This is a genomic window from Methylocystis sp. (assembly GCF_051061225.1).
GTDB lineage: Bacteria > Pseudomonadota > Alphaproteobacteria > Rhizobiales > Beijerinckiaceae > Methylocystis.
On sequence record NZ_JBPFEB010000045.1, the window covers coordinates 1 to 57,178 of the forward strand.

General features: G+C 65.4%; 50 protein-coding genes and 2 pseudogenes (1 of these 52 cut by a window edge). 26 read left to right on the plus strand and 26 right to left on the minus strand.

The window, feature by feature from the left end; translation table 11 throughout:
• The 3 genes from ACR652_RS08895 to ACR652_RS08905 form a co-directional block, all read left to right on the plus strand.
• The coding region (locus ACR652_RS08895; RefSeq protein ID WP_434506154.1) for an efflux RND transporter periplasmic adaptor subunit at positions 1–1,279 on the plus strand (1,279 nt) is incomplete at its 5' end.
• An 11-nt stretch (positions 1,280–1,290) separates the two neighbouring features.
• A complete protein-coding gene (locus ACR652_RS08900; protein ID WP_434506155.1) occupies positions 1,291–4,425 on the plus strand; it encodes an efflux RND transporter permease subunit in 3,135 nt (1,044 codons plus the stop codon).
• Positions 4,422–7,517 (plus strand): efflux RND transporter permease subunit, encoded by a 3,096-nt coding sequence (locus tag ACR652_RS08905; protein WP_434506156.1) that lies wholly within the window; start codon positions 4,422–4,424, stop codon positions 7,515–7,517. The genes ACR652_RS08900 and ACR652_RS08905 overlap by 4 nt, the downstream gene beginning before the upstream one ends.
• 141 nt (positions 7,518–7,658) lie before the next feature.
• On the opposite strand, the gene ACR652_RS08910 is transcribed toward ACR652_RS08905, so the two are convergent.
• From ACR652_RS08910 to ACR652_RS08935, 6 genes are all read right to left on the minus strand, one after another.
• Positions 7,659–7,946 (minus strand): hypothetical protein, encoded by a 288-nt coding sequence (locus ACR652_RS08910; protein WP_434506157.1) that lies wholly within the window; start codon positions 7,944–7,946, stop codon positions 7,659–7,661.
• A gap of 137 nt (positions 7,947–8,083) precedes the next feature.
• Positions 8,084–8,824, minus strand: a complete 741-nt coding sequence (gene bluB, locus ACR652_RS08915; RefSeq protein ID WP_434506158.1) for a 5,6-dimethylbenzimidazole synthase — start codon at positions 8,822–8,824, stop codon at positions 8,084–8,086.
• The gene (cobD, locus tag ACR652_RS08920; protein WP_434506159.1) at positions 8,821–9,831 is read right to left on the minus strand and encodes a threonine-phosphate decarboxylase CobD; all 1,011 of its coding nucleotides are present in this window, start codon (positions 9,829–9,831) and stop codon (positions 8,821–8,823) included. The genes bluB and cobD overlap by 4 nt, the downstream gene beginning before the upstream one ends.
• Positions 9,828–11,285, minus strand: coding sequence for a cobyric acid synthase (locus ACR652_RS08925; RefSeq protein ID WP_434506160.1), 1,458 nt, complete (start codon positions 11,283–11,285; stop codon positions 9,828–9,830). The genes cobD and ACR652_RS08925 overlap by 4 nt, the downstream gene beginning before the upstream one ends.
• Entirely contained in the window at positions 11,282–12,040 is a 759-nt protein-coding gene (locus ACR652_RS08930) for a cobalt-precorrin-6A reductase (RefSeq protein WP_434506298.1), read from the minus strand. The genes ACR652_RS08925 and ACR652_RS08930 overlap by 4 nt, the downstream gene beginning before the upstream one ends.
• A 145-nt stretch (positions 12,041–12,185) precedes the next feature.
• Positions 12,186–15,701 (minus strand): indolepyruvate ferredoxin oxidoreductase family protein, encoded by a 3,516-nt coding sequence (locus ACR652_RS08935; RefSeq protein ID WP_434506161.1) that lies wholly within the window; start codon positions 15,699–15,701, stop codon positions 12,186–12,188.
• Positions 15,702–15,999: 298 nt separating this feature from the next.
• Here ACR652_RS08935 and ACR652_RS08940 point away from each other — a divergent pair, with 298 nt between their 5' ends.
• The 3 genes from ACR652_RS08940 (at position 16,000) to ACR652_RS08950 (ending at position 19,535) form a co-directional block, all read left to right on the plus strand.
• Positions 16,000–16,641 carry a DUF1007 family protein gene (locus tag ACR652_RS08940; RefSeq protein ID WP_434506162.1) on the plus strand — a complete coding sequence of 214 codons (642 nt, stop codon included), beginning with the start codon at positions 16,000–16,002 and terminating at the stop codon, positions 16,639–16,641.
• Positions 16,638–17,651, plus strand: a complete 1,014-nt coding sequence (locus ACR652_RS08945) for a nickel/cobalt transporter (RefSeq protein ID WP_434506163.1) — start codon at positions 16,638–16,640, stop codon at positions 17,649–17,651. Before ACR652_RS08940 ends, ACR652_RS08945 begins: the two co-directional genes overlap by 4 nt.
• A gap of 114 nt (positions 17,652–17,765) precedes the next feature.
• The gene (locus ACR652_RS08950) at positions 17,766–19,535 is read left to right on the plus strand and encodes an AMP-binding protein (RefSeq protein ID WP_434506164.1); all 1,770 of its coding nucleotides are present in this window, start codon (positions 17,766–17,768) and stop codon (positions 19,533–19,535) included.
• Here ACR652_RS08950 and ACR652_RS08955 read toward each other — a convergent pair.
• The 3 genes from ACR652_RS08955 to ACR652_RS08965 are packed head-to-tail and all read right to left on the minus strand — an operon-like array spanning position 19,511 to position 22,538.
• Positions 19,511–20,785, minus strand: coding sequence for an adenosylmethionine--8-amino-7-oxononanoate transaminase (locus tag ACR652_RS08955; protein ID WP_434506165.1), 1,275 nt, complete (start codon positions 20,783–20,785; stop codon positions 19,511–19,513). The two genes, ACR652_RS08950 and ACR652_RS08955, sit on opposite strands and share 25 nt — an antisense overlap.
• Positions 20,782–21,408, minus strand: a complete 627-nt coding sequence (gene bioD / locus ACR652_RS08960) for a dethiobiotin synthase (protein WP_434506166.1) — start codon at positions 21,406–21,408, stop codon at positions 20,782–20,784. Before bioD ends, ACR652_RS08955 begins: the two co-directional genes overlap by 4 nt.
• Complete coding sequence (locus ACR652_RS08965) at positions 21,405–22,538, minus strand: 8-amino-7-oxononanoate synthase (RefSeq protein ID WP_434506167.1); 1,134 nt, start codon at positions 22,536–22,538, stop codon at positions 21,405–21,407. The genes bioD and ACR652_RS08965 overlap by 4 nt, the downstream gene beginning before the upstream one ends.
• A gap of 125 nt (positions 22,539–22,663) precedes the next feature.
• Between ACR652_RS08965 and ACR652_RS08970 the strand changes: the two genes are divergently transcribed.
• Both ACR652_RS08970 and ACR652_RS08975 read left to right on the plus strand, forming a co-directional pair.
• Entirely contained in the window at positions 22,664–23,149 is a 486-nt protein-coding gene (locus ACR652_RS08970) for a methyltransferase family protein (protein WP_434506168.1), read from the plus strand.
• A gap of 27 nt (positions 23,150–23,176) precedes the next feature.
• The gene (locus ACR652_RS08975) at positions 23,177–25,924 is read left to right on the plus strand and encodes a heavy metal translocating P-type ATPase (RefSeq protein ID WP_434506169.1); all 2,748 of its coding nucleotides are present in this window, start codon (positions 23,177–23,179) and stop codon (positions 25,922–25,924) included.
• Positions 25,925–25,992: 68 nt separating this feature from the next.
• On the opposite strand, the gene ACR652_RS08980 is transcribed toward ACR652_RS08975, so the two are convergent.
• The 9 genes from ACR652_RS08980 to ACR652_RS09020 form a co-directional block, all read right to left on the minus strand.
• Entirely contained in the window at positions 25,993–28,650 is a 2,658-nt protein-coding gene (locus tag ACR652_RS08980) for an alginate export family protein (RefSeq protein WP_434506170.1), read from the minus strand.
• Between the two features lie 196 nt (positions 28,651–28,846).
• Complete coding sequence (gene tam / locus ACR652_RS08985) at positions 28,847–29,653, minus strand: trans-aconitate 2-methyltransferase (RefSeq protein ID WP_434506171.1); 807 nt, start codon at positions 29,651–29,653, stop codon at positions 28,847–28,849.
• Complete coding sequence (locus ACR652_RS08990; RefSeq protein ID WP_434506299.1) at positions 29,650–30,717, minus strand: sulfate/molybdate ABC transporter ATP-binding protein; 1,068 nt, start codon at positions 30,715–30,717, stop codon at positions 29,650–29,652. The genes tam and ACR652_RS08990 overlap by 4 nt, the downstream gene beginning before the upstream one ends.
• 22 nt (positions 30,718–30,739) lie before the next feature.
• Positions 30,740–31,633 carry a sulfate ABC transporter permease subunit CysW gene (cysW, locus tag ACR652_RS08995; RefSeq protein ID WP_434506172.1) on the minus strand — a complete coding sequence of 298 codons (894 nt, stop codon included), beginning with the start codon at positions 31,631–31,633 and terminating at the stop codon, positions 30,740–30,742.
• Positions 31,626–32,489 carry a sulfate ABC transporter permease subunit CysT gene (gene cysT, locus ACR652_RS09000; RefSeq protein ID WP_434506173.1) on the minus strand — a complete coding sequence of 288 codons (864 nt, stop codon included), beginning with the start codon at positions 32,487–32,489 and terminating at the stop codon, positions 31,626–31,628. The genes cysW and cysT overlap by 8 nt, the downstream gene beginning before the upstream one ends.
• A complete protein-coding gene (locus ACR652_RS09005) occupies positions 32,486–33,529 on the minus strand; it encodes a sulfate ABC transporter substrate-binding protein (RefSeq protein WP_434506174.1) in 1,044 nt (347 codons plus the stop codon). The genes cysT and ACR652_RS09005 overlap by 4 nt, the downstream gene beginning before the upstream one ends.
• Positions 33,530–33,631: 102 nt before the next feature.
• On the minus strand, positions 33,632–33,913 hold the full coding sequence (locus ACR652_RS09010; protein ID WP_434506175.1) for a DUF1488 family protein: 282 nt from the start codon (positions 33,911–33,913) through the stop codon (positions 33,632–33,634).
• A 131-nt stretch (positions 33,914–34,044) separates the two neighbouring features.
• Positions 34,045–34,443 (minus strand): ArsC/Spx/MgsR family protein, encoded by a 399-nt coding sequence (locus ACR652_RS09015; RefSeq protein ID WP_434506176.1) that lies wholly within the window; start codon positions 34,441–34,443, stop codon positions 34,045–34,047.
• A 173-nt stretch (positions 34,444–34,616) separates the two neighbouring features.
• Positions 34,617–35,330, minus strand: coding sequence for an SIMPL domain-containing protein (locus ACR652_RS09020; RefSeq protein WP_434506177.1), 714 nt, complete (start codon positions 35,328–35,330; stop codon positions 34,617–34,619).
• Positions 35,331–35,557: 227 nt separating this feature from the next.
• Between ACR652_RS09020 and ACR652_RS09025 the strand changes: the two genes are divergently transcribed.
• From ACR652_RS09025 to ACR652_RS09050, 6 genes are all read left to right on the plus strand, one after another.
• Entirely contained in the window at positions 35,558–36,238 is a 681-nt protein-coding gene (locus tag ACR652_RS09025; RefSeq protein WP_434506178.1) for a glutathione S-transferase family protein, read from the plus strand.
• 39 nt (positions 36,239–36,277) lie between these two features.
• Positions 36,278–37,402, plus strand: a complete 1,125-nt coding sequence (gene queG, locus ACR652_RS09030) for a tRNA epoxyqueuosine(34) reductase QueG (RefSeq protein WP_434506179.1) — start codon at positions 36,278–36,280, stop codon at positions 37,400–37,402.
• Positions 37,403–37,505: 103 nt separating this feature from the next.
• Positions 37,506–38,735, plus strand: coding sequence for a hypothetical protein (locus ACR652_RS09035; protein WP_434506180.1), 1,230 nt, complete (start codon positions 37,506–37,508; stop codon positions 38,733–38,735).
• Between the two features lie 5 nt (positions 38,736–38,740).
• Positions 38,741–39,754 (plus strand): WD40 repeat domain-containing protein, encoded by a 1,014-nt coding sequence (locus tag ACR652_RS09040; protein WP_434506300.1) that lies wholly within the window; start codon positions 38,741–38,743, stop codon positions 39,752–39,754.
• 109 nt (positions 39,755–39,863) lie between these two features.
• A complete protein-coding gene (locus tag ACR652_RS09045) occupies positions 39,864–40,184 on the plus strand; it encodes a hypothetical protein (protein WP_434506181.1) in 321 nt (106 codons plus the stop codon).
• A 142-nt stretch (positions 40,185–40,326) separates the two neighbouring features.
• Positions 40,327–40,695 (plus strand): YidB family protein, encoded by a 369-nt coding sequence (locus ACR652_RS09050; RefSeq protein WP_434506182.1) that lies wholly within the window; start codon positions 40,327–40,329, stop codon positions 40,693–40,695.
• 49 nt (positions 40,696–40,744) lie between these two features.
• On the opposite strand, the gene ACR652_RS09055 is transcribed toward ACR652_RS09050, so the two are convergent.
• Positions 40,745–41,299: a hypothetical protein gene (locus ACR652_RS09055; RefSeq protein WP_434506183.1), complete on the minus strand. Its 555-nt coding sequence runs from the start codon at positions 41,297–41,299 to the stop codon at positions 40,745–40,747.
• Between the two features lie 243 nt (positions 41,300–41,542).
• Here ACR652_RS09055 and ACR652_RS09060 point away from each other — a divergent pair, with 243 nt between their 5' ends.
• Positions 41,543–42,694, plus strand: coding sequence for an STAS domain-containing protein (locus ACR652_RS09060; RefSeq protein WP_434506184.1), 1,152 nt, complete (start codon positions 41,543–41,545; stop codon positions 42,692–42,694).
• Between the two features lie 230 nt (positions 42,695–42,924).
• On the opposite strand, the gene ACR652_RS09065 is transcribed toward ACR652_RS09060, so the two are convergent.
• Positions 42,925–43,158, minus strand: a complete 234-nt coding sequence (locus ACR652_RS09065; RefSeq protein WP_434506185.1) for a hypothetical protein — start codon at positions 43,156–43,158, stop codon at positions 42,925–42,927.
• Between ACR652_RS09065 and ACR652_RS09070 the strand changes: the two genes are divergently transcribed.
• Positions 43,159–43,833, plus strand: a complete 675-nt coding sequence (locus ACR652_RS09070; RefSeq protein ID WP_434506186.1) for a hypothetical protein — start codon at positions 43,159–43,161, stop codon at positions 43,831–43,833.
• 108 nt (positions 43,834–43,941) lie between these two features.
• On the opposite strand, the gene ACR652_RS09075 is transcribed toward ACR652_RS09070, so the two are convergent.
• From ACR652_RS09075 to ACR652_RS09085, 3 genes and pseudogenes are all read right to left on the minus strand, one after another.
• On the minus strand, positions 43,942–44,331 hold the full coding sequence (locus tag ACR652_RS09075) for a hypothetical protein (protein WP_434506187.1): 390 nt from the start codon (positions 44,329–44,331) through the stop codon (positions 43,942–43,944).
• A gap of 393 nt (positions 44,332–44,724) precedes the next feature.
• Positions 44,725–44,976: an H-NS family nucleoid-associated regulatory protein gene (locus tag ACR652_RS09080; RefSeq protein WP_434506301.1), complete on the minus strand. Its 252-nt coding sequence runs from the start codon at positions 44,974–44,976 to the stop codon at positions 44,725–44,727.
• Positions 44,962–45,516: pseudogene (locus tag ACR652_RS09085) on the minus strand (NYN domain-containing protein); the annotation flags it as partial. The pseudogene ACR652_RS09085 and the gene ACR652_RS09080, both read right to left, overlap by 15 nt.
• A gap of 392 nt (positions 45,517–45,908) precedes the next feature.
• Between ACR652_RS09085 and ACR652_RS09090 the strand changes: the two are divergent.
• The 4 genes from ACR652_RS09090 to ACR652_RS09105 all read left to right on the plus strand — a co-directional run bounded on the left by ACR652_RS09090 (position 45,909) and on the right by ACR652_RS09105 (position 49,347).
• Entirely contained in the window at positions 45,909–46,373 is a 465-nt protein-coding gene (locus ACR652_RS09090) for a hypothetical protein (protein WP_434506188.1), read from the plus strand.
• Between the two features lie 457 nt (positions 46,374–46,830).
• Positions 46,831–47,076 carry a FeoA family protein gene (locus ACR652_RS09095; protein ID WP_434506189.1) on the plus strand — a complete coding sequence of 82 codons (246 nt, stop codon included), beginning with the start codon at positions 46,831–46,833 and terminating at the stop codon, positions 47,074–47,076.
• The gene (gene feoB, locus ACR652_RS09100; RefSeq protein ID WP_434506190.1) at positions 47,073–49,067 is read left to right on the plus strand and encodes a ferrous iron transport protein B; all 1,995 of its coding nucleotides are present in this window, start codon (positions 47,073–47,075) and stop codon (positions 49,065–49,067) included. The genes ACR652_RS09095 and feoB overlap by 4 nt, the downstream gene beginning before the upstream one ends.
• A gap of 1 nt (position 49,068) precedes the next feature.
• Entirely contained in the window at positions 49,069–49,347 is a 279-nt protein-coding gene (locus ACR652_RS09105) for a hypothetical protein (protein WP_434506191.1), read from the plus strand.
• 28 nt (positions 49,348–49,375) lie between these two features.
• Here the strand turns inward: ACR652_RS09105 and ACR652_RS09110 are convergent, their stop codons facing one another.
• Positions 49,376–50,377, minus strand: coding sequence for an HWE histidine kinase domain-containing protein (locus ACR652_RS09110; RefSeq protein ID WP_434506192.1), 1,002 nt, complete (start codon positions 50,375–50,377; stop codon positions 49,376–49,378).
• Positions 50,378–50,632: 255 nt separating this feature from the next.
• Between ACR652_RS09110 and ACR652_RS09115 the strand changes: the two are divergent.
• The 4 genes and pseudogenes from ACR652_RS09115 to ACR652_RS09130 form a co-directional block, all read left to right on the plus strand.
• Positions 50,633–50,896, plus strand: a pseudogene (locus ACR652_RS09115) (hypothetical protein); the annotation flags it as partial.
• Positions 50,897–50,918: 22 nt separating this feature from the next.
• Positions 50,919–51,485, plus strand: a complete 567-nt coding sequence (locus ACR652_RS09120) for a hypothetical protein (RefSeq protein WP_434506304.1) — start codon at positions 50,919–50,921, stop codon at positions 51,483–51,485.
• A 266-nt stretch (positions 51,486–51,751) separates the two neighbouring features.
• A complete protein-coding gene (locus ACR652_RS09125; RefSeq protein ID WP_434506193.1) occupies positions 51,752–52,783 on the plus strand; it encodes a GlxA family transcriptional regulator in 1,032 nt (343 codons plus the stop codon).
• Positions 52,784–52,943: 160 nt separating this feature from the next.
• Positions 52,944–54,791 (plus strand): enoyl-CoA hydratase-related protein, encoded by a 1,848-nt coding sequence (locus ACR652_RS09130; RefSeq protein ID WP_434506194.1) that lies wholly within the window; start codon positions 52,944–52,946, stop codon positions 54,789–54,791.
• Between the two features lie 154 nt (positions 54,792–54,945).
• Here the strand turns inward: ACR652_RS09130 and ACR652_RS09135 are convergent, their stop codons facing one another.
• Positions 54,946–55,746 (minus strand): sterol desaturase family protein, encoded by an 801-nt coding sequence (locus ACR652_RS09135; RefSeq protein ID WP_434506195.1) that lies wholly within the window; start codon positions 55,744–55,746, stop codon positions 54,946–54,948.
• Between the two features lie 198 nt (positions 55,747–55,944).
• Between ACR652_RS09135 and ACR652_RS09140 the strand changes: the two genes are divergently transcribed.
• On the plus strand, positions 55,945–56,439 hold the full coding sequence (locus ACR652_RS09140; RefSeq protein ID WP_434506196.1) for an SRPBCC family protein: 495 nt from the start codon (positions 55,945–55,947) through the stop codon (positions 56,437–56,439).
• Positions 56,440–56,458: 19 nt separating this feature from the next.
• The gene (locus tag ACR652_RS09145; protein ID WP_434506197.1) at positions 56,459–56,908 is read left to right on the plus strand and encodes a PAS domain-containing protein; all 450 of its coding nucleotides are present in this window, start codon (positions 56,459–56,461) and stop codon (positions 56,906–56,908) included.
• A 127-nt stretch (positions 56,909–57,035) separates the two neighbouring features.
• Here ACR652_RS09145 and ACR652_RS09150 read toward each other — a convergent pair whose 3' ends face one another.
• Positions 57,036–57,178: the 3' end of a cytochrome b/b6 domain-containing protein gene (locus tag ACR652_RS09150; protein ID WP_434506198.1), read on the minus strand. It continues 505 nt past the right edge of the window; 143 of the gene's 648 nt are visible here — the last part of the coding sequence; its start codon lies beyond the right edge, outside the window; it ends in the stop codon at positions 57,036–57,038.

The window sequence follows — 57,178 nt, forward strand, 5'->3', positions numbered from 1 at the left end:
GTCCACTCTCACCGGACGCGCGCGCGGCCTGCGTGGCTTCGTCCTTTCGGGTGCGCTGCTCGCGGCCGCCGTTTCGGCTTCGGCTTGCTCGAAGCAGGTGGAAAAGGAGGCCCACGCCGGTCCAGCGGCGCCGAGCCCCAAGGTCGCCGTCACCGTGGCTGAGGCGACGGCCATGCCCATCGTCGAGGTCACCGAGCACACGGGCCACACCGAGTCGCCGAGCACCGTGGAAATTCGTGCGCGCACGAGCGGTTACCTCGTGCGCGCCGCGTTTCGCGAAGGCGAGCTCGTCAAGAAGGGGCAGCCCCTCTTCGTCGTCGATCAGAAGCCTTACCAAGTGGAGTTGACGCGGGCGCGCGCCGAGCTCGCGAGCGTGCGTGTCGATCGGCGGCTCGCCGCCAAGAACGCCGCGCGCAGCGAGGCGCTGTTCAAATCCAGCGTGATCAGCGAGCAGGAGTGGGACGGCCAGAGCTCGAACGTCGAGCTCCTCGCCGCCAAGGAAGACGTCGCGAGCGCCGCCGTGAGCTCGGCCGCGCTCGAGCTCGAATACACGACGATCCGCTCGCCGATCGACGGGCGCGTCGGCATCAGGCTCGTGGACGTGGGAAACATCCTGCATCCCTCCGACCAGAGCGGGATCGTCGTCGTCACGCAGCTCCGCCCGATCTATGTGGTCTTCACCCTGCCGCAGCAGGCGCTGCCGGCCGTCCAGAAGGCGCAGGCTGCCGGCGTCGCCAAAGTGCGCGCCCTCGGCCCCGACAATGCGAGCGTGCTGGAAATCGGCGACCTCAGCGTTGTCGACAACCAGATTGACCAGCTCACCGGCACCGTCAAACTCAAGGCGACCTTCGCCAACAGGGATCTCGGCCTGTGGCCGGGCCAGTTCGTCAATGTGCGCCTGATGCTCGACACCATCCGCAATGCGACGGTCGTGCCGAGCCCGGCGGTGCAGCGCGGACCCAACGGGGCCTTCGTCTATGTTCTGGATGGCGACGGCCGCGCCCATATGAGAAACGTCACGACCGGGCGGCAGGATGAGCACACGGCGGTGATCGCCTCCGGGCTCGATCCGGGAACGACGGTCGTGACGAGCGGCTTCGCGCGGCTCTTCGACGGCGCGAAAGTGCATGTGTCCCACACCGACGAGCCGCCCGCCCCTGTCGGCGCGGCGGCCTCCGCGCCGGCGCCCGCCGAGGCCGCGGCGCCCGGCGAGCGCGCAAAGGGCCGCGCCGGCCGTCGGGAACATGACGCAAAGGGAGAGGGCTCTCCCGGAAGGTGACCTGACGAGAGATGAATGTATCGGCGCCCTTCATCAAAAGGCCGGTGGCGACCTCGCTCATGGCCTTCGCCGTGCTGCTGTTCGGCCTCCTGGGCTATATGCGCCTCTCGATCTCGCCGCTGCCGCAGGTCGACTTCCCGACCATCCAGGTCACGACGCAGCTTCCCGGCGCCAACCCCGACACCATCGCCTCGCTGGTGACGGCCTCGCTCGAGCGGCAGTTCGGGCAGATTCCCTCGCTCACGGGCATGTCGTCGCAAAGCAGCTTCGGCCTCTCCCAGATCACGCTGCAATTCGACCTCGGCCGCGACATCGACGCCGCCGCCCAGGATGTGCAGGCGGCGATCAACGCCGCCGCCTCGACGCTGCCGCGCGACCTGCCCTATCCGCCCGTCTACGCCAAGGTGAACCCGGCCGACACGCCGGTGATGACCCTCACCCTGCGCTCGAAAACCGCGACGATGCGCGATCTCAGCGACATCGCCGACACGCTGATCGCGCCGCAGCTCGCGCAGGTTTCCGGCGTCGGGCGCGTGTCGGTGCAGGGCGGCGTGCGGCCCGCGATCCGCATCGAAGCCGATCTGGCGCGGCTGGCGGCGAACCGCATCGGCCTCGAAGATCTGCGGCAGGCGGTGGCCGCCGCCAACAACGCCGGCGCCAAGGGCTCGCTCGAAGGCCAGCGCCAGTCCTACACGCTCGAGGCCAACGACCAGATTTTGCAGGCCAAGCAATACGAGACCATCATCGTCGCCTGGCGCAACAAGGCGCCGGTGATGCTGCGCGACGTCGCGAAGGTCTCCGACGGTCTCGAAAACGCCCGCGTCGGCGGCTGGCACGATGGCGAGCAGTCCATCGTCCTCGACGTGATGCGCCAGCCCGGCGCCAACATCATCGCCACCGTCGAACTGGTGAAGCTGGCCCTCCCCAGGCTGCGGGGCGAACTGCCGGCCGGCATGAGCCTCGACGTCGTCCACGACCGCACCGAGACCATTCGCGCCTCCATCCAGGAGGTGCAGCTCACCCTCGTGATCGCGGCGGGCCTCGTCGTCGCGGTGGTGCTGATGTTCCTGAGAAGCTGGCGCGCGACCCTGATCGCCGGCGTCAGCCTGCCGCTGTCGATCATCGCCACCTTCTTCGTGATGTGGGCGGCGGGCTTCTCGCTCGACAATCTCTCGCTGATGGCGCTGACCATCGGCACGGGCTTCATCGTCGACGACGCCATCGTGATGATCGAGAACGTCTTCCGCAACATCGAGAATGGCCGCAGCCCGAGGCAGGCGGCGCTCGACGGCGCGAAGGAGATCGGCTTCACGGTCGTGTCGCTGACGGTCTCGCTGATCGCGGTGTTCATTCCGCTGCTGTTCATGACCGGCATCGTCGGGCGCATGTTCCGCGAATTCGCGCTGACGCTCTCCATCGCGGTCGTCATCTCGGCGGTCATCTCGCTGACGCTCACGCCCATGCTCTGCGCCGTGCTGTTGCGCGCGGCGCCCGAGCGCACCCATTCGACATGGGAAATCATGTCGCTGTGGCTCGACCGGAAATATTACCGCTCGCTCGACTGGGCGCTCGCGCATCAGCGCTTCATGCTCCTTCTGACCGGCGGCACGCTGGCGCTGACGCTGGCGCTCTGGGCCTATATTCCGAAAGGCTTCCTGCCACGCCAGGACACGAGCGTGCTCAGCGTGGTTCTCGAGGCGTCGCCGGACGCCTCCTTCGCGCGCATGCAGGCGCTTCAGGCGAAAGTGTCGGAGGTCTTCCGCAAGGACCCCGAAGTCACCGGCGTGACCTCGGTGCTCGGCGTCGGGCCGCTCAACGCCACGACCAATGTTGGCCGCCTCACCGTGACGCTGCGCAGCCGCGATGTGCGCGAGGTGGGCGCCGACGACGTCGCCGACCGGCTGAAGGCGGCGGGCGAGAAGGTGGCCGGCGCCACGCTCTTCATCGAGCCGGTGCAGGACATTCAGATCACGACGCGGCCGAGCCGCTCGCAATATCAATACACCCTCACCGCCGCCGACGCGGATGAGCTCTTGCGCTGGTCGAACCGTCTGCTCGACCAGTTGCGCGCGACGCCGGGCCTCAGGAACGTCGCCGCCGAGACACAGAACGGCGGCCTGCGCGGGCTCATGCGCATCGACCGCGACAAGATGGGACGGCTGGGCATCTCGGCGCAGGACGTGGACAATGTCCTCAACGACGCCTTCGGCCAGCGGCAGATCTCGACGATCTATACGCAGTCGAACCAGTATCGCGTGATCCTCGAAGCCGCGCCGCAATATTTGCGCGACATGTCCGCGCTCGAAAAGCTATATGTGGCGCCGGTCGGCGGCGGGCCGCAGACGCCACTCGCCACCTTCGTGCGCATCGAGAATGTCGCCGCGCCACTCTCCGTCGCGCATCAGGACCAGTTCCCCGCGTCGACCATCAGCTTCGATCTGTCGAAGGGCGTCGCGCTGGGCGACGCCGTGACGCTGATCGCTCAGGCCGAGAAGGCGATCGGCATGCCCGCGACGATCACCGGCGTCTTCACCGCCGACGCCGCCGAATTCAACAAGTCGCTGGCGAGTGAGCCCTGGCTCATTGTGGCGGCCATCATCGCGATCTATGTCGTGCTCGGCGTGCTCTACGAGAGCTTCGCCCATCCCTTCACCGTGCTCACCACCCTGCCCTCGGCCGGCGTCGGCGCGCTGCTGGCGCTGCTTCTCTTTCGCGTCGATCTCTCGATCGTGGCGCTGATCGGCGTCGTGCTGCTCATGGGCATCGTGAAGAAGAACGCCATCATGATGATCGACTTCGCGCTGGACGCGGAGCGCGACGAGGGGCTGTCGCCGGAGGAGTCGATCGTGCGCGCCGCGCAGCTTCGTTTCCGGCCGATCATGATGACGACGCTCGCCGCGTTGTTCGGCGCGCTGCCGCTGGCCCTGGCGCATGGGCCGGGCAGCGAATTGCGCATCCCGCTCGGCATTTCGATCATCGGCGGCCTGCTCGTGAGCCAGGCGCTGACGCTCTACACGACGCCCGTGATCTATCTCCAGGTCGAGCGGCTGCGGCGCCGCTTCCTCTCGCGCCCGGCGGAGGAGGCCGTCGACGAGACGCCGGCGCCCGCAGAGGAGCCGCCGCAGCGCCGCGAGGCGGCGGAATGAACATCTCCGAACCATTCATCCGCCGGCCTGTCGGCACGACGCTTCTCGCCGCCGCGCTGTTTCTGCTTGGAGCCGTCGCCTATTTCTTTCTCCCCGTGGCGAGCCTGCCGGCGGTCGATTTTCCGGCGATCGGCATCAGCGCCTCGCGGCCCGGGGCCGATCCGGAAACGATGGCGGCCTCCGTCGCGGCCCCGTTGGAGCGCCGCCTCTCCAGCATCGCCGGCCTGAACGAGCTGACCTCGTCCAATTCGCTCGGCTCGACGCAGATCATCACGCAATTCGACATCGACAAGAACATCGACGCCGCCGCGCGCGACGTGCAGGCGGCGATCAACGCGTCTCTCGTGGATCTGCCGACCGATCTTCCCGTCGCGCCGACCTTCCGCAAGGCGAGCCAGTCGACCATGCCGGTGCTGGTGCTGGCCATGACTTCCGAGACGCTGCCGACCAGCGCGATCTTCGACGCGACCGACTCCGTCATCGCCCAGCGCATCTCGCAGGTTCCGGGCGTCGCCGAAGCGCGCATCGCCGGCGCCGAACAGCCGGCGATCCGCGTGCAGGTGGATTCGGCGCGGCTCGCGGCGATGAATCTGGGCGTCAGCGAAGTCGGTCGGGCGCTCTTTTCGGCCAATGCGCATTCCGCTGTCGGCGCGCTCGCCGGAACGACGCAGGAAATCACCCTCGGCACGACGGATCAGCTCGCGACGCCCGAAGATTATCGCAACATCGTCATCGCATCGCGGGGCGGCGCCATCGTCAAGCTCGGCGACGTCGCGACGGTCGAGCGCGGCGTGCGCAACCGCATGTCGGCGGGCTGGTTCAACGGCAAGCCGGCCGTGCTCGTGATCGTCACCAAGCAACCCAACGCCAATGTGATCGAGACCGTCGATCACATCAAGGCGATGCTGCCGCAGCTTCAGGAATGGATTCCCTCGGGCATCAAGATCAGCGTTCTTTCCGACCGCACCCAGACGATCCGCGCCAGCATTCACGACATCCAGTTCACGCTGGCGATCTCCATCGCGCTGGTGATGATGGTGGTCTTCGTCTTTCTGCGCCGCGCCACGCCGGTCATTGCCGCGGGCGTATCGGTGCCGCTCTCGCTCGTGGGCGCCTGCGCGGCGATGTGGGTCGCGGGCTTCTCGATCGACAATCTCTCGCTGATGGCGCTGACCATCGCCGTCGGCTTCGTCGTCGACGACGCCATCGTCATGATCGAGAACATCGAGAGCAATCGCGAGCGGGGCATGAGCCGGCTCGCGGCGGCGCTCGCCGGCGCCAGGGAGATCGGCTTCACTGTCTTCTCGATCAGCCTGTCGCTCATCGCCGTCTTCATTCCGCTGCTCTTCATGGAAGGCGTGATGGGGCGGCTGTTGCGCGAATTTTCGATGACGCTGGTGTTCACCATCGTGATTTCGACAATCGTGTCCCTCACCGTCACGCCGATGGTCTGCGCCTGGCTGCCGTCGCGCAAGGACCAGGCGACGACGCGGCTGGACCGCTGGATCGAAGGCGGGCTGGACCGGGTCGTCGACTTCTACGGGCGCACGCTGCGGCCCGTGGTCGACCATCCCTGGATCACGCTCGTCGTCATCCTCGGCACGGTGCTCTGGACCGTGCAGCTCTATCGCACCATCCCCAAGGGCAATCTGCCGCAGGACGACATCGGTCTGATCAACGGCACGACGGAAGCCTCGCCGGACGTGTCCTTCGCGGAAATGGTGCGTCTGCAACGGCAGGTGAGCGACACGCTGCTCGCGGACCCGGACGTTCTCAACGTCGGCTCCTTCATCGGCGCCGGCTCGCTCACCGCCTCGGGCAATCAGGGCCGGCTGTTCGTCATGCTGAAGCCGATCACCGAGCGCAAGGCGTCGAGCAAGGAGGTCATCAACCGGCTGCGCAAGGAATTCGCCAAGATCGCAGGCGTCAGCGTCTTCATGGTGCCGTCGCAGGATCTGCGCAGCGGCGGTCGCGGCAGCAAGTCGCAATATCAGTTCTCCCTCTCCGACGCGTCGCTGGAGGAACTCGAGGACTGGCGCGAGAAGGTGCTCGCGGGGATGAAGAAGCTCCCTGAACTCGTCGACGTGACCTCGGACAAGGAGGCCGGCGGCCTGCGCGCCTCGGTCATCATCGACCGCAACGCCGCCTCACGCATGAATGTGCCGATCGCCGCCATCAACGCCGCGCTCAACAGCGCCTTCGGCCAGCGGCAGGACACGATCATCTACACGCAGCGCAACCAGTATCGCGTCGTCTTCGAGACCCCGCCCTCGCGTCAGCGGGACGTTCGCGATCTCGCCGGCGTTTACGTCTCCGCCTCGACGGGCATGCAGATCCCGCTGACCTCGCTGGCGCGCATCGAGCGCAGCGCCATGCCGCTCGTCGTCAATCATCAGGGCGTGCTGCCGGCGGTGACGATTTCCTACAATATCGCGCCGGGCTCGTCGCTCGACGCCGCGACCACCGCCATCGAGGCGCTCATCGGGGAGCTCAATCCGCCAAGCAGCCTGCATACGGGCTTCGCGGGTGACGCGGCGGACTTCCGCAAGGTGGCGCGCGGCATGGCGACGCTGATCGTCGCGGCCCTGCTCGCCGTCTACATCATTCTCGGCATTCTCTACGAAAGTCTCGTGCATCCGATCACGATCATCTCGACGCTGCCCTCGGCGGGGCTCGGCGCGCTGCTGTCGCTGGAATTGTTCGGCGTCGAATTCACCGTGATCGCCTTCATCGGCATTCTGCTTCTGATCGGCATTGTGAAAAAGAACGGCATCATGCTCGTGGATTTCGCGCTGGCCGCAGAGCGCGAGCGCGGCCTTTCCACGCATGACGCGGCGCTGGAGGCGGCGCGGGAGCGCTTTCGCCCGATCCTGATGACGACGCTGGCGGCGATGTTCGGCGCGCTGCCGCTCGCTTTCGCGACGGGCATCGGCGCCGAGCTGCGCCGGCCGCTCGGCATCACCATCATCGGCGGCCTGCTGCTCTCACAAGTGCTGACGCTCTACACGACGCCGGTGATCTATCTGCTGATGAGCAAACTGGGCCGCCAGCCGAAGGAATCGGCGGCGCGGGGGAAGGCTGCGACCGCGTGAGCGGGCGCGGGGGAGCACCCCCACCCCGGCCCTCTTTCTTTCAGGGGGAAGGAGAAGCGTGGCGGCTCATTATTCCCTCCCCCTGGAAGGGGGAGGGTCAGGGTGGGGGTACGCCGCAGGATACTCACTGTGGATCTGCGGCTACTGCGCTTCCGTATCCGGATGTTCGAAGAAGAAGCGCAGCACCTGCGCCGCGCCGCAATCCTCGATCGGCACGTGCCAGAACTTGGAGTCCATGAAGGGGAAGCGCTCCATCGGCAGATGGATTTCCGTCAGTCTGGCGTGATTGTCGAAACCCCGCAGCATGGCCCGTTCGAGAAGCTTCAACAGCTCCTCTTCGCAATCGGGCACTTCCGTCACGGTCAGCACCGTGTTGTTGGCGAGCGGGAAAGACCTGTCGAAATAATGTTCGATATTCGCCGGCGCCATGGTGTTGCGTCTCCGCTGCTCCCGTTCGGAGCGTCGCGATGGTCGTAGGGCTGGTTCCTTAATGCAAACAGCTTCCGCTGTAAGGCTTAAGACGCCGTTGCCAGACGATTAATCGCCTGTAACATTTGGTGAAGCAATTAAGGCGGCTTTGTGGAGGAGCAAGCGCGGCCCCACTGGTCCGCAAAGACCAGCGTCTCCAGCGGCAGGCGCGACGCCCAGCGCTTCACCTCCAGTTCAGGTTTCCCGTAAGCGCGCTCGACGAAGCCGACGCAGAGATAGGCGACCACGGCGATGTCCTCGGGAACGCCGAGAATGGCGCGCAGATCGCTCTCCTGCATGATGCTCACCCAGCCGACGCCGACGCCCTCGACCCGCGCCGCGAGCCAGAGATTCTGCACCGCGCAGGCGGTGCTGAGCAAATCCGTATTGGGCTGCTGCGTGCGCCCCAGTCCGGTCTCGCCGTGACGGCGGCGGTCGCAGGTGACGCAGATGTTGATCGGGGCCTTGAGAATCCCTTGGAGTTTCAGATTGCGGTAGTGAGCGCGCCGTGAGGCGTCCAGCATCTGCTCCTCGGCCGCCGCCCCGCGCAAGAACGCCTCGTGCACCGCCCGGCGCACGGCGGCGTCGCGGATCACGATGAAATTCCACGGCTGCATGAAGCCGACCGACGGCGCGTGATGGGCGGCGTCGAGAATGCGCATCAGCAAGTCCTGCGGCACGTCCTCCGGCAGGAATTCATTGCGCACGTCCCGGCGCGTATAGATGGCGCGATAGACCGCCGCCCGCTCGGCGGCGTCGAAAGGCGCCGCCGGCCCCAGCTCGCCCTCGCTCGCGCCTGCGGCATATGGCCGCGGGATGACCCTCGTTTCGTCGCTCACGCGCCGGCCTCCAGCGCGGCCGCCAGCCGCCCCCAGGCGGCTTCATCCGCCGGCAGACCGAATCGCAGCCAGTCCGGCCGCTCCGGAAAGGCGCGCGCCAGAACGCCCCGTTCGCAAAGGCTGACGAACCGCCGGGCGGCGTCCGGTTGGGCCGCGAGCCGAAACAGCGGCGTTCCGCCGACCACCGTGAAACCGGCGCGCGTGAGCAGCGCGTCGAGGCGGGCGGCGTCGACGGCGCAGGCGGCGGCGGCGGCATGCCTCCAGCTCTCGTCGGCGAGCGCCCGCGCGCCGATGGCGAGCGCCGGCCCCGACACCGCCCATGGACCCAGCGCCGCGCGCAACGCCGCCGCGCGCGCCGGCGCGCATAACGCGAAGCCGAGCCGCAGGCCGGCGAGCCCATAGGCCTTGCCGAAGGAGCGCAGCAAAACGACGCCCTCCATCGCGGCCAGCGCTGTCGCGCTGGCGTGCGGCGTGAAATCCATGAAGGATTCGTCGAGCACGAGCAGCCCGCCCCGGCGCGTCATCGCCTGCGCCAGCCGCGCAAGCTGCGCGGGCGTGAGCAGGCGGCCGTCCGGATTGTTGGGATTGACGATCACGGCCACGTCGAAAGCCGCCAGCTCATCAAGCGAGGCGGCTGTTGCCGTCCGCGCCCCGGCGGCGGCCCAGCAGGCCGCGTGCTCGGCGTAGGTGAACCCCAGCACGCCGACGCGGCGCGCCGGAAAGACGCGCGGCAGAAGCTGGATGAACGCCTGCCCGCCGGCGCCCGCGACGAGGGCCGACGCGTCTGGCAGGCGCCAAGCGCCGCGCGCCGCCGCTTCCAGCGCGGCGAAGGCGTCGTCGTCGGGCAGGCGCGCCCAGGCTTCCGGCGCGATGGGCGGCAGCGGATAGGGGCGCGGATTGATCCCCGTCGACAGGTCGATCCATGGCCGTGGCGCGTCGGGATAGAGCCGCCGCGCGGCGTCGAGCCGGCCGCCATGGGCGATGGGCCGGGCGTGATGCGCGGTCATCTTGCGATCTCCCAAAGCGCGTCGAGGTCGATGTGCTTTTCGCAATGGGCGGCGAGCGCGTCCAGCGTTTCGTCGATCGCGTATTCGTAGCGAAGCGGCGAGGCCCTGGCGGCGATCTCGCGCAGGAAGGCCGCGCGCAGCCTGTCATCGGCGAAAAGGCCATGCACATAGGCGCCCATGACCCGATCGTCCCGCGCGCGGGCGCCGTCCGTGCTGCCGTCTTCGAAGCGCAGCAGCGGGCGCGCGCAATCGGGGCCGACCGTCTGGCCGACATGCATTTCATAGCCGTGAAAGGGCGCGTCGAAAGCGAGGGCGCGGCCGCTGACGGCGACCAGCGTCTTCGTGTCCGTCAGCGTCGTCTCGACGTCGAGCAGGCCGAGACCCAAGGCCTGTGGGACATCGCCTTCCATGCCATGCGGATCGCGGATGAGGCGGCCCAGCATCTGATAGCCGCCGCAAACGCCAAAGACGCGCCCGCCCCGCCGCACATGCGCGAGAAGATCGATGTCCCAGCCATTTTCGCGCAAGGCCGCCACATCGGCGATCGTCGCCTTCGAGCCGGGGAGAATGACGAGCGCCGCCTCCGCCGGCAGCGGCTCGCCCGGCGGGATGAACCGCACGTCGACGCCGGGCTCGGCTTTCAGCGGATCGAGATCGTCGAAATTGGCGATATGCGGCAGCAGCGGGGCGGCGATGACCACCCCCTCCCGCGCAGCCTCGCGCGCGCCGCGGAGGCTGAACGCGTCTTCCGCCGGCAGGCGCGCCGCCATGTCGAAAAAGGGCACGAGCCCCAGCGCGCGCCAGCCGGTGCGCTCCGCCACAAAGCGCATGCCCTCGTCGAAGAGCGAGGGATCGCCGCGAAACTTGTTGACGATGAAGCCTTCGATCATCGCCGCGTCGTCTTCCGCCAGCACGACCTTGCAGCCGACGAGCTGCGCGATCACGCCGCCGCGATCAATGTCGCCGACGAGCACGACGGGCGCGTCGGCCTCTCGCGCGAATCCCATATTGGCGATGTCATTGGCGCGCAGATTGACCTCCGCCGCGCTGCCGGCGCCCTCGACGATCACGAGATCGCTCGCGGCGGCAAGGCGCGCGAAACTCTCCATGACGGCGGGCTTCAGACGCGGCTTCCAGTCCTGATAATCGCGCGCCTTCGCCTGCCCCGCGACGACGCCGCGCACCACCACCTGCGAACCATTGCCGCCCTGCGGCTTGAGCAGGACGGGATTCATGTCGACGCTGGGCGCAAGCCGCGCGGCCCGCGCCTGAAGCGCCTGGGCGCGGCCAATCTCGCCGCCGTCGGCGGTGACGGCGGCGTTGTTCGACATGTTCTGCGGCTTGAAGGGCGCGACCCGCAGGCCGCGATTGGCGAAGGCGCGCGCGAGGCCCGCGACGATCAGCGACTTGCCGACGTCCGACCCCGTGCCCTGAATCATCAGCTTGCGGCTCATGCGCGCAGAAAGGCCATCACGGCCTCCGCGTCATGCGCAAGGGCGACGCCTTCGCGCGCCGGCGGCGCGATCATGACGACCGGAAGGGCGAGCGCGCGAGCCGCCTCGATCTTGGCGTAGGTGAGCGCCCCGCCGCTATTCTTGCTGACGACGACTTCGACGCGCCGCTCCTGCATCAGCGCCGTCTCCTCCGCGCGCGCGAACGGACCCCGCGCGAAAATCAGCGCGCAGTTGGGCGGCAGGTCGTTCGGGTCCGGAGCTTCGATCACGCGCAGCACATAATCATGCTGTGGCGCGGCGCGAAAGTCCGCGATCCCCTGACGGCCGATGGTGAGGAAAACCCGGCGCGGCTCCGCGCCCAGCGCGGCGACGGCGGCGGCGTTGTCCGCGACCTCGATCCAGCGGTCCTCCGGCTCCGGGCGCCAGGGGGCGCGCGCATAGGCGATCAGCGGCAGCCCAAGCGCCGCGCAGGCCGCGCTTGCATTGGCCGACATTTGCGCGGCGAAGGGATGCGTCGCGTCGACGACGTGCGTGACGCGGTTGTCCGCAAGGTAACGCTTCAGCCCCTCGACGCCGCCGAAACCGCCGACGCGTGTCGGCAAGGCGAGCGGCGCGGGCGCGCTTGTGCGGCCGGCGAGGGAGGCCGTGGCGTCGACGCCCGCCTGCGCGAGACGCGCCGCGAGGGCGCGGGCTTCGCTGGTTCCGGCGAGCAGGAAGACGCGGGGGGCCCCCCTCCCCGACCCTCCCCCTTTCACGGGGAGGGAGACGTCGCTCGAACCACCCCCATCCCCTCCCCCTGAAAGGGGGAGGGTTAGGGAGGGGGTCCCCGCCGCTGATCGGGTCAGAGAGACGGCTGCCGACACGCGCCCGCCCGCCGCTTCATCGCTCAAGATCGTCGCCTCACTCGGCGGCGAGCTTCACGGCGGCCGGGCTTCGGAACTCCGCCAGCAGACGCTCGCGCTCGGGCTCCACCGCCGCGATATGATGCGCCTTGACATGGCCGAAGCCGCGAATCCGTTCGGGCAGACGCGCCAGCGCCACGGCGGCCGCGTGATTGTCGGCCGTCAGCGAGGTCAGAAACTCGTCGATCAGCGCCTCATATTCGACGAGCAGGCGGCGCTCGACGACGCGGTCATTGTTGAAGCGGGTGAAGTCGATCCAGGAGCCGCGCAGCCATTTGAGCCGCGCCAGCACCTTCATCACGCTGAACATCCACGGCCCGAAGGTGATCTTGCGGGAGCCGCCGAAATCCGTCTTGCGCTGAAGGAAGGGAATGGGCGGAGCCAGATGCAGCTCCAGTTTCAGATCGCCCTCGAAGGTCTCGGCGAGCTGGCGCCGAAACGCCTCGCTCGCATAGAGCCGCGAGACCTCGAACTCATCCTTGAAGGCCATCAGTTTGAAGAGATAGCGCGCCACCGCCTCGGTGAGCTCGCGCGAGCCCGGAACGCGCGCGGCCTCGGCTTTCGCGATCGCCTCGACGCGGGCGCGATAATGCGCGCTATAGGCCTCGTTCTGATAGTCGACCAGATAGGCGGCGCGACGCTCGATGACTTCATCGAGCGTCTTCGAGCGCTGCTTCGCCTCCGTCGGGCGGCGCAGCGACTCGACGACGGCCTCGACGCTCTTCAGGTCGTGCGCGGCGCGGCGGCCCCAGTGGAAGGCCGAGTGATTCATCGGCACCGACTCGCCGTTCAACTCGATGGCGCGCAGGATCGCGGCCTCGGAGAGCGGCAGATAGCCCTTCTGCCAGGCGTAGCCGAGAATGAAGATATTGGCGGCGATGGAGTCGCCGAGCAGCGCCTGCGCCAGCGCCGTCGTGTCGATAAAGATCGACTCCGGCCCGCCGGCGCGGCGGATCGCCTGCTTGATCTCCTCCGACGGCAGCACGAAATCGGGATTGCGCTCGATGTCGCCCGGAAACACTTCGGCGCTGTTCACGAGCACCGCCGTCCTGCCCTGCTCCACGGCGGCGAGCACCTGCTTGGCGCCGGCCACCACGAGATCGCAACCGAGCAGCAGATTGGCCTCGCCCGCCGCGATGCGGATGGCGTGCACGTCGGCCGGGGCGCGGCCGATCTTCACATGACAATAGACCGCGCCGCCCTTTTGCGCGAGGCCGGCCATGTCGATGACGCCGACGCCCTTGCCCTCGAGATGCGCGGCCATGCCCAGTATCGCCGACACGGTGACGACGCCCGTGCCGCCCAGTCCCGCGATCAGCACGCCGTAAGGGGTCGCGCCGATCTCGGCGATCCTCGGCTCGGGAAGCGCGGGCTGGCCGCTTGTATCTTCCTTCGTCGGCAGCGGCGCCTTTTTCATGCGGGCGCCATGCACGGTCACAAAGCTCGGGCAGAAGCCCTCGAGACAGGAAAAATCCCTGTTGCACGCCGATTGATCGATGCGGCGCTTGCGGCCGAATTCCGTCTCGACCGGCTGCACGGCGACGCAATTCGACGCCGTTCCGCAATCGCCGCAGCCTTCGCACACCAGCTCGTTGATGATGACGCGCGCGTCGGGATCGGGCATCAGGCCGCGCTTGCGCAGGCGGCGCTTCTCGGTGGCGCAGGTCTGGTCGTAGATCAGCACGGTCACGCCCGGCGTCTGCGATAGCTCGCGCTGCACCTCGTTGATGATGTTGCGGTGATGAATGGTCAGGCCCGGCGGCCAGGTGATCGTCGGAGAATATTTCCCCGGCTCGTCGGTGACGAGCGCGATTTTCTTCACGCCCTCCGCCGCGACTTGCCGCGCGATGGCCTCGACCGTCAACTCGCCTTCATGCTTCTGGCCGCCGGTCATGGCGACCACGCCATTGTAGAGAATCTTGAAGGTGATGTTGGTTCCCGCCGAGACGGCGAAGCGGATGGCGAGCGACCCCGAATGATTATAGGTGCCGTCGCCGAGATTCTGGAACATGTGGCCGCGCGTCGAGAACGGCGCTTCGCCGATCCAGTTGGCGCCCTCGCCGCCCATATGGGTGTAGCCCTCGGTGGAGCGTCCCATCCATTGCGCCATGTAATGGCAGCCGATGCCCGTATAGGCGCCCGCGCCTTGCGGCACGTGAGTCGAGGTCGAATGCGGACAGCCGGCGCAGAAATGCGGAACGCGCACGGTGACGTCCGTCATCGCCTTGCGCCGCTCCTGAAGCCGCTCCAGACGCCGCACGCGCGCCTCGAGATCTTCGAGCGCATGATATTTCAGCAGCCGCCGGCCGATGGCGATGGCGACGTCATTGGCGTCGAGCGCGCCCTTGGCCGGGAACAGCCAGTCGCCGCGCTCATCCTTCTTGCCCACGCAGACCGGCTGATGCGGCGCGCCGTACAGCTCCTCGCGCAACTGCACTTCGATGAGCGAGCGCTTTTCCTCGACCACCATGATGAGATCGAGACCGCGCGCGAACTCCTGAAGCCCTCTCGGCTCCAGCGGCCAGGGGGCGGCGATCTTGTACAGGCGCAGGCCGAGATCATTGGCTTTCACCTCGTCGACGCCGAGGTCGTCCAGCGCCTGACGCACGTCGAGATAGGACTTGCCGACGGTGATCACGCCGATCTTCGGATGCGCGCCCCCGGAGGTGATCAGCCGGTTCAGCCGATTGGCGCGGATGAAGGCGAGCATGGCGTCGCGCTTGCTCTCCTGCAGCCGCTCTTCCTGCGCCAGCACGGGATCGCTTGGGCGGATGTTCAGCCCGCCCGGCGGCAGGACGAAGTCGGTCGGAACGACCGGCCGCACGCGATCGAGCGCGCCGTCGATCGAGGCGGTGGACTCGACCGTGTCCTTGAGAAGCTTCAGGCCCACCCAGACGCCCGCGAAGCGCGACATCGCGAAGCCGTAGAGGCCGTAATCGAGAATCTCCTGCACGCCGGCGGGCGAGAGGATCGGCATCATCGCGTCGACGAAGGCGAAATCCGACTGATGCGCGGTTGTCGAGGATTCGGCCGTATGGTCGTCGCCCATCAACGCGAGCACGCCGCCGTTGCGCGACGTCCCGGCGAGATTGACATGGCGCAAGGCGTCGCCGCTGCGGTCGACGCCCGGCCCCTTGCCGTACCAGATGGAAAACACGCCGTCGTACTTGCCTTCGCCGCGCATCTCCGCCTGCTGCGCGCCCCAGACGGCGGTCGCCGCCAGATCCTCGTTCAGGCCCGGCATGAACAGGATGTCATTACCCGCGAAGAGCGATTCCGCCCTGTGCATCTGCGCGTCGACGCCGCCCAGCGGCGAGCCGCGATAGCCGGTGATGAAGCCCGCCGTATTCAGCCCCGCGCGCCGGTCCCTCTCCTTTTGCATGAGAAGCAGGCGCACGATCGCCTGCGTGCCGGTGATCAGCACGCGGTCGCGGGCAAGGTCGAAACGATCCGAAAGGCTTGCCTCGCCGAAGGCGGAGCCGGGGGTCACAACGCCGGCGACTTGATCCGCCATTCAACAACTCTCCTGCGCGAAACGGCGATGCGCGCTTAGGTTGTGCGCCTGAACGCAAATACGACTAGGAACGAGCACTCATGAGCCTCTTCAGAGGCTCCACCGCATCCAAACCGCTCTCCGCCCCGCTCCCGGCGGCCCCCGCCGCCCGGAGCGCCCATGGGACGCGGCTCGTATTCTTTTCAGTCTAAGCCAGAGCGAATGACGTTTTCAAGAACCGATGTGGTAGGATACACAGGCTTTCGGACGGGGCGGAACGCCCTGTTTTCGCCGATTTCCACCCCTAGGCCGGACGGACATGAGGCTGCGACATTTTCTCATCGCCCTGCTCCTGATCGTCGCCGCGCCGCACGCCGCCCGGGCGCATCCGCATGTCTGGGTTGCGGTGCGCAGCGAAGTCGTGTTCGGGCCGGACGGCAGGATCACGGGCGTGCGCCACGCCTGGGAATTCGATGAAATGTATTCCGCTTTCGCCGTTCAGGGTCTCGGCAAGGACGGAAAGGCCCCGACGCGCGAGGAGCTGGCGCCCTTGGCCAAGACCAACGTCGAGTCGCTGGCCGAGTTCGATTATTTCACCTACGCCCGGCAGAACAACGCCAAGGCCGCCTTCGGCGCGCCCGAGAACGTCTACCTCGAGGCCAACGACAAGAAGATCGTGACGCTGCACTTCTTCTTGCCGCTCCAGACGCCTGTCGCGGCCAAGAAGCCCTTCTCCTTCCAGGTTTATGACCCGACCTATTTCGTCTCCTTCGGCCTCGAGAAGAAGGAGCCGGTGAAGCTCGCCCAGGCGCCGTCGGGCTGCTCGGTGAGCCTCGTGGACCCGGCGCCGCTCGTCGCGACCGACAATCAGAAGCTCAGCGAAGCCTTCTTCCAGAACATGTCGCCCGGCGCCGATTTCGGGGTAAAACTGGCGACGCGCGCGATCGTGGCCTGCCCGTGACGCGCAGACGGTGGGGGGTCGTCGCGGCCGCCGCCGCGGCTCTCCTGTTTCTCGCCCTTGATCCGGCTCTCGCCCAGCGCCACCCGTTCGCGGTCGGCGGTCAGGAGGCGTCCGGCGCGGCCACGGGCCTCGCCGGGCTGATCCTGGCCTGGCAGAACAAGTTTCATGGCGAGCTTCAGGCGGCCGCCCGCGCCTTGAAGACCGGCCCGCATGCGTTTCTGGCGCTGGCGGGCGCGAGCTTCGCCTATGGCGCCTTTCACGCCGCCGGGCCCGGCCACGGCAAGGCGGTGCTCACCTCCTATATGGTCGCCAATGAGGTGCAACTGAAGCGCGGCCTTCTGCTCGCGGGCCTCGCCGCCCTGTTGCAGGGGATCGTCGCCATCGCCCTCGTCGCCATCGCGGCGCTGGTCTTCAACGCCACCGCCGGGCAAATGACGAGCGCGGCGCAGACGATCGAGCTCGCAAGCTATGTCGCCATCGCCGCGCTCGGCCTGCGTCTGGTCTGGACCAAGGGCCGGGCGCTCGCCGCCGCCCTGCGCGCGCCCGCGCCGCCCGCGAGTGGGGCAAGCGGGGCGAGCCGCTTCGTCTGCGAGGCCATCGACGATCCGGCGCATATCCATGGCCCCGGCTGCGGCCACGCCCATGCGCTCGACCCCGCGACCCTGTCCGGCCCCGGCTTCCGGTGGCGGGACGCGCTCGCCACGGTCGTCGCGGCGGGGCTGCGGCCCTGCTCAGGCGCCATTCTGGTGCTGGTCTTCACCCTCTCGCAGAACATGCTGCTCGCGGGCGCGGGCGCGGTGATGGCCATGTCGGCGGGCACGGCGCTCACCACCGGCGCCATCGCGACCGCGGCGGTCTACGCCAAGGATCTCGCCCTGCGGGTCAGCGGCGACGGCGCGCGCCGGACCGCGCTGATCGCGCGCGGCGCGGAGCTTCTGGCCGCGCTGCTGGTCTTTGGTCTGGGGGTCGGCCTGCTTCTCGGCTTCGGCCTGTCGCGCGGCTCGGCCTGAGGCCCCTGCTGCGCCGCAGCAAGGATCGTCTCGCGCCGGTTACGTCAAACCGGCGACACACGCGCTATTTTCTTTGCATAAATCGATTCGGATTTTGCAAAAAAGAGGCGCGGAATGACCAGTGAGCGACAGCACGACCCTTACGCGGCGCGGCCCTGGCTCGCCTCCTACCCGCCGGGCGTCCCCGCCGAGATCGACGCCTCCGCCTATACGACGCTCGTCGACATGTTTCGCGGCGCCGTCGCGGCCTATGCGGAGCGCCCGGCGGTGGAGAGCTTCGGCGCGCGGCTGACCTATCGACAGCTTGCCGAAGCGGCCGACCGCGTCGCGGCCTGGCTTCAGGCGCAGGGGCTGCAAAAAGGGGATCGCGTCGCGATCATGTCGCCCAATGTCCTCGCCTATCCGGCGGCGCTTTTCGGCGTGCTGATCGCCGGGGGCGTGGTGGTGAACGTCAATCCTCTTTATACGCCGACCGAACTCACGCATCAGATCAACGACTCCGGCGCGCGCTTCCTCTTCGTGTTCGAGAATTTCGCCCATACGGTCGAACGCGCCTGGCCCGACATGAGGGTCGAGCGGGCCATTATCGTCACGGCGGGCGATCTGATGGGGCTCAAGGGCCTGATCGTCAATTTCGTCGCGCGGCATGTGAAGAAGATGGTTCCGGCCTGGCGGCTGCCCGGCGCGGAGACGTTCTCGCAGGTCTTGAAAGCCGATCCGCGCAGCCGGGCCCCGGTCTCGGTCGAGCCCGACGACACGGCCTTTCTGCAATACACGGGGGGCACGACCGGCGTCGCCAAGGGCGCGGTGCTCCTCCACCGCAATGTCGCGGCGAATGTCGAGCAGTCCTGGGCCTGGCTGAAATGGTATCTCGAACCGCGCGGGCCTCTCGTGATGATCACGGCGCTGCCGCTCTATCACATCTTCGCGCTGACCGCCTGCTGCATGCTGATCATCCGCACCGGCGGGTGCTGCCTGCTCATCGCCAATCCGCGCGATCTTAACGGCCTCGTCGCCACGATGCGCAAGTCGCGGTTTACACTGCTTTCAGGCGTCAACACGCTCTACGCCGCGCTCGCCGATCACCGGGACATCGGCAAGGTCGATTTCTCGCATCTCATCATGAATATTTCCGGCGGCATGGCGACGCAGGAGATCATCGCGCACAAGTGGAAGGCCATCTCCGGCAAACCGATCATCGAAGGCTACGGGCTGTCGGAGACCTCGCCCATCGTCACTGTGAACCGGCCGGACATCGCGGAGTTCACGGGCGGCATCGGCTATCCGCAGCCCTCCACCGACATTTCGATCCGCACTTCCGACGGAGAGATCGTTGCGCTCGGCGAGCGCGGCGAACTCTGCGTGCGCGGCCCGCAGGTCATGCCGGGCTACTGGCGCCGGCCCGATGAAACCGCCAAGGTGATGACGCCCGACGGTTTCTTCCGAAGCGGCGACATCGCCATCATGGAGCCGGACGGCATGCTGCGCATCGTCGACCGGCTCAAGGACATGATTCTCGTCTCGGGCTTCAACGTCTATCCCAATGAGGTGGAGGCGGCGTTGAGTCAGCATCCGAAGGTAAAGGAAGTCGCCGTCATCGGCGTGCCCTTCGCGCATTCCGGCGAAGCGCCGATGGCCTTCGTCGTCGCGCGCGACGACAGCCTGACGGCCGATGAGCTGCGCCGCTTCGCGCATGAGCGGCTGACCGGCTACAAGACGCCGCGCTTTTACGAATTCCGCGACGCCTTGCCGAAGACAAATGTCGGCAAGATCCTGCGCCGCGCGCTGAAGGAAGAATATGAGGCGCGCGCGAAAGTCCCCCCGGACGAAGGCCGGGGACGCTCGGTGAAAACCGAGATTCAGACGGCGCGTGAGGCGAACTGATCGGCCGCCGCGCCGATCGCCTCATAGACCGCGTCGAGCTCCCCGGCCGTCACGCAATAGGGCGGCAACACATAGATTGTTGCGCCCAGCGGGCGCAGCAGCAGGCCGCGCGCGTTGAAGAAGCGCATCAGATCGAGGCTGAGCGTCGCCGCATAGCCGCTGACGGGCGCGTTGAGATCGAGCGCGACGATGGTCCCGAGATGACGCACGGCCGAGAAACGCCTGTCGCCGGCGAAGCGCGCGGCGCGCTCGGCCTGCATGGAGGCGAGAGCGGCGATGCGGGCGCGCGCGTCGGCATGCGCCCATATGTCCAGATTGGCGAGCGCCGCCGCGCAGCCGATGGGGTTCGCGGTGAAGGAGCTCGAGTGAAAAAAGGCGCGCGCGCGCTCGGGCGCATAATGCGCGTCAAAGATTTCGTGGCGGCACAGGGTGACGGCGAGCGGAACGGCGCCGCCTGTGAGCCCTTTCGAATAGCAGGCGATGTCGGGAACGATCCCGGCCTGTTCGCAGGCGAAGAGCGTTCCCGTGCGGCCGAAGCCGGTCATCACTTCATCGGCGATGAAGAGCACGCCATGCGTTTCGCAGACGCGCTTCATCTCGGCGAGCACATGCGCGCCATAGGTCAGCATGCCGCCGGCGCCGAGAATGAGCGGCTCGACGATGAAGGCCGCCGCGCCGGCGCGGCAAACGGACTCCAGCGCGTCGAGCGTCTCCTGCTCCGCCCCCGGCGCGGGAAAGGGAACGCGCGCCACGTCGAACAGCAAGGGTTCATAGGGCGCGTTGAAGACGGAGCGCGCGCCGGCCGACATGGTCCCGACCGTGTCGCCGTGGTAGCTATGCTCCATGGCGACGACGCGCGTGCGCGGTTCGCCGCGGTTGCGCCAGTAGCCGAGCGCCATCTTGATCGCGACCTCGACCGAGGTGGAGCCGCTGTCGGAATAGAAAACATGATCCAGGCCCGGCGGCGTGATCTCCACGAGGCGCCGCGCGAGGGCTTCGGCCGGCTCATGCGTGAAGCCGGCGAAGATAATCTGGTCCAGCGTCTCCGTCTGCCGGCGGATCGCCTCCATGATCTCGGGGCGGCGATGGCCATGGGTGATGACCCACCAGGAGGAAATAGCGTCGAAAAAACGCGTCCCATCCTCCGCTGTGAGCCATGCCCCCTCGGCGTGAACGATCTTGTAGGCGCCGGGCTGCAACGCATGTTGCGTGAAGGGGCGCCAGACCGGCGAGCTGGTGACGAGGCTCATGTGAAATCGCTCACTGTAAAGGCGCAGGCGAAAGCCTCGCGCAGGCTCTCCCGCGTGAGCGGATCGAGATGCGGCAGGCGCCCGAGCGTGCGGACGCCGCCGATGCGCGCAATCGTTTGCTGCTGGGCTTCCGCCTTGTCGCCGACGAAGGCGACGCCGTGAATGGGGACGCCGCGACGGCGCAGGGCGTCGATGGCGAGGAGGCTGTGGTTGATCGTGCCGAGCGCCGTGCGCGCCACGAGAATCACGGGCAGCCCCCAGCGGGCGAGAACGTCGATGGTCAGCACATCGTCGGTCAGCGGAACCATCACGCCGCCCGCCGTCTCGATGACGAGCGGGCCTTCGACATGCGGCGGGACAAGCCGCGCGGGGTCGATCGCGATCCCTTCGGCGCGCGCGGATATGTGGGGCGAGGCTGGAAGCGTCAGCCGCCAGGCCTCTGGAACGATGCGCTCGGGCGCCGCTCCGGAGAGACGCATCACGGCCTGCGAATCCGTTTCGTCTTCCAGGCCCGCCTGCACCGGTTTCCAGTAGAAGGCTGTGAGCGCGTCGACGAGCGCGGCGGAAAAGCAGGTCTTGCCGACTCCCGTATCCGTTCCGGCAATGACAAACGCGCGCGTCATGGCGAGAGCGCCTCCGACAGATCCGCGACCATGCGCGCGATCTGCGCCTCGTCGACGTTGAGGGTGAGCGACAGGCGCAGCCGCGCCGTCCCCTCCGGCACGGTGGGCGGGCGGATGGCGCGGATGTCGTAGCCCTTGGCGCGCATCGCCGCCGCGAGCGACATGGCGCGCGCATCGGCGCCGACGATGACCGGCTGCACCTGCGTCCCCGAGGGCGCGACGCCGCACAGCCGTTGCAGCTCACGCCCGGCGAGGCCGACGCGGGCCTGTAGCGCGGCGCGGCGATCGTCGCCCGCCTCGCAAAGCTTCAGCGACGCGCGCACGCAGGCGGCGACGAGCGGCGAGGGCGCGGTGGCGAAGATGAAATTGCGGCAGCGGTTGACAAGAAAGGCGCGCAACGGGCGGGCGAGACAAACGAGCGCGCCGGAGACGCCGAGCGCCTTGCCGCAGGTGTGCACGCTGATCACATTCTCCCGCCCCTCGAAGCGCGCGGCGAGGCCACGCCCGCCCGGCCCCATCACTCCGGTCGCGTGGGCTTCGTCGATGAGCAGGAACGCCTCGTGGCGCAGGGCGACATCCATGAGATCGTCGAGCGGCGCCATGTCGCCGTCCATGCTGTACAGGCTTTCGACCGCGATCCACGGACGGCCGACGCCGCCCGCCGAGCGCCAGTCCCGGATGGACGCCTCCAGAGCGTTCGCGTCATTGTGCGGAAAGGCCTGGCTTGGCGCGCGCGACAGGCGCATGCCGTCATGCGCGCTCGCATGGATGAGCGCGTCGTGGAAAATGCGATCCGAGCGCTGCGGCAGCGTCGAGAGCAGCGCCTCGTTGGCGGAAAAACCCGCGCCGAAAAACAATGCGCTTTCGGCGTGGAAGAAGCGCGCGGCCTCGCATTCGAGGTCTTCATGCTCGGGATGATTGCCGCGCAGCAGCCGCGAGCCGCCGGCGCCGGCCGGAACGCCGCGCGCCAGCGCCGCCGCCGCCGCCGCCGCGAGGTCCGCCGATTCCGCCAGCCCGAGATAGTCGTTCGACGCGAAATCCAGCCCCGCGCGCGGCGCGAGCGCGCGCAGCCGGTCGCGCGCGGCGAGGCCGGCGAGGTCCGCCCGATATCGCTCCAGAAGGGACGCCACCGCTGTCTCCGAAATCATTCGGACAGGTAACGGGGGCGCGCCGCCCGGTCAAGAATGCGCAAGCTTTGCCGCCGGGTTGAAAAACAAGGCGCGCGTCGCGATGTTAAGGCGCAACGGAGCCGTTCATGACCCCCGCCCCCGAAGCCGACGCCCCGCCCGCCCGCGCGCCCTGGCCGCCCATTCTGATCATTCTCGCTCTCATTCTGGGACGCACGCTCGACTGGCTGACGGGCGGCGCGCTCGCCGGCCTCCTCGCCTTCCCCGCCGCGCCGCTGCTCGGCGGCGTCATTGTCGCGCTGGCGCTGGCCAATGACGTCTGGTGCGCCCTGACCTTCGCGCGGCTGAAGACGACCATCCTGCCGCATCGCGCGGCGTCGCGGCTCGCGACGGAGGGGGCCTTCCGCTTCTCTCGCAACCCGATCTATGTCTCGCATGTGGCGGTCGTGCTGGGGCTTGGCCTGCTGATGCGCTCGCCCTTCGTCATCCTGCTGACGCCGGCGCTGGCCGTCGCCTTGCAGAAATGGTCGATCGAGCCGGAGGAGCGGCATCTCCTCGCGAAATTCGGCGCGCAGTACCAAGCCTATATGGCGCGCACGCGCCGATGGCTCTAGTCTCGGACGGCTGACAAAGGGGGGAGAATGGGCGCGCAGACGCAGCTTGATTTCAATGTTCGCGGGATGACCTGCGCGTCATGCGTGGCGCATGTCGAAAAGGCGCTGAAGGCCACGCCCGGCGTCGAAGCGGCGAATGTGAATCTCGCCACCGAACGCGTCGACGTGACGGTCGGCCCCGACGCCGATCCGGCGGCGCTGGCCAAGGCGGTGGCCGACGCGGGCTATGATCCGGCGATCGAGACCATCGAGCTCGGCGTCGGCGGCATGACCTGCGCCTCCTGCGTCGCCCATGTCGAAAAGGCGCTGAAAGCCGTGCCCGGCGTTCTGGAGGCGAGCGTCAATCTCGCGACCGAACGCGCCAGCGTGCGCGCGCTCTCCGGCCCCGGCCTGGTGGATCGGCTGCGCCGCGCCATCACGGACGCCGGCTACGAGCCCCGCAAGATCGAGTCCGACGCCGGCGGCGCCGATCGCGAGCGCGCGCGGCGCGAGGAGGAGATGAAGCGCTTGCGCGTCACGCTCATCCTCTCCGCCGCGCTGACGGCGCCCGTGTTCATCCTGGAAATGGGCGGCCATCTGATCCCGGCGTTCCACCACTGGACCATGATGGCGATCGGCGAGGAGAACATCCGCTATCTCTCCTTCACGCTCGCGACGCTCGTGCTGTTCGGCCCCGGCCTCGTCTTCTACGAGAAGGGCCTGCCTGCGCTGTTTAGGGGCCAGCCGGACATGAACGCGCTCGTCGCGGTCGGCACGCTGAGCGCCTATCTCTATTCCTGCGTCGCGACCTTCCTGCCGCATGTGCTGCCGGCGGGGGCGGTGAACGTCTATTACGAGGCGGCGGTCGTCATCGTCACGCTGATCCTCTTCGGCCGCTTTCTGGAGGCCCGCGCCAAGGGCCGGACATCGGAAGCGATCCGCGCGCTCGCAAAGCTGCAACCCAAAACCGCGCGCGTCGAGAGAGACGGCGAGACGGTCGACATCGATATCGACGACGTGCATGTCGGCGACAATGTGCTGGTGCGGCCCGGCGAGCGCATTCCGACCGACGGGGTGGTGACCGCCGGCGCGTCGCATGTCGACGAATCCATGGTGACGGGCGAACCGGCCCCCGTCGCCAAGGGGCCCGGCGCCGCCGTCACCGGGGCGACGGTGAACGGCGCGGGCGCCTTCTCCTTCCGCGCCACCCGCGTCGGCGCCGACACCACGCTCGCCGGCATCATCCGCATGGTGGAGCAGGCGCAGGGCGCCAAGCTTCCCATTCAGGCGATGGTCGACCGCGTCACCGCCGTCTTCGTGCCGGCAATCTTCGCCATCGCCGCCGTCACCTTCGCCGTCTGGATGCTGATCGGCCCCGAGCCGCGCCTGACCTATGCGCTGGTAAGCGCGGTCGCCGTGCTCATCATCGCCTGCCCTTGCGCCATGGGCCTCGCCACGCCCGCCGCCATCATGACCGGCACCGGCCGCGCCGCCGAGCTGGGCGTGCTGTTCCGCAAGGGCGAGGCGTTGCAGACGCTGCAGGACGTGTCGCTGATCGCCTTCGACAAGACCGGCACGCTCACCTTCGGCAAGCCGCGGCTCACCGATCTCCTGCCGGCGCGCGGCGAGGACGCGGACAAGCTGCTGCGGCTCGCCGCCAGCGTCGAGGCGCAGTCCGAACATCCCGTCGCCGCCGCGATCGTCGCCGCCGCGAAGGATCGCGGTCTGAAGCTCGCGCCGGTCGCGAGCTTCGAATCCGTCTCCGGCATGGGGGTCGCGGGCGTGGTAGAGCGTCATCGGATCGCGATCGGCGCGGAACGCTACATGGCGTCGCTGCGCTTCGACACGGCGGCCTTCGCGGAAAGCGCCGCCGCCCTCTCCGAAGAGGGCAAGACGCCCTTCTATGTCGCGGTCGACGGCAAGACGCGCGCCATCCTCTGCGTCGCCGACGATCTCAAGCCGACCACGAAACCCGCCATCGACGCCCTGCACGCCATCGGCGTGAAGACGGCGATGATCACGGGCGACGACGCGCGCACGGCGAAGGCCATCGCGCGGCGGCTCGGCATTGACGAAGTCGTGGCGGGCGTCATGCCCGACGGCAAGGTGGCGACGCTGGAAAAGCTGCGTGAAGGCCGCAAGATCGCCTTTGTCGGCGACGGCGTGAACGACGCGCCCGCGCTCGCCGCCGCCGACGCCGGAGTCGCGATCGGCACGGGCACGGACATCGCCATTGAAGCGGCCGATGTGGTGCTGATGTCGGGCGACCTCGGCAAGGTGCCGGCGGCGCTGGCGGTCTCGCGCGCCACCATGCGCAACATCAAGCAGAATCTGTTCTGGGCCTTCGGCTACAATGCGCTGCTCGTTCCGGTCGCCGCTGGCGTGCTCTATCCGGTGAACGGCATGCAGCTCTCGCCCATGCTCGGCGCCGGCGCCATGGCGCTCTCCAGCGTCTTCGTGCTGACCAATGCGCTGCGGCTGCGCCGCTTCCAGCCCCCCGTTATCGCCGAGGCGCCCCTGCCGCCGGCGACGCATGAAACGCCGGCGCCGCAAACGGCGCCCGCGCAGACCGATCTCAAGGAGGAGACGACGATGACGACGTTCAGTGTGAAGGACATGACCTGCGGCATGTGCGTGAAGCACGTCACCAAGGCGGTTCAGGCGGTCGAGCCCGGCGCCGATGTGAAGGTCGATCTCGCGACCGGCAAGGTCGACGTGTCGCCGACGCCGAAAGACCCGGCGGCTCTGGCGAAGGCGATCACCGAGGCAGGCTATCCGGCGCAGATCGCGGCCTGAGCCGCCTCGGACATGAAAAAGGGCCTGCGCGAAGTTTGCGCAGGCCCTTCTTGTCTCGCCCTGCTCGCTCAGTCTGTCGCCAGCAGGTCGAAGTGCCGGCTGATCCCGGCGTGGATCAGGTTTCCGTCGAAGCGCGTTTTCGTGCCGACCGCATAGTCGTATTTGGCCGACGGCACGCCGGTGTTGGACCAGACGTTGGTCGAGGTGTTGTAACTGACGCCATAGGCGTTCTGGCCCGCGGCGATCGCGTTGCCGAGATCATAGTGGAGATATTCGGCCTTCACGCTCCAGTTCGGCATGAACATCCACTCGACGCCGCCGCCGGCCGTCCAGCCGACGAGCGTTTTCTGATAGCCGGCGTCTGCCAGGGTCCAGGCCGGCTTCGGCGAACCGGGCTGTGTGAACAGCGCCGTATTGGAGATCACGCCGCCATAGGCCAGACCGCCCGTGCCGTAGAGTTGCAGGGTCGGCGTGAACACATAACCGAGGCGTCCCCGCACCGTGCCCAGATAGTTCAGCGTCGTGTTGCGCTGGCCATAGTTGAGATAGCTGTCCTTGCCCACCGTGACGATGGAGCTGTGCAGCGCCGAGTCGGTATTGCCGGAAACCGCATGCAGATCCGTCTCCGCGCCCACGAGAATGTTGTTGTCGAAACGCCAGTTCGCGCCGACCTGCATGCCGCCGATGAAGCCCGCGAGGTGGTTGCGGCCATTCGGGATATAGGAGCCCGCCGCCAGCGCCAGGCTCGCCGGCGTATTCGCGACAGGGGTCCAGACAGGACTTCCGGGCGCTTGCCAGGCGCCGATGGAAGGCGCCGTCCAGGTGTAGGTTCCCGGATTGGACCAGGCGCCGCCCCCGTTCAGGCCGACATAGACGTCGCGCCAGCTTGGCGGCGGCGCGGCGGGCGCATTCGGGCCGACCGCGCCCCACAGCGTTGAAACGGGATCCTTCGTAATCGGCTGGCCGTCGCCAAAAGCGTTGGCGGTGACTTCCAGATAGAAGAAATCCGTCGGCTGGGAGGTGAGCCCGTTGGTCGTCGTGGTCTGACGGACATTAAAGCCGGAGTCGGTCAGATTATAGGACTGCGGCCAGTAAGGCTGTCCCTTGACCGGCGGCGCGAAGCTGGCAGGGAAGCTTCCCGGCCAAAAGCGTGCGTAACTCGCCGTCAGATTGATGAACTGCGAGAGCTTGTAACGGGCGCGGATGTCGAATTCCGAGCCGAGAAAATTGCCCCGCCCCGCCACATTGCCGAGCGGCGAGAAGAGATTGGCGCGGTCCCAGGCGCTGGCGGCGTCGGCGAGCCAATAGGCGCTGAAGGCGGTGTCGATCTGCAGGTTCTTCGCCGGCGTGAACTCCAGCCTGACTTTCGGGTCCTTGATATTGTTCCAGGCGAAATAGTCGTTGCGCGAGAAGGGCTGGTTGAAGCCGTAGAAGATGTCGAAGTTGTTATTGGAATAATTGAAGGGGCTGCCGTTGCCCGAGCCGTAGACATATTCGGCGCTGATGCGCGGCTTCCAGGGGTGTTCGGAGAAGGTGTAGCCCGCCTCGATCGCCCAGGCGAGCGCGTCATGGGGAACCGTCACCTCGATATTGTCGTAGGTCTGGCCGCCGATGATCGCCGACTGCAAACGGCCGAAAGAACCGAACTGCTTGTTGATGTCGAAGTCGTAGTCGAAGTTGCCGACCACGCCATAAATGCGCAGGCCGGGCGCATAGGTCTCGCGATGCGTCTTGAGCGCGCTCGACACATTGGTCTGGTCCGCATACTGCGTGCGGCCGATGAAATAGGGCTGCACCGTCGCATATTCCGAGAACCGCCGGAAGCTGAAGACGCTGCCGTAAATCCAGTTCTGCCAGTCGGGCCGGTCAAACTGATAGGGATAGCGGATCACCGGCCGCATCAGGAAGCTGTCCAGATCCCAGTCGTTTTCCTTCTTGCCGACCTTGATGCGGACGCCGTCGAAATTGTTCGTCGTGTTGCGGAATTCGTTCTCCGCGATCAGGCGCCGGTCGAGAAGCTCGAAGTGGAAGCGGCCGGCGCGCACCGTCAGCGGTCGGTCATTGCCACGCGGATCCTTGCCGAAGGCGTCCTTGAAATAGAGTTCGCCATAGGCCGAGATCAGGTCGGTCTGATTGATCTCCTGCCCCTGATACTCATAGATGCTGTTGAAGGCGCGCGAATCCTGAAACTCCACGACGGCGCGGAACGGATCGAGAATATCCTGCACGCCGAGGTAGAACCGCGTACGCGACAGCCACAGGGAATTGGGAAAATATTTGCGCTGCGAGCTCGGCGGATTGGTGGCCGAGTTCGTCCACGGACGATAATCGTTTTCGCGATATTCGAAGCGCGTGCGCGAATCGAGGCCGATATTGAGCCAGTTGACGCCCTCGAACTGCTTGTAGGTCTTGCCGAGATTGCGCACGTAAGGCGGAATGTCGGGCTGCGGCTCGAGTCGATAGCCGCGCGTCGGAACGTAATAGCTCTTCTTCTCTTCAGGCTTTGCGTCGGCGGCGGGCTTGGCGCCAGCGGCCGCCGCTTTCGACCCGCCGGCCGCCTTGCCGTCCCCCGCCCTGGCGGCGTCCTTGCCGCCCGTCTTCGCCTTCGACTGGGTTTCCACCGACGCCGGCGCCGGTTTCTCCTCCGCTCGAACGCCCCCGGGGATCAACGCGGCCAGAGCCGCGGCGGCTGCCCCCAGTTTCAACTGTCGCCTGAAGTCTCGCATCGCCCACTCTCGTTTTTGGTTATTGCCCGCGCGTCGCGGCGTCTTTTCGAGAGTGATCAAACCGCACACAGGCCCTACTGTCTAGCGATTTAATAGACTAAAAGAAGCTTGGCATGGAACCGTTGCTTTGACGCAACACCTGTGCGCTTTCGAAGCTGCCGGAGAGGCGCGCGCGGGCGCGCGGGCAGGCGAACGCCTATTTGTGCAAAACGAAGAAAAGCCGTGGGTAACGCAGCAAGACCTTGCCATCGGGCTGACGCGGATAGGCCTGCGCGAGGCGGTCGCGATAGCGGTCGAGAAAGTCGCGGCTCTCTTCGGGAGTGAGGAGATCGAGGAAGGGACGAAGGCCCGATCCCGCGAACCACTCCACGACGCCGTCGGGGCCGTCGAGCGGGTGGATATAGATCGTCTGCCAGATGTCGACGGAGCGGCACAGCGGCGCGAAGAGATCGTAATATTCATCCGCCTGCCCGATGACCGTCAGTGATTTGGCGACAGGCACGAGACGATCCGCCCAGGGTCCATCAGCGGCCACCATGCGCATCGCCGCATGCGACAGCTCATGCGTGTTGTTGGGCATCTGCACGGCGATGCGCCCGCCCGGATTAAGCGAGTCGAGCAGCGTTCTGATCAGCTTCCGGTGGTCGGGCAGGAAATGCAGCGTGGCGTTTGCGAAGATGAGATCGGCGGGCGCCGGCGGGCGCCAGCGCGCAATGTCGTCCTTGACGAAGCGCGCCATGGGGACGCGCGCGCGGGCGACGGCGAGCATGTTGTCCGACTTGTCGACGCCGACGACCGCCGCCCCCTGAAAGCTGCGGGTGAGCAGCTCGGTGCTGTTGCCGGGGCCGCAGCCAAGATCATAAATCAGCCTTGTCTCGCAATAAGGAACGCGCGCGAGCAGATCGCGCGCGGCGCGCGTGCGCTCTTCCTCGAACTTCAGATAGAGGCCCGAATTCCAGTCGCCTGTCGCGGCGCCTGCGTCGTCGCAGGGCGCGGCGGTCAAATGCCCTCCCCCACGTCGAGATATTCGCCGTCCGCGGCCGGAAAGATGCGCGCCTTGGCGAGCGATAGCGGCACGCGGTCGCCGAGCGCGGCGGCGGCGGAGAGCGGCGAGTCGATTTCGAGCGTTTGATCATAACCGTCGATGGCGATGGTGGCGCGCACGCCGGCGGGCGTGCGGCGAACGCTCTCGACGCGCCCTTCCAGTTCGCCCGCCCCATCGGTCGCCACGGCGATGTCCGCGGGACGGAAGAACACGCGGGCCGGGCCGCTGCGCAGACCATGCGTGTCGATGTGCAATTCGCGGTCGCCGAAGCGGACATGGCCGTCCCCGACGGTGACAGGCAGGGCGACCGCCTCGCCGACGAAAGAGATGACGAAGGGCGAAGCCGGCTGATCGTAAAGCTCCGCCGGCGTGCCGATCTGCTCGATGCGGCCCTCGTTGAGCACCACGACGCGGTCGGCCAGCTCCATCGCCTCGTCCTGGTCATGCGTCACGAAGACGGTGGTGAGGCCGGTCTCCTTGTGCACCTCGCGCAGCCAGCGGCGCAGATCCTTGCGCACCCGCGCGTCGAGGGCGCCGAAAGGCTCGTCGAGCAGCAGCACGCGCGGCTCGATGGCGAGGGCGCGCGCGAGCGCCACACGCTGGCGCTGGCCGCCGGAGAGCTGCGCCGGATAGCGCGCGCCGAGTCCCTCAAGCTGAACGAAACGCAACAGCTCATACACCCGCGCCTCGATCTCGCCGCGCGAGGGCCGCAGCCGCCGTGGCCGCACCTTCAGCCCATAGGCGATGTTGTCCGCGACGGTCATGTGTTTGAACAGCGCGTAATTCTGGAAGACGAAGCCGACGCGGCGATCCTGGACCGGCAGATTCGTGGCGTCCCGGCCGTCGAAATAGACATGGCCGCGATCGGGCGTGTTCAGACCCGCGATGACGCGCAAGAGCGTCGTCTTGCCGGAGCCCGAGGGACCCAGAAGCGCGACCAGCTCGCCGGGCTGAATGTCGAGGCTGACGTCGCGCAACGCCGGAAAGGCGCCGAAATCCTGCTCGACGCCCTCGACGCGAATGGCGAAACCATGCTTCGTCGGTTCAGTGACGCCGTCCCCGCGCGGCGAGCGCGTCAGCGTGGCGCCATTCGAGGAAGGTCTTGAGTCCGAGGGTGACGAGCGCAAGGCTCGCAAGAAGGACCGAGAGAGCGAAAGCGGCGACATTGTTATACTCATTGTAAAGTATCTCCACTTGAAGTGGGATGGTGTTGGTCAGGCCGCGAATATGGCCCGAAACGACGGAAACCGCGCCGAATTCGCCCATGGCGCGCGCGTTGCACAGCAGAACGCCGTAGAGCAGGCCCCATTTGATATTGGGCAGCGTCACGGTCAGGAAGGTCCGCAGGCCGGACGCGCCCAGGGTGAGGGCCGCCTCCTCCTCGACGGTCCCCTGCTCCTGCATCAGCGGAATGAGTTCGCGCGCCACGAAGGGGAAGGTCACGAAGACCGTCGCCAGCACAATGCCGGGAACGGCGAAGATGATCTGCACGCCATGCGCGGACAGCCATTTGCCGAAAAGCCCCTGCGCCCCAAACACCAGCACATAGATCAGGCCCGAGACGACCGGCGACACCGAGAACGGCAGATCGATGAGCGTGATGAGCAGGCTCTTTCCCGGAAAGGCGAATTTGGCGATCGACCATGCGGCCGCCAGCCCGAAGGCGAGGTTCGCCGGCACGACGATGGCCGCGACGAGCAGCGTCAGCCTTATGGCCGCGATGGCGTCGGGCTCGCTGAAGACCTCCATGAAGGCGCCATAGCCCTTGCTCGTCGCTTCGGCGAAAACGATCGCCAGCGGCGCGAACAGGAAGATCAGCAGAAACAGCACGGCGGTCGCGATCAGCGCAAGGCGCGCAAGCGGCGCATCCTGCGTGACGGGACGCGCCTTGGCGCGAGGGCGCCCGACCCCGGCGGATACGATGGCGGTCTCAGACATGACCGAACCTCTTCCGGCTCCAGGCCTGGATCAGATTGATGAGGAGAAGCGCGAAGAAGGAAATCGCCAGCATGATCGTCGCGACTCCGGTCGCGCCGGCGTAATCATATTGTTCGAGCTTCACGATGATCAGCAGCGGCGCGATCTCCGACACATAGGCGATGTTGCCGGAGATGAAGATGACGGAGCCATATTCGCCGACGCCGCGCGCGAAGGCCAGGGCGAAGCCCGTCAGCAGCGCGGGAACGAGCGGGGGCAGCAGGACCCGCGCGACCGTCTGCACGCGGGTCGCGCCCAACGTCGCGGAGGCCTCCTCCAGCTCGACTTCCAGCTCGGAGATGATCGGCTGCACGGTGCGCACCACGAACGGCAGGCCAATGAAGATGAGCGCCACCAGAATGCCCCAGCGCGTGAAGGCGATCTTGACTCCGACGTCGGCGAGCGGCGCGCCGAACCAGCCGTTGGGCGCATAGAGCGCAGCGAGCGAGATGCCCGCCACCGCCGTCGGCAGGGCGAAGGGAAGATCCACGAAAGCGTCGAGCAGCCGGCGCGCGGGGAAGTGATAGCGTGTCAGCACCCATGCGACGATCAGGCCGAAGAAGAGATCCACGACCGCGGCGGCGAGAGAGATGAAAAAGGTCGTGCGCAAAGCGGCGGCGACGCGCGGCTCGGTCGCGATCTGCCACAGACCGGAAAAGCCCAGTCCGGAGGACCGCCAGATCAGCGTCGCCAGCGGAAACAGCACGACCAGCCCGAGATAGAGCAGCGTGTAGCCGAAGGTCAGGCCAAAACCGGGAATGACGCTCGGCGCTTTGAAGCGCCGAGCGTTGCGTCCTGCGAGGGTCGGGGAGGTCACTTCGCAGGCTCTTGTTTCTGGATGTCGTCGAAGACGCCGCCATCGGCGAAGAACTTCTTCTGCGCAGACGACCAGCCGCCGAAGGTCTTGTCGACCGTGATGAACTCGATCTTCGGGAACTTCTTCAAATCCTCCTTGGCGGCGTCCGCCGGATGCGCGGGCCGGTAGAAGTTGCGGGCGATGATCGCCTGCGCCGCCGGCGCGTAGAGATAGTCGAGATAGGCTTCGGCCAGAGGCTTGACGCCCTTCGCCTCGGCGTTGGCGTCGACGACGGACACCGGCGGCTCCGCAAGGATAGAGACTTTCGGCGCGACGATCTCGAATTTGTCCGCGCCGAATTCCTTGAGCGCGAGGAAGGCCTCGTTCTCCCAGGTGATCAGCACGTCGCCCAATCCACGCTGCGCGAAGGTGATGGTGGAGCCGCGGGCGCCCGTGTCCAGCACCGGCGCATTGGCGTAGATGGCCTTGACGAACTCCTTCGTCTTCGCCTCGTCGCCGCTGAATTTCTTCAGCCCGTGGCCCCAGGCGGCGAGGAAATTCCACCGCGCGCCGCCGGAGGTCTTGGGGTTGGGGGTAATGACCGCGACGCCCGGTTTGGCGAGATCGTCCCAGTCCTTGATCGCCTTGGGATTGCCCTTGCGAACAAGGAACACGATCGTGGAGGTGTAAGGCGCCGAATTATTCGGGCGCCGCTTCTGCCAGTCCGCGGCGATCTTGCCCGACTTCGTCGCAATCGCGTCGATGTCCGCCGCCAGCGCCAGGGTCACCACGTCGGCGGCGAGACCGTCGATCACCGCGCGGGCCTGGGCGCCCGAGCCGCCATGCGAGGTCTGGATCTCCACCGTCTCGCCCGTTCGCGCCTTCCAGTCGGCGACGAAGGCCGGGTTGATCTGCTTGTAAAGCTCCCGCGTCGGATCATAGGAAACGTTCAGGAGCGTCTGCGCCGCCTGCGCCGGGACAGTCCCGAGAAGACCAAAAACCACGCCCGCAATCGTCGAAACGCGAAGAAGCGCGCCCAGCTTCCCCCTGCCCTTGCTCATTTTGTCAACTCCATCGATCAGTCTTATAAAGTCTATAGTTGGAATAGACTATTTGGCAAGCGCCTTTTTGCGCCACAGCAAAAGGCGCAGACAATCAAGCGGTTATTCGATGAATTTGGTCACGTCGGAGAGGGTGATGGCGACCACGCCGTCCGCGGCGATGCGCCCGAGGCTGTATTTCTCGCTGGCGACAGCCTCGAGCTCGGGGCGCTCGGCCTCGAATTGCGCGCGCAGGTCCTCTTCCTCGGGGAGGTCGAAGTCGCCTTCCAGCGCGTCATCCGACACGAAAACGCGGATGGTCTGCAATTCCCCCGCCACCCGCATCGAAAAGGAGAAGCCGTTCTCCTCGCGCACGACCTCGGATTCGATATGTTCAAGCGGCATCGGCGCCCGCCTCCTGCTTCCGGTCACGGAAGAAATCCGCGAGACGCCGTTGTGTTCCGCGCCCCGCGCGAGAGCACGGCGGGCGGGCGGGCGCCCACGGCCGGGCAGTCTGGCCGATCAGGCGGGCTCTCTCACGCGGCATCCATCGCGCAGCGGTCCGAAACCGTCTCGGCCTCGGGTTTCAGGCCGATCCAGCGGCTCACGGCCACGGGGTCGAACCCCGATTCGCAATGGTCGCCAACTCTCATCAGGGGCCGTCGAATGAGGCCGGGATCGAGAATCAGCATCACGATCGCCTGCTGCGGATTCACGGCGTCGGGATCAACCTCGCCCGATTTCACCCGCGGCGAGGCGGCGTTGAACCACTCGCGCACCGGCTTTTCGCCAAAGAAGGGGCGAAGGCTCGATACGCTCCAGGCCTCGTGAAGCAGGTCATGAGCCTGAACCTGATGGCCGGAGGCGATCAGCAGGGCTTTCTGTCGGGCGTTGCTGGCGCAACCGGGCTTTTCGTAAAAGATGACGTTCGCCATGGGCATCGTCTCCTGAGCGGGCGATATGGCGTTTTCCGATCGCCCCACGGATTTTACCGCACGAACATCTTACCGAAGTCTTGTTGCGATGCGGCGCCCGAATGCAAAGCAAGCCGCTAGGCGCCTCGCTTCAATTTCACGCAATCTGCCTGATGACGCGCCGCCAGCCCGGGTCAACGCGCCAGCGCCCAGACGATGGAGACGCGTTCGCTCACATGCTGCGTGCCGGGACGCAACGGAACGGCGGTCGCGCCAAGGGCGGGAGCGGCGGCGAGCTGCGCATCGAAGGCGCGCCCCACGGGCGCCGGATAGTCCTGCGGGCGAATCTCGATGATCCGGCCGAGACGCAGGCCCGCGGCTTCCGCATAGGCCCGCGCGCGACGCTCGGCGTCCTTCACCGCCTTGGCGCGCAGGTCGTCGCGCCGGGCCTCGAGATCGATGTGGTCGTAATCGACCGCCTCCAGGCTATTGGCGCCCTTGTCGAGGACGCGGCCGACAATGTCGCCGGCTTTTTCGACCGGCGTGATCCGCACGGCGAGCCTGTTGGTGGCGCGGTAGGTCGTCGTCGTCCTGGGCTTGCCCTTGGCGTCCCGCTCCTCGGTGGAGACCGGCGCGAGCGACACCTGCTCCGTCTGCATGTCGGTTTCCGGGACGCCCATGGTCTTGAGTTCGTCAAGGATCGCCTGCACGGCGGTGGCGTTGTCGGAAGCGGCGGCGGCGGCGGTCGGCCGCTCGGTCACCACGCCGAAGCGCAAGGTCGCCCGGTCCGGCGCGACATCCGCGGAGGCCTCGCCCACGACGGCCACGTTGGGGACCGAATCCCTGAGCGACTCGGCGTGAGCGTGGCCGCAGAGCAGCAGGGCGGCGGCGAGAATCAGGCGTTTCATGGCGTCGTCCTCGAGAAGCGGCGCTTTGGCCGCAAAAGAGCCGGCTTGCGGTTCTAGACCCTGTTCTTAAGAAAAACTTGGCAAAGTTTTTCGATTGGATTCACTTCTGGCTGTCTGCGCGACGTTTTCGCCGAACTCATGGTTCCATGCGGCGGAAAAGCGCGCTAGTCCAGTTCAACCTTACAGGAACCGCGCGCGATTGTCCCGCGCCCCCGCGAACAGGCCTCATGCCCCTTCTTTACCATTACCCGCTCTGCCCGCATTCCCGCTTCGTCCGGCTGATCCTCGCTGAATATGGCGTCGAGGCCGAGTTGATCGAGGAGCGCCCGATGGATCGCCGTCCGGAGCTGCTCGCGCTCGACCCGGCGGGCCGCACCCCCGTCCTGATCGACGACGACGGCACGATCGTGCCGAGCGCCGTCATCGCCGACTATCTCGACGAGGTCTATGGCGCGTCGCGCGGGCCGCAGCGGCTGCTGCCCGCCGACATGCCGGCGCGCATCGAGACGCGGCGGCTGACGGACTGGTTCAACGTCAAATTCTTCGAGGAAGTGACCGGCTGGCTCGTCACCGAGAAGGTCTACAAGCGCTTCTCGCCGCAGGGCGGCGCGCCGGACATGGATCTGGTGCGGGTGGCGCGGGCCAATATCCGCCATCACATGCGCTATATCGGCTATCTCACCAGCCATCGGAACTGGCTTGCCGGCGACCGGCTCTCCTACGCCGATTTCGCCGCCGCCGCGCATCTCTCCTGCGCCGACTATCTCGGCGACGCGCCATGGGAAGAAGACGAGGCGACCAAGCACTGGTACCAGCGCGTGAAGTCGCGCCCCGCCTTCCGCCCGCTGCTCGCCGACCGCGCGCCGGGCATGACGCCGGGCCCCTTCTACGCGCTTCTCGATTTCTGAGACGCGCGGTCCCGCGCCGCGCGCTATAATGGGCGTCAAATGGATCTCGAAAACGCGATCCGCGCGCGCGCCCTGTCCCTCGGCTTCGACGCCTGCCGCTTCACGACCGCCGACGCCGCGCCGCACAGCGCCGCGCGGCTGCGGGCGTGGCTCGACATGGGCGCGCATGGCGATATGGGCTGGATGGCCGACGCCGCCGACCGCCGCGCGGCGCCGACGGCGCTCTGGCCCGAGACGAGAAGCGTCGTCATGCTCGGCCTCAACTACGGCCCCTCCGCGAACCCGCTGGAGGCGCTCGACAGACCGCAGGCCGGGGCGATTTCGGTCTATGCGCGACACCGCGACTATCACGACCTGATCAAGGGCCGGCTGAAGCAGCTTGCCGGCTTCATGCTGGCGCGCGCCGGCGGCGGCGAGGTCAAGGTCTTCGTGGACACCGCGCCCGTGATGGAAAAGCCGCTCGCCGAGGCGGCTGGACTCGGCTGGCAGGGCAAGCACACGAATCTCGTGTCGCGCGACTTCGGCTCCTGGCTCTTTCTCGGCGCGATCTTCACGACTCTCGCGCTCGTCCCGGATCGCCCGGAGCGCGACCATTGCGGTTCCTGCCGCGCCTGTCTCGACGTCTGCCCGACGCAGGCCTTCATCGGCCCCCGGCTGCTCGACGCGCGCCGCTGCGTCTCCTACCTCACCATCGAGAACAAGGGCCCCATCCCGCGCGCCTTCCGGCCAGCGATCGGCAATCGAATCTATGGCTGCGACGACTGCCTCGCCGTCTGCCCGTGGAACAAGTTCGCACAGGCCACGCGCGAGGCCAAGCTCGCGGCTCGGGACGATCTGGACAGTCCGCCGCTGGCCGAGCTCGCCCGGCTCGACGACGCCGGTTTCCGCGCCCTGTTCTCCGGCTCGCCGATCAAGCGCATCGGCCGCGCCCGCTTCCTGCGCAACGTTCTGATCGCGATTGGCAACAGCCGCGCTCCCGCGCTCGCGGCCGAGGCCGAGCGGCTGCTGCGCGACCCCGATCCGCTCATCCGCGGCGCCGCCGTCTGGGCGCTGGCGCGGCTCACGCCGGAACGTCTCGTTGCATTGCAAGGCGAAGCCGCCGCGGAAGCCGACGAGACGGTCCGTGAGGAATGGGCAAAAGAGACACACTCCCTGAAAAACTGACCCTTTTCCCCGATTCGTGCGCTGCAGCACATCTTGCCGTTTCCGAATCCGGGCTAATCTCTTTGTCAGGACTCTTTCTCATGGCCCTCCGGGCGCGATTGGCATGTTCACGTTTTCGAGACGACCCGCCGAAGACCCTTCCGAGGAGGCCGCCCGCCTCCTGCTGAGGCTTGGCGTCTTCATGCTCTTCGTGATCGCCCTCTCGGCGCCGATTCTCGCCCGGCAAACGGTCTATATCCTGTTGCCGGTGGGGGCCGCGCTGCTGCTGGCGGCCTCCGTTCTGTCCAGCAAGGACGGATCGGGCGGCTCGCTGCGGTCGCTGGCGCAGTCGCCGCCTGTCTGGGCCGCCCTGATGCTGGGGCTGTGGACGGGCGTGTCTCTCATGTGGACGCCCTTCGAGGGGCCGGGCGAGCGATTTGTCAAAGCCTCGCTGACCATGACGCTCGTCGCGGCGGCGGCCGGGCTGATGCCCCTGCGCACCAAGACCTCGAACCTCAATCTGCTGCCGATCGGCGTGGGCGTCGCCGTCGTGGCGCTCGTCGCGGTCACGCAGCTTCTCGCCCCGAAATATACGGCCGAGGATATTCTCGACGTTGGCCCGCTCGGCCGCGCCGGTCTCGGCCTCGCGCTGCTGGTCTGGCCCGCCATGGGCGCGCTCGCGGTGCGCAGCCGCTGGCGCTGGGCGGCGGCGCTGGGCCTCGCGACCCTCGTCGCCTGCGCGGTGGCCAATGCGCCGAACGCCTTGCCCGCGCTGCTCGGCGGAGCGCTGGTCTGCGCCGCCGCCTTCGGCCGTCCGCAAGCCGCGGCGCGGACGCTCGCCCTCCTGATGGCGGCGATCGTGCTGCTGGCGCCCCTCGCCGCTCTCGCCGCCCGTGGACTCTGGCCCGAACAGGCGCCGGACTTCTTCAAATATCTGACGCTCTGGGGCCATGTCATCGCCAATGACGGGCTGCGCACCCTCCTCGGCCACGGCTTTGGCGCCGCGACATGGGGCGTGCTGGGCGGCTATCTGCCCGCCGCGACCCCGCGTAGTCTCGTCTTCCAGATCTGGTTCGATCTCGGCGTCGTCGGCGCGGCGGCGCTTGCGCTGGCGCTCGCTCGCGCGGCTTTCGAGGTCGGCGCGGCGCGTCCGGCGCTCTCGCCCTTCCTGCTCGGCGGGCTCGGCGCCGCCTTCGTCATCTGCCTGCTCGGCCCCGCCGCCGAGCAGCTCTGGTGGTTGACGCTGGCGGGTCTCGACGCCATCGCTTTCGCTCTGGTCATGCGTGGCCAGTTTCGCAAACGTCGCCCGGTTGTGCCGATCGGGCCGGACTCCCCTGCGGAAGACCCCGCCTGAGAGAGATCACAGTGTCCGAATATCCCAGTCTCACCGCCGCCGTTGAGCCCCTCGCGCTCGGCGAGCCCGTCGTCGCCGCCGCCTGGCTCGCAGACACGCCCGCCTTCGCGCTGGCCGACGGGTCCGTGCGCCTCGGCGAGGTCCATGAGGATCGCCGCGCCGCAGCCCATCCCGACGCGGCCATCCTCGTCGCGGCGAGCGACGGACGCCGGCTCATCACCGGCGGCGACGACGGCCGGGTGGTGGCCACCGACGAGACGGGCGAAATGGAGACGCTCGCCGCCGAACAGGGCAAATGGATCGACGCCGTGGCGGCCCAGGAGGGAGCCGTGGCCTGGTCGGCGGGTCGCAACATCCGCGCGCGGTCCGCCAAGGGCGAGGTGAAATCGCTCGATCTGCCGTCGACCTGCCGGGGCCTCGCCTTCTTTCCGAAGGGCTATCGCCTCGCCGCCGCGCATTACAATGGCGCGACTCTGTGGTTTCCCAACGCCGGCAAGCCCGAGTCGCTCGCCTGGAGCGGCTCGCATATCGACGCCACCGTATCGCCCGACGGGCGGTTCCTCATCACCTCGATGCAGGAGAACACGCTGCACGGCTGGCGCATCGCCGACGCCAAGCACATGCGCATGGCCGGCTATCCCGGCAAGACTCGCAGTCTCTCCTGGTCCAGCGACGGCAAATGGCTCGCGACCTCGGGCGCCGACGCCTGCATCATCTGGCCGTTCTCGGGCAAGGACGGCCCGATGGGACAGAGCCCGCGTGAATGCGGCGTGCGCACCAATGTGCCGGTGACCCGCGTCGCCTTTCACCCGGCCGCGCTCGTGGTCTCCATCGGCTTCGACGATGGGTTGATCATGATCTCGCGGATCACGGACGGTTCCGAACTGCTGGTGCGCCGCCCCGCCGAAGACCCGAAGAACGCCAGAATCTCGGCGCTCGCCTGGGACAGGAAAGGCGCGCGGCTCCTGTTCGGGGCGGAAAATGGCGACGCCGGCCTGCTCACCCTGCCCCGGGGCTGACGCTCGGGAAAAAATACCCTTAACCATCATGGGCTTGAGAATTGGCTTGTCGCCAAAACGGCCTTATTGTGCGCGCCCGTACGAGTTCATTTCCCAAGAGGTAAGTGACATGAGCATCAGGAAACTTGTTCTGATTTCTGGTTTGATCGCTGGCGCGCTGGCCTTCGCCCAGGGGGCGCGCGCCCAGGACCCGATTTCGGCCGTTGGCGCGGGCCTCGAAAAGGCCGGCAAGGATGTCGGCGGCGCCGTCGAACATGTCGGCCAGGGCGCCGGCAAGGCGGTGACCGGCGTCCTCGACGAGGCGACCGGAAACAAGACCGTCGGAGTCAGCGCGCCGGCCGCCCCGGCCCCGACTCCCGCCCCGGTGGTCCACCATGACCACCATCATCACATCCATCATCATCACCACGTCCATCATCATCACCACTGACGATGGAATGCGGCGGGATCTTCGCTCCCGCCGCGCCGTCCCGCCGATCTGCGCGGGCGCTGGTTCCTTAACGAATTGACAATGTCTGCGCCCTAACGTGACGGCGCTCGGGTGGCAGAAACCCATCAATCCGGAGAGTGGGATGAACTGGATCACGCGCCTCTTTGACCTTTTGTCCTTCAAATTTGCGCCGGCCGCGGCCGTGATCATCGAACGGCGGCGGGATCAAAAGGACGAGGTGCTGGGCCTTCTTCAGGATTACTTCAAGGCCAGGGGCGGAATCGCCGAGGTCATGAAGCGATTCGAGCGCGCCGGCTATTCCGGCAAGGTTCGCTCATGGAGCGCCGCGGGTTCGGGCGCTTCGATCAATTCCGTCGAGGCGTTGCAGCTTCTCGGATGGAAAGACATGCGTGACTTGTCCGAAAAGGCGGCGATTCCGGTCGAGCGCATGCGCGATCTGGTCGCCGAGCTGCTGCCGGTCGCCGTGCGCAAGGCCTGCTCGCACAAGTAAGCGACAAGGGACGATGGCCGGCTTTGCGCCGGCCACGCCGTCTTTCGCGTCAGTGTTCGTGTCTGCGCCTGCGCGCATGTGAGCGATGACGATGTTCTCGCCGGCTGCGCCCGTCCTGTTCCGGCTCGACCGGCGGCGGGACGTGATCCGTGACGGAGCGGCTCTCCGCGCTCTCTTCGTCCTCTGACGGCCCGCCCCTCATAGAGAAAAAATAAATCAAGCCGCCGATCGGCCCGCCGATATAGGCCTGCGGCCCGTAGCCGAGAATATCCGCGCCCAGAACAATGCCCCAGCCGACAAACAGGGCGAAGCACATGTAGTACATGCCGTGTCGATCGACCGCCTGCGCCGCCCTGGCCCAGAAGGAGGGTTCGAGGGGTTGTGGCGAGACCAGCTCCGGCTGGCTGACGTCGGAACGCGACGCTGCGGCGGCGAGCGCCTCCTCCGCCTGCTCGACATAGACCATCCAATTGGCGCCATACTCCTCGATGCGCCCATCCGGGTCATGGCCATCAACGGCGCAGAGTTCACGCGCCTTCGCCACGACGTCCGGCGGGAGGCTCGCGAGCCAGCGCTGAAAAGCCTCCCAAGTCTCACGAGTCATTGTCATTGCGCGACGCCCCCCCCCGACTGCGGAGTAAGCCGGCTTTTTGAGCTTTTTCAGGCAGCGCTGTTTCGGTTTTACAACAAGCTCGATCAGAGCAATGAAGTGACACAGCAAGCGCCCGCTCTCCCGTCGTGATATGTGTCGGGCCAAGCCACAGGCGGCCAACGTCTTTGCATCTGCGGTCTTGCCGTCGCAAGCTCTTGTTGCAGGCAGGGACGCGTGCTGCGGGGAGGAACAGCAATGACGCTTGAGATTTCAAAACAGCTTGCGAAGGATCGCGTGTCGCTTTCCTTGACGGGGCGCCTCGACGCCAACACCTGCGCGCTGCTGGAGAAGGAGCTCGCGACAGCCGACGCGGACTGCGTGACGCTGGACCTGGGCGAATGCCAATATGTTTCAAGCGCGGGACTGCGCGTGCTTTTGCTCGCGCATCAGAAGCAGGCCGCGAGAGGCGGCTCTCTGAATATCTTGAATGTGACGCCGAATGTCCGCTCGGTTCTGGACGTGACCGGCCTCGGCGAAATCTTCCGATGGAAGCCGAAACCGCGCGAAATTTCACTGGAGTCCGCGGAACGGATTTCCGCCGGCGCCTTCGGCGACTGTTATCGCCTCGACCCAGAAACCGTCGTCAAGCTTTATCGCGAAGGCGTTGATCCGGTCGTCGCGGAAAGAGAAAAGCAATTCGCCCGCGCCGCGCTGATCCTCGGCGTCCCCACGGCGATTTCCTATGACGTCGTCGCCTGCGGCAACCGAACCGGCATCGTGTACGAGATGCTGGAAGCAGAGCTTTTCAGCTCGATCATCAGGAAGACGCCGGATGATATGGCGACTCACGCCCGTCAGCTGGCGGACATTGCAAAGACAATCCATCGCGCCACAGGCGACCCGGCCATGCTCCCGGATATGAAGACGCAGTTGCGCGCCTACATCGAGGAGATGGGGTTTTTCCTCAGCAGCGACGACATCCAGCTCCTGCAACGGCAATTGGAAAAAATTCCATCCGCCGAGACCTGCGTCCACTTCGACATCCACAGCAGCAACATCATGTTCAAGGGCGATCAACCCTTCATCATCGACATGGGAGATTTCTCGATTGGGAGTTATTTCTTCGACATCGGACTGATCGCGACAATCTACGACACGCCCGAATTCAACGTCTGCGAGCTCGCGACCGGATTGACGCCCGAGATGGGGCGCGAGCTGTTTGAAAAGTTCCTGCAAGCGTATTTCTCGGACAAGCCTGCGGAAGACTATCGGTTTTTTCAGGACAACCGCCACTTTCTGGCGTCCTTGAGAGCCATTTACACAATCACCGCCTTGCCCAAGATGCGCGACCAACTCGCCTTCGCCCTGAAGGAATTCATCCTCCCCAAAATCCGGCAGGAGACCTGACGCAGTCATCTTTGGCTTTGCTATTTGTTACGCCGTAACGAGAGCGCGCCTTCGGATCAAGTCGAGCAAAATCAGACCTGTGCGCGTGGTCGTCCACACGCAGCGAGAGCTCGTGCGGAAATGCTTGCCGGCGCCGCTCAAGACAGCCACAATCCCGGGTGATTGCACGCTCTCGTGCCGTCAATTTCATTGAAGACTGGGTGGGCAGATCCATGACAATAAGCACTCGTTCAGTAAAAGCCCGGCGCGCGGGCGCGGCGACTTTCTTCCTGTTGTCGCTTCTCTTCACCGGCGCAACCGGCTCCGCGCGAGCCTGGAGCGATGGTTACGATCCATACAAGCCAATCTTCACGCCGTTCGATCTCAAGAACTTTGAGACCAGCGATCAGCGATTCGCATTGAATTTTCGCAATCAGGCGGTCGGATACCAGCCATTTGTCACCACACGGGATACTGAAGTTCACATGGCCTTCTATTCGGGACCGGCCAAGACCTCGGACCCGGCTTCGGACAAATATAGAGGCAGCAACCGCGGCAAGGCCGTGCGGGTGGTCGAATCCATCAACCAGAAATCCAAGTTGAACTGGGGCTGTAACGCCAAGGACCCCAACGATCCGCAAACGCCGCAAGACACGCGCTGCGCTGTCTGGATCGAAGGCGCCACGACGACGAACCAGTATCCGCTCTTCGTCAGATTGCTCGAAGAGCACTGGTACGACCGCGCGTTCCCGAATTCGGACAAGTCGGTGACGATCTACGGCAAGAAATATCCCAATCTCTTCCCCTTGCCGGATGGCCTCAAAAGCGCGGATCAGATCTGGGGCAACGTCTCCACCCGCAATGTCGAGTCCATACGCGGCTTCTATCAGGCGACCGGGAAAAAGGTGCAGGTCTGGGCCCTCGTCCAGGGCGCGGGCCAGGATCGCATTTTCTACCAGTTCGAATATCCCGCCTTGCAGAAACTGGAAGAGGACAAGATCATCACGGTCCATTGCGCCATCGCCGATCTCGGCGTGCAGCCCGACTGGCAAAACGACGCGCATTGGAGCATCGGCCTCGGCTCGGCGGGCTGCAACAAGATCTCGGCGCCGCTGAGCGCGGCCGTGACGGGAGAGCCCATCACCGTCAACGAGCGCTGAGGAGCGCCGCTGGCTCTCTTGAAGTGGAAGCAACGCCGCGCGGAGGTTTCGCAGGGAACGTCCGCGCGGCCGGGGCTCATGCTCCCGGCCACAGAACGGCCCTTTCCCTCAGCTCATCGCATGCATCGCGAGGGCGTAGGCGATCCAGATGAAGCCAACGGAGGACACCACGAAGCTCAGCGCCGTATAGACCCGCCACAGCCGCTTGTCCCAGAAGTTGGGATCGAACGCCGCGATGGTGAAGACGGTGGGATTGGAGAAGCCGCCGATGGCGACGCACCAGCAGGCGATGACGGGAAGCTCCACGCCCGAGCCATAGAAACCCACGCCGAAGAGCGCCATGAGCGCATAGTCGACATGCGCCCGGATCATTGTCTTGTAGTCGATGACGAAGCGATCGACAGCGGCGATGGGGAACCATTTGGCGAAGGTCATCAGCCATGCGGTCGTGATCAGCGCGACAATGCAGGCGGCGGAGCCGATCAACAGGATTTTCATCTGCCTTCCTCTCTTCGATCGATAAGCGGTTCACTTGCGCGGGTTCTGGTTTGGATGCGCCGAACATTCTCTCGCCCGGTTCCGGGCAATTTGCCAGAGGGACTCCCGGCGTCTGCGTGACCTTCCAACAGGGGAATGAGCAGGCGACGCGCCGTGTTTCCTCACAGTTGCGCAATCACCTCGGACGGCGTCGCCGATTGCTGGGAGCGAAAAGGGCCAGCTCGGAAATGAAAATTCCGGCCCGAGCACAAAGCCCTACGGCGGCAAGCCGTCCATCATGACGTGGAGCTTTGATCAGCTTCCCTCGAGTTTCACCGGTCTGTAGACGCCTTGTTGGCGGAGCATGCGTCGCTCTCGGCGAACACACGGTGGCGGGGTCAACCCCGCCACGGATCAATACTTGCCGGGAGCTTTCGAGAGAAACTCATCCGAGCCCTTGAAATCCTCGAGAGTCCATCCGCGCGCGTCCATGACGGACTTCACCCATTGGGGAGGATATGGACCGCGTCCCGACCAGGTGTCTCCTGTCTCGGGGTTTGTGAACTTGGGAGTGAGCGGCGGTCGACCGCCTCCAGAGTCGCGGGAAAATTCCATCTCCGCGTCGGAGGCCGTGTTGGACAAGACGGGATGCTGATACGCCAGCATCCGACTCCCTCTTTCCGCGGGGTCTCGGCCGACTTTCCCGATCAAGTCGACGAGATCGATAAATTCGTCCGCCTGCCGGCGCAATTCATCTGCGACCATCACGGGGTGCGTGGAGACCGTCGAGATGACGGACACGCGCACGCCCTTCCGTTGGACAGCTTCGACCAGCGATCGGAAATCGCCATCACCGGAAAGCAGATACATTTGATCCATGTGATCCGCCATGCCAAGCGCGTCGACGGCGAGTTCGACATCGATCCTTCCCTTCACTTTGCGATGGCCCTGGGAGTCCACAAACTCCTTCGCCGCCTTGGTGACGACCGAGTAGCCGTTGTAATCGAGCCAGTCGATCAGCGGCCACAGCGAGACATATTCCTGCTCCTCAAGCAGCGCGGTGTAATAGAAGGCGCGTATCAGCCGCCCCTTGCCCTGGAACTCACGCAAGAGGCGTTTGTAATCGAGTTCAAATCCGAGCGCTTTCGCAGCTCCGTAGATATTCGCGCCATCAATGAATAGTGCAATACGCTCAAGCTCAGCCATTTCCCTGCTCTGTCTTGTCTATCGCAACGCAGCCACAGGGGCCGCCTCTGAGAAATCGGCGAGCCGCCGTCTGAGAGAATGCAACATTATACCACTTCTTGTAACAGACAAGAGAGCCTACCCAACGCATGAGGGCAGAGCGCCGGCATGAGCGCGTTCGCCTGACGCGGCGGCGCGCGCCTTGATTGCGACGAAACGAACCGCCACGCGATGCATTAAAATTTCGCAATGAAAGACAAAGTCTCAGACGGTCTCTGCCAGACATGTGAATTTCGATCCAAGCCGGGCCTTGTCTATCCGGAAAAACTGGGTCTTGCAGCATAGCGACGCCAATGCAACTGGCGCGCCGCATCGCCTTTACTTGATCCGATCGAATCCGTCAGGAGATCAGCATGAATATACCTGAAGTTACCGTCATAGCCATGGTCGCTTTCTTTGTGCCTGGATGTGTGATGGTCGTCGCGGGCGGCGTGGGGTTCATGCGCAGCAATCCCGTGCTCATGGAAAACAGGCATCGCCTGGCTCAGGCGATTGTGTTTTCCGCCGCCGCGTTCATGTTTGTCGCTGGCGTCGGCGTCCATTTCACCGGATCGAGCAACACGGCCTTTCTCAAGGGTCAGATGCAGCGCGCGTCTCAATGCGAACTCGCCAGCGAATCCGCCCATCCGGAAGCCCGAGGCGGCCGAAGCGGCGTGATTTCGCGACAGATTGTCGCCTGCATGCAGACCGCCGGCTACAAATGGAACGACCGGGCCGCGCAATGCCAAGACGCGCCCGTCCCGACAAACGGCTATTGTTACGAACCCAGCGCCTGGTTCGACCGGACAATCACGACAGCGCAACTCATGTTTGATTGAGCGCGACGCGCAGACAGGGACGCATTGCCTCGCGCGCCATCGCGAGGCAATGCCATATCATGAGCCGCCCGGGGCCGCTCTCCGCCTTCGGCCGCCCGCTCTTCTCGCGCCGCAGCACACATAAAGCTGGACCGTTTACCTTTTGTTAACCATTATCGACTCAAGAGCCGATTCGGCTTCCTGGTGGCGTGGCGTTGTTGCGTCTTGGAGTGAACTCGTTGCGTGGACCTTGCGGCTCCTTCGCGCGAAGGGGCCGCTTTTCCTCGGCTTCAGCTTGAGCTGGGATCAGCGCAAGATCAGATCATCGACCGGCAGGGATTCCCGGAGCGCGTGACGGCGCGGGACATCGGGGCGCGCCCACCCGCGAAAATGTCGCCGCACATCCGGCTCGAACAGGCGACACGGCCTCGATTTTTGAGGCAGAATAGGCCGTCCCGACCCTCAGCCGAAAGCAGCCATGGGCGCGTGCGTCGAAAATCTCTCGCTCGATCAGATCGAAGCTGGTCAAAGAATCGTGTTGCGCGCCTTTCGCGGCGACCATGAGCTTCGCAGCCGTCTCATGCTGCTTGGCCTTTTCGTCGGCGCGGCGGCCGATGTCATGCAGACACGGAAACGGGGCCCAACGCTGATCCGCGTGCGCAACACGCTTGTCGCCGTCGGTTATGAAGAAGCCAAAACCATTCTCGTGGACGTCTCGAGATGACTGGAAGCCAGGCCGTTTTGAAGATCGCGCTCGCGGGGCAGCCCAACGTCGGCAAATCCACCGTCTTCAACATGCTCACGGGCCTCAACCAGCATGTTGGCAACTGGCCGGGGAAGACGGTGGAGCGGAAAGAGGGGACGCTCCTCTTTCAGGGGCGCCGGATCGAGATCGTCGACCTGCCGGGCGCCTACGGCCTCACGGCAAGCTCTGAAGAAGAGCGGATCGCCCGTGATTACATCATTCAGGAAAAGCCGGACGTCGTCGTGCTTGTCGCCAACGCCGCCGCGCTCGACCGCAATCTCTATCTGCTCGCCGAATTGCTGACCCTGCCGGTTCCCGTAACGCTCGGCCTCAATATGATGGATGTCGCGGCGACCGAAGGCGTGGACATCATGCCGGTCGTTCTCGAAGCCAATCTGGGCCTGCCGGTCACGCCGGTCACCGCTGTCGCCAATGCGGGCGTTTCGGACCTGATTTCGGTCGCGGTGGCCCAGGCGGACGATCGCGCGCGCTTCCATCCCGCGCGCCCCGAACTGGGCGCGGGCCTCCGCCGTTCGGCGAACCGGCTGAGCAAGCAGATCGAAAAACATGTGCCGCGCCCCTACGAAGCCGGATGGGTCGCTCTGAAGCTGCTCGAGGGAGATGCGGAAGTGACCGCCCTGGCCCGACGGTGGACGCCCGAGCGAGACTGGCGGCAGGTCGAAACGCTTCTCGCCGAACAGGAGGATGCGGCACTCGACATCATTGGCGGCCGCTATCTCTGGGCGGACCGCATGGTGAAGGCGGCGGTGCGCAGACCGCCGCGCGGCGAGGCGAGCCTGACCGAGCGGATCGATCGTGTTGCGCTGCATCCAATCGGCGGCATGGCGATCCTCTTCCTGGCGCTGGGCGTGACCTTCGCCCTCACCTTCACGGTCGCCTGGCCGCTCCAGCGCATATTGGAGACCCAGGTGATCCTGCCGCTGAGGGAGTTTGCCGTCGCAGCGCTCGCAGGCGCGCCCCCTGCTCTCTCCCATTTCATCGCCGACGCCGTTCTGGGCGGCGCGGGGCTGGTCCTGACGTTCCTGCCGCTGCTTCTCGTGTTCTACGCGATCTTCGGCTTCCTCGAAGACACCGGCTATCTCGCCCGGGTGGCCTATCTCACCGACCGGTTCATGCAGAGGATCGGCCTGCACGGCAAAAGCTTTCTGCCATTTTGTCTGGGCTTCGGCTGCAACGTGCCGGCCATCATGGGCGCGCGGGTGATCGAATCGCCATCGGGACGCCTGCTCACCATTCTCCTGACGCCCCTCGTTCCCTGCAGCGCGCGTTTCGCGGTTCTGGCTTTTCTCGCGCCCGTGTTCTTCGGCGCAACCGCGATTTGGGCGTCTCTCGGCCTCGTCATGCTGAACATCGCCGTGCTGGCGCTCCTCGGCGCGGCGCTCAGCCATACGCTCTTCCGAAACGAACGCATGTCCTTCGTCATGGAGTTGCCGCTCTATCACGCGCCCAATCCACGAACCATCGGCCTGTTCATGTGGAGCCACACCTGGTCGTTCCTGCGCCGCGCGAGCACGATGATTCTCGCTGTCTCCACGGGCGTCTGGCTGCTGGCCTATTTTCCGGACGGCGTGATCCAAACGAGCTGGCTTGCGCAGCTTGGCCAGTTTCTGGAGCCTCTCGGCCGGCTTCTGGGATTCGACTGGCGCCTCACGGTTGCGCTGTTCACGAGCTTTGTCGCCAAGGAGAACGCCATTGCCACGCTCGGCGTGATCTACGGCGCCGATGGCGGCTCCCTGGCCGACGCCCTGTCGCATTCGGTGACGATCCCCGCCGGCCTTTCCTTTCTGGTGACGACCATGCTGTTCATCCCCTGCGCCGCGACCGTCTCGGCGATCCGGCAGGAGACCGGCAGCCGGGCCTGGACCCTGTTCAGCGTCGGCCTGCTGCTGCTCGTCGCAACGGCCGGCGGCGCCGTCTCCTATGCCGCCGCGGCCTGGCTTTTGTCCTGATATGCTCAGCGCAATTCTCAAATCAGCGGCCAAGCGCGGCACGGTGACGATAGGCGAGGTCGCGCGCGACCTTTCGATCGACGCCGGCCTTGCGGAGCGACTCTTTTTCGAACTTGAACGGCAGGGCTATCTCAAATCCGTCGGCGCGGCCTGCGGCGCATCCTGCGGCGCCTGCGCCGCATCGCAGGCCTGCGGCGCCATCAGGGGCCTGCGCCTCTGGACATTTACCGAAAAGGGCGCGACCGCCGCGCGGCGGCTGTCGGGGGGCGAGCCCGGCTGACGCGATCCGTCTCCAGGACAGACCATTGTCAGGCGGCGTGGTCACGCGTGATTGGCAGAACGATCCGTGCGTTCAATCCACCCGGCGCGAAACGCAGTTCCGCCTTTCCTCCAACGGAGCGCGCGCTCCGCTCGATCATGCCGGCCCCGAAGCCGAGACTGACCGGAGGTCTCACCGCGGGCCCGTTGGTTTCAATCCAGTCGAGCTTGATGTTGCGCCCGGACGCGTCGCCGACCGAGTCCCATGACAGATGCACAACGCCCTCCGGGATCGAGAGAGCCCCGTATTTGAGCGCGTTCGTCGTCAATTCATGCAGAATCATGCAGAGAGGGCGAACCTGCTCGGACTCGAGCCGAAGCGACGGGCCCGACGTAATCGCGATCTGATTCCGGTCGATCGAATCCAGGGCCTCGTCAACAAGAGCCGCGAGCTCGATCCCGGCCGCGCCCGATTGGTTGATCATATCCTTGGCCGAGAAAAAGGCTTCCAGCCGACCGAGAAAAGCGTCGCGATACTCTTGCGCTGATCGGCCCTCCACCTTGGTCTGGTAGGCGAGGGCATGCACGACGGCGGACAGATTTTGGATCCGATGACGGGTCTCCGCCAGCAGAATGTCGGTCTCGGCGCTGGCCTGGCGCGCATCCGTGACATCGCTGAAAACGACCAGCAGGCATGTGCTGTTATTGTCGGGATGCGCCAGTCGGCGCGCGCTGACAAGAACGGTGCGGGGCCCTATGGAGGGGAAGTCGTGGTTGACTTCGAAGCCGATCACCGCCTGGGCCCTCGGGATCACCTCTCCAAGGAGGCGTTGCAGCTCGGGTATGTCCCACTGCCCGTTTCCGAGAGCAAACAGCGAAAGGCCGAGCGTACTGTCTCGCTCGACCCTGAAATGCTCGAAAAATGCCGGGTTGGCGCTGATGACGCAGAGATTGTGATCGAGCACCACGAGCGGATCGTCCAGGGTGTCGACGATCCCTTGCGCCTGCACGTGGCTCGTGCGCAACAGGCGGTAGAGGTCTTCCAGGGTCACAACGGTCTCCGCGCGGATGATGTGCTCACCAAGGCCAGGATGGCCGCCTTCAGAACTGGAAATTAGGTCCACAGGTCGTCGCTGTGAAGTCCGCCGGGAAGCGGCCGCGACCTTTGCGCAATCGGAAAAGCGGCGTCTGACATCTTATGCCTGCGAGCATGGGTTTCGACAATCGCCGGCGGAAGCGGAACCTTTCCGGAGCTTGGGTGTTATCCTGCACATATTCGTTTTCGTTTTCACCGCAGGCCTTCGACCATGCCCCGTCTCACAAACTCCCTTTCAAGCCTCGCGCTCGTCTTCTTAAGCTCCCTGCCGGCAACGGCCCAGGAGTGGGGGTGCTACGACCCGCAGCCGGGTCATCCCACCGCCGCCGAACGCGCCAGCTATGTCGCGCACATCAGTCCCCTGGCGGTCGCCGCAGAGAAGAAATACGGCGTGCCGGCCGCCGCCCTGGCTGCGATGGCGATCGTCGAGTCCGGCTACGGATGGACGAGAACAGCTCTCAACGCCAATAATGTCTTTGGCTGGAAATACGTCTCCATTGCTTCATATCCACGGATGGGAAGGATACCCTGTCACGCTTTGCGATTATTCGGATATCGGCGTCACGGTGAAGACCTATATGCTCAACGCCGATCGCGCGAAGCAGGCGCGCTGGATCGTCACCGCATGTCATGACGCCCACGCCCCGAATATTAAAAAATGCGTGGATCACCTGGTCGGCGCGGTGCGCGTTGCGTCGAGCGGGGGCGTGTTTCCCGTCGCGGGCTACATCCCCGAGCCACAGGATGGCGGCGTCTGTTATGTCTTCCGTGATGGCGTCACGGTCTGGACGACCTTGCGGAAGCAATGGTTGAAGCCGAAAAACAACGCCTGCGGCGCCTCCAACGAGGAAGAGATGACGCAGCCGCTCTACAAGGCGTGGAAATTCGCGCGCATCGCGTCGACGACGCGCGCGGACTATACCGCGGCCGGCGGCGACCGACCCGTTGACGGACTGAAGTGGGTGGATGTCGTCCGCGCGCTCTATCAGAAGGCATGGAACGAAGACCGCAACGAATTGATTTCCGCGCGGGCGATCCAGGCGAAAAAAGACGGAGCCTTCTGATTTTCGCGTAGGGCGGCATCGTCGCTCGACCGGCGAAGCTTCCTGAGAGCTCGACGATATCCGACGCGCTTTGCAGTTGCGGCGCATGTTTCGACACCGGGAAAACCTGTGATTCCTTGGTGAGGCGTCCCGTTTGGATCAAGCCGTTTCTCGATGCGAGAACGCATCGCTTCCGTTTCATCATTCATCCAGCTGGGCGCGCGGCTGGCAGAAAAGGTGGGATATTTGTCCTTGCCGCAAATGGCCCCCGGAACCAAGATCGAGACATGGAGACGCATTGCTCACAACTGTCCCGCGCGGACCCTCACTTTCGCCGGATCGGGTTCCTGGTCTACCCGGACTTCCAGAGCCTTGATCTCAGCGGGCCCTTCGAGGCCTTCCATTGGGCAGACCTCGTCTTGGGCGTGCTTGGACGGGCAAGGGGGCCGAGCTACCAACCTCTCGTAATCGCCGAGGCCGCAGGGCCCGTGCGCACGATGTCCGGCTTGCAGATCATCGCAACCCAGAGCTATCACGAGATCAGAGACGGTCTCGACACTCTGGTTGTCATGGGCGGGACCGGCTGTGAGGCGGCGAGCCAGGACGCTCCGCTCGTGGCGTGGGTTCGCTCTGTCGCGCCGGCGACAAGGCGGCTGGTTTCAATTTGCTCGGGCGCTTTCATTCTTGCGGCCGCCGGGCTGCTGCATCGCAGGCGCGCAACCACGCATTGGATGTATGCGGACCGTCTTGCGAAGGACTATCCCTCGATCGACGTCGACGCGAGCCTGCTTTTTGTCCGCGACGGGAATGTTTACACCTCCGGCGGCATCACCGCCGGAATCGACCTCGCCCTGGCGCTGGTCGAGGAGGATCTCGGCACGGCGGCCATGCTGGGAGTCGCGCGACACCTCCTGGTTTTTCCAAGACGGCCGGGTGGACAATCGCAGTTCAGGGGCCACTCCAGCATCATCGAGAAAAGCCGGGTGCGGCCGAACATCAGCGAGTTGCAGGCCTGGATGCTGGCGCATCCGGAGGCCGACTTGAGCATTCCCGCTCTTGCGGAGCGCCTGACGATGAGCGAGCGGAGCTTCTCACGACTTTTTCGCAATGAGACAGGCCAGACTCCAGCTGAATTTGCCGAACGCATACGCGCCGACGCGGCGCGCCACAAGCTGGAGCAGACGAGCGCTGCAATCGAGACAATCGCGAATGAATGCGGCTTCGGGAACACCGAGCGCATGCGACGGACGTTTCAGCGTCTCTTCGAGATCAGCCCGGCTGATTACAGGGCGCGCTTTCGATCGATGATCGACGCCTGAGCCGCGCCCCAGCGCGCCTCGTCGCCCCGAGCCTTTTCCATCCAGACTCACCATGAAACATGGGAGAAACCCCGTGCGCATTCTCTTTTTGACTTCTGCCCATAATAGCCTCAGTCAGCGTCTTCTTGTGGAGCTCTCGGAGCGTGGCCACGAAATTGCCGTGGCCGTTTGCGGAAGCGGCCCGGAAATGGTCGAGGCGGTCGCCAGAGAAGCGCCGGAACTCATCCTGGCTCCGATGCTGAAGACCGCGATCCCCGCCGAAATCTACAACCGCCTTCTCTGTTTGATCGTGCATCCTGGCGTCAGGGGAGATCGCGGACCCTCGTCCCTCGACTGGGCCATCATGAACGACGAAAAAGCCTGGGGGGTGACGATCCTCGAAGCCTCGGAGGAATTTGACGCAGGCCCGATCTGGACCTCTCCTGAATTCGCGCTCGACTCCGAACCACCCCGCAAAAGCAGTCTCTATCGAGGCCCGGTGACGGAAGCGGCCTTGTGCGGCGTGCTCGAAGCGATCGCACGGCTCGAATCGGGTGAGCATCTGTCAGGACTCTGGCGCCCCGAGACGCTCTCCGAGGCAATGAACCATGCGCGCGGCCGACTGCGGCCTCCCATGAAGCAAGCCGATCGTGCAATCGACTGGTCGCATGACACATCGGCCGCGATCATTCGCAAAATACGCGCCGCCGACAGCGCGCCCGGCGTGTTGAGCAGCCTGCTCGGCGTTGATTGCTTTCTTTACGGCGCTCATGAGGAGGAGAGGCTCAAAGGATCGCCCGGTCAGATTGTCGCCAGGCGCGACGACGCCATCTGCGTGGGAACCGTCGATGGCGCTGTCTGGATTTCTCATCTGAAGATGAAGAGCAGCGCCGAAATGAAGGACGCCATCTGCCGCATGGCTCAAACAGGATTGGGCTGCGGGCCATGCGCCGAAGCGTTTTGCGCCGCCGCCGGGATCAAATTGCCTGCGGCGCAGGTCTTGGGTCCCTTGCTGCACGGCGTGGCTGATCGGCCCTTGCCAATCGACGCGCCGGTCGACCACCGCACCTTCCGGGAGATCGTCTATCGTGAAGAAGAGGGCGTGGGCTATCTCACATTCGATTTCTATAACGGCGCCATGAGCGCCGACCAGTGCCAGCGGTTGCGCGACGCCTTCCTGTACGCCCGATCGCGCCCGACCAAAGTCATCGCTTTGCTGGGCGGTCGCGACTTCTGGTCGAACGGCATCCATCTGAACGCCATTGAAGCCAGCGCCGATCCAGCGATGGAATCATGGCGGAACATCAACGCAATGAACGACCTGGTTCACGAGGTCATCAACACGATGTCGCAGATCGTCATCGCCGGCCTGCGTGGAAATGCCGGCGCGGGCGGCGCAATCCTTGCCCTGGCGGCGGATCATGTCTTTGCGAGGCCCAGCGTCATTCTCAACCCGCACTACCGTGGCATGGGCGAGCTTTACGGTTCCGAATACTGGACCTATCTCCTCCCCAAGCGCGTGGGGCGGGAAATGGCTCTGGAACTGACCCAATCCTGCCAGCCCCTCGGCGCGCAGACGGCCAAAAGAATTGGCTTCCTCGACGACATATTTGGCGAAGACGTCGAGACATTCGAACAGGAGCTGGCGCAGCGCGCGGCGGCGCTCGCGCGCGATCCTTCCTATGTTACGACCATCGTGGAAAAGTTGAAGCGGCGACTGGAGGACGAGTTCACCAAGCCGCTCGCCGATCATCGCGCGGAAGAGCTTGCCAGAATGCGGGTGAATTTCTTTGGGCCAAACCCCGCCTATCACGAAGCCCGTCGCCGCTTCGTCTTCAAGGGCGCCCCGCCCGCTCGACCTTCATCCCATCCGACGCCCGCTCTCCAGAGCAGGGCTGAAGGCTCTGCCGCGAAAGCGCAGTCAGCGACGGATCAAAGGCGGCGCAGGCCTGCTATCGCGTCTCCAAGCTTCATGCAGGGCGCCCTCAGGCGAGTCTTTGCAAGGCTCAACGCCGCTTTCGCAAAGTAAGGCGGGCGACCCAAAGCCCGCTTGCCGGAGCTCGTACTGTCGGGCCGCGTCGGAGCCGTTCCGTGGCGGCCCCTGCGCGCCCGTCGTTGTGTGAATGCAAAAGAATGACGCGCCCCCGACCAGACCTGTCAGCAGCCTCACGGTCGCGTTCACGCTAAGTCCTGCGCCTCGGAACAAGGTGGAGAAATCTCGCGAGGCGCCGCTCGGTCAGGAACGCAAGGCTGAACAACTGAACGATGTTTTCCGCTTCGATGAGCTCCAGGCCGATGCTCGCCGGAACCAGTTCCTTTCGTGTCCCGAAGATGATGTCCCAGATGGAGAGCACGATGCCGTAATTGCTGTCATGCTCCTCTCGCAACGTGGAATGGTGGGCGCGATGCAGGTGAGGCGTGATGATCAGATAGGAGAGCAGCCTCTCTCCCGGAAACGTGAAATTCCCATGATGGAACAGAACAAAAAACATGCGCACCACTTCACACACGACAACGATGTTTGCGGGGACGCCAAAGAGAACGACGCAGAAGCATTTCACCAGAACCTCGAGAAACTGATCCAGAACGTGGAATCGAATGCCCGTCGTCACATGATAGCTCTTGTCGCTGTGGTGGATTTTGTGAAACCGCCAGAGGAACTCGTATTTGTGCCCCAGGTAGTGCCAGACATAGACCGCAAAATCGAACAGAATGAAGCTGAGGAGCCATTTGGCAGGGCCATCGGACATCCTGCCGAGGAGGCCGAAGCCTGCGTAATTGGAGGCGACGATCAGGAGGCTTGAAATCGAGAAGATGCTCATAATCAAATTATTGAGCAGGAATGCGCCGGTGTTGGTCGCAAAAGATTTCTTCAACTCCTCTTTCGGCACGGGCATATAGGGAAACTTTTTTTCAATGACGAGGAGGACAGCGAACAGCAAAACCGCTGCGCCGAACAGATAGCCTTCAATTCCAGACGTCATCGCACTCTCCCCAAAGCGCATTCACTCATCCGGGTCCGATCGGGTCCCGCCAATTGTCCCAGGCGGCCGACGCCCCCCGCCCGGGCAGCCGACGCGGCGGATTCGGCTGAACAATGGCCAGGATTGACCGTTACAAGCTGTTATTGCCCTGATATATGATCCCATAGACAGCGACGATCAAGTGGCAAGGAGGGTGTGATGCTCGGCATCGGAGAGTCCAAACCTGTTGCCGGTCGGGCTGAGGACGTCATCGCCTGTCCGATCGCGAAGGCCTATGATTTCATTGGCAAAGACTTCTTCGAAAACTATCCGAAATGGTGTCCCCAGGTGATCGAACTCGAGCAACTCTCCCCTCCCCCGGTGCGCGAGGGCAGCAAGGGGCGGCAGGTCACGCGGGACAGGGGAATCGACAGCGAGTCGAGATTTGAAGTGTCCTGCTTTGCCCTGCAAAAATCATTTGAAATCGTTGGTGTTACCGAACCTTTCCGGTCTTCATACGCCTTCGAAAAAGAAGACGACGAGTCTACACGGATCGTCTTCACTTTCGAATTGAAGGAGATCGACCTGGTGATGAGGCCCTTCCAGAAACTCATCAGAACGGCTCTGGAGGAAGGCGCCATTCAGACAATTGAAAACCTCAAACAACTGCTCGAACAGGCCGTCACTGAAACGGCAAGCGTTCCAGCTCAGTAGCCCACACAGGGAGAAAAGCATGTTCGTCGTTCAAAAGGACAATGGCGTCATTCCGCATGTCCTGACCCAGATTCTCGATTCCTGCGTCAACGGTGTGACCTTGAGCGATCCGGACATCGAAGATTCGCCGATCGTCTACGCCAATAAGGCGTTCGAGAATATGTGTGGCTACGACCAAAGCGAAATCATCGGTCGCAACTGCCGATTCCTCCAGGGCGACGACAGAGACCAGCCCGATCTCGAGCGACTTCGCGCCGCCATAAAAAGGGGCGAAGCGATTGAAGTCACCTTGCGCAACTATCGCAAGAATGGCGAGATGTTCCACAACCGTCTCGTCGTGAAGCCGTTGTTCGACGAGAGGGGCAACGTCGTCTATTTCCTCGGCGTGCAATACGACATTACCCAGCAGGTCGAAGCGCAGGAGGAGATCCAAAATCTGACGGAAAAGCTGGCGTTTGCCGGCGCCTGACAATAGATGAGTCTCCGGGCTGTGGCGTGGAGTTGAACCGCGCTACGGCCCTGCCCGTCAAACTGTCAGCGTGTCAGAAAGCTGTTCTCGCATCTGTTTGATCACGACATCGCAAGCTTGCGCGCGATCAAGTGCGCTGTCGTCCCTCAGCGTGCAGACGCCCGGTAAACATCGAGGTGATCGTGCCCTTGACGGCAAAAGCGGCGCTGACATGGACGATGAGAAAGGCGGTCAGGATCAGCATTCCAAGGAAGTGGATGTGTCGCGCCT

What these genes read in the sequence shown, in the direction of transcription:
- ACR652_RS08900 (WP_434506155.1), top strand. Translation starts at nt 1,291, where the DNA reads ATGAATGTATCGGCGCCCTTCATCAAAAGGCCGGTGGCGACCTCGCTC.
- ACR652_RS08905 (WP_434506156.1), top strand. Translation starts at nt 4,422, where the DNA reads ATGAACATCTCCGAACCATTCATCCGCCGGCCTGTCGGCACGACGCTT.
- ACR652_RS08910 (WP_434506157.1), bottom strand. Translation starts at nt 7,946, where the DNA reads ATGGCGCCGGCGAATATCGAACATTATTTCGACAGGTCTTTCCCGCTC.
- cobD (WP_434506159.1), bottom strand. Translation starts at nt 9,831, where the DNA reads ATGACCGCGCATCACGCCCGGCCCATCGCCCATGGCGGCCGGCTCGAC.
- ACR652_RS08925 (WP_434506160.1), bottom strand. Translation starts at nt 11,285, where the DNA reads ATGAGCCGCAAGCTGATGATTCAGGGCACGGGGTCGGACGTCGGCAAG.
- ACR652_RS08935 (WP_434506161.1), bottom strand. Translation starts at nt 15,701, where the DNA reads ATGGCGGATCAAGTCGCCGGCGTTGTGACCCCCGGCTCCGCCTTCGGC.
- ACR652_RS08940 (WP_434506162.1), top strand. Translation starts at nt 16,000, where the DNA reads ATGAGGCTGCGACATTTTCTCATCGCCCTGCTCCTGATCGTCGCCGCG.
- ACR652_RS08950 (WP_434506164.1), top strand. Translation starts at nt 17,766, where the DNA reads ATGACCAGTGAGCGACAGCACGACCCTTACGCGGCGCGGCCCTGGCTC.
- ACR652_RS08955 (WP_434506165.1), bottom strand. Translation starts at nt 20,785, where the DNA reads ATGAGCCTCGTCACCAGCTCGCCGGTCTGGCGCCCCTTCACGCAACAT.
- bioD (WP_434506166.1), bottom strand. Translation starts at nt 21,408, where the DNA reads ATGACGCGCGCGTTTGTCATTGCCGGAACGGATACGGGAGTCGGCAAG.
- ACR652_RS08970 (WP_434506168.1), top strand. Translation starts at nt 22,664, where the DNA reads ATGACCCCCGCCCCCGAAGCCGACGCCCCGCCCGCCCGCGCGCCCTGG.
- ACR652_RS08975 (WP_434506169.1), top strand. Translation starts at nt 23,177, where the DNA reads ATGGGCGCGCAGACGCAGCTTGATTTCAATGTTCGCGGGATGACCTGC.
- ACR652_RS08980 (WP_434506170.1), bottom strand. Translation starts at nt 28,650, where the DNA reads ATGCGAGACTTCAGGCGACAGTTGAAACTGGGGGCAGCCGCCGCGGCT.
- cysW (WP_434506172.1), bottom strand. Translation starts at nt 31,633, where the DNA reads ATGTCTGAGACCGCCATCGTATCCGCCGGGGTCGGGCGCCCTCGCGCC.
- ACR652_RS09005 (WP_434506174.1), bottom strand. Translation starts at nt 33,529, where the DNA reads ATGAGCAAGGGCAGGGGGAAGCTGGGCGCGCTTCTTCGCGTTTCGACG.
- ACR652_RS09010 (WP_434506175.1), bottom strand. Translation starts at nt 33,913, where the DNA reads ATGCCGCTTGAACATATCGAATCCGAGGTCGTGCGCGAGGAGAACGGC.
- ACR652_RS09015 (WP_434506176.1), bottom strand. Translation starts at nt 34,443, where the DNA reads ATGGCGAACGTCATCTTTTACGAAAAGCCCGGTTGCGCCAGCAACGCC.
- ACR652_RS09020 (WP_434506177.1), bottom strand. Translation starts at nt 35,330, where the DNA reads ATGAAACGCCTGATTCTCGCCGCCGCCCTGCTGCTCTGCGGCCACGCT.
- ACR652_RS09025 (WP_434506178.1), top strand. Translation starts at nt 35,558, where the DNA reads ATGCCCCTTCTTTACCATTACCCGCTCTGCCCGCATTCCCGCTTCGTC.
- queG (WP_434506179.1), top strand. Translation starts at nt 36,278, where the DNA reads ATGGATCTCGAAAACGCGATCCGCGCGCGCGCCCTGTCCCTCGGCTTC.
- ACR652_RS09035 (WP_434506180.1), top strand. Translation starts at nt 37,506, where the DNA reads ATGTTCACGTTTTCGAGACGACCCGCCGAAGACCCTTCCGAGGAGGCC.
- ACR652_RS09045 (WP_434506181.1), top strand. Translation starts at nt 39,864, where the DNA reads ATGAGCATCAGGAAACTTGTTCTGATTTCTGGTTTGATCGCTGGCGCG.
- ACR652_RS09050 (WP_434506182.1), top strand. Translation starts at nt 40,327, where the DNA reads ATGAACTGGATCACGCGCCTCTTTGACCTTTTGTCCTTCAAATTTGCG.
- ACR652_RS09055 (WP_434506183.1), bottom strand. Translation starts at nt 41,299, where the DNA reads ATGACTCGTGAGACTTGGGAGGCTTTTCAGCGCTGGCTCGCGAGCCTC.
- ACR652_RS09060 (WP_434506184.1), top strand. Translation starts at nt 41,543, where the DNA reads ATGACGCTTGAGATTTCAAAACAGCTTGCGAAGGATCGCGTGTCGCTT.
- ACR652_RS09070 (WP_434506186.1), top strand. Translation starts at nt 43,159, where the DNA reads ATGGCCTTCTATTCGGGACCGGCCAAGACCTCGGACCCGGCTTCGGAC.
- ACR652_RS09075 (WP_434506187.1), bottom strand. Translation starts at nt 44,331, where the DNA reads ATGAAAATCCTGTTGATCGGCTCCGCCGCCTGCATTGTCGCGCTGATC.
- ACR652_RS09080 (WP_434506301.1), bottom strand. Translation starts at nt 44,976, where the DNA reads ATGCTGGCGTATCAGCATCCCGTCTTGTCCAACACGGCCTCCGACGCG.
- ACR652_RS09090 (WP_434506188.1), top strand. Translation starts at nt 45,909, where the DNA reads ATGAATATACCTGAAGTTACCGTCATAGCCATGGTCGCTTTCTTTGTG.
- ACR652_RS09095 (WP_434506189.1), top strand. Translation starts at nt 46,831, where the DNA reads ATGGGCGCGTGCGTCGAAAATCTCTCGCTCGATCAGATCGAAGCTGGT.
- feoB (WP_434506190.1), top strand. Translation starts at nt 47,073, where the DNA reads ATGACTGGAAGCCAGGCCGTTTTGAAGATCGCGCTCGCGGGGCAGCCC.
- ACR652_RS09105 (WP_434506191.1), top strand. Translation starts at nt 49,069, where the DNA reads ATGCTCAGCGCAATTCTCAAATCAGCGGCCAAGCGCGGCACGGTGACG.
- ACR652_RS09125 (WP_434506193.1), top strand. Translation starts at nt 51,752, where the DNA reads ATGGAGACGCATTGCTCACAACTGTCCCGCGCGGACCCTCACTTTCGC.
- ACR652_RS09135 (WP_434506195.1), bottom strand. Translation starts at nt 55,746, where the DNA reads ATGACGTCTGGAATTGAAGGCTATCTGTTCGGCGCAGCGGTTTTGCTG.
- ACR652_RS09140 (WP_434506196.1), top strand. Translation starts at nt 55,945, where the DNA reads ATGCTCGGCATCGGAGAGTCCAAACCTGTTGCCGGTCGGGCTGAGGAC.
- ACR652_RS09145 (WP_434506197.1), top strand. Translation starts at nt 56,459, where the DNA reads ATGTTCGTCGTTCAAAAGGACAATGGCGTCATTCCGCATGTCCTGACC.